The sequence below is a fragment of the Pseudodesulfovibrio pelocollis genome (assembly GCF_030282845.1).
Taxonomy (GTDB): Bacteria; Desulfobacterota; Desulfovibrionia; order Desulfovibrionales; family Desulfovibrionaceae; genus Pseudodesulfovibrio; species Pseudodesulfovibrio pelocollis.
The window spans coordinates 1-57,671 of sequence record NZ_JASTWE010000007.1 but is presented as its reverse complement, the minus strand read 5'-3'; the positions used below and the strand labels follow the sequence as shown (position 1 = coordinate 57,671).

At 58.9% G+C, this 57,671-nt stretch carries 53 protein-coding genes (1 of these 53 running past the window's edge); 40 read left to right on the top strand and 13 right to left on the bottom strand.

Annotated elements, in window-relative coordinates; all coding sequences use genetic code 11:
• From QQS14_RS04260 to QQS14_RS04120, 29 genes are all read left to right on the top strand, one after another.
• Positions 1 to 152 carry the 3' end of an AraC family transcriptional regulator gene (locus tag QQS14_RS04260; protein WP_285905665.1) on the top strand. Its footprint begins 688 nt before the window's first position, so only the last 152 of its 840 coding nucleotides appear in the window; the start codon falls outside the window, past its left edge; the stop codon is at positions 150 to 152.
• Between the two features lie 76 nt (positions 153 to 228).
• A complete protein-coding gene (locus tag QQS14_RS04255) occupies positions 229 to 1,182 on the top strand; it encodes a proline dehydrogenase family protein (protein WP_285905664.1) in 954 nt (317 codons plus the stop codon).
• A gap of 256 nt (positions 1,183 to 1,438) precedes the next feature.
• Positions 1,439 to 1,972 (top strand): winged helix-turn-helix domain-containing protein, encoded by a 534-nt coding sequence (locus QQS14_RS04250; protein ID WP_285905663.1) that lies wholly within the window; start codon positions 1,439 to 1,441, stop codon positions 1,970 to 1,972.
• A complete protein-coding gene (locus tag QQS14_RS04245; protein ID WP_285905662.1) occupies positions 1,965 to 3,545 on the top strand; it encodes a Gfo/Idh/MocA family oxidoreductase in 1,581 nt (526 codons plus the stop codon). The genes QQS14_RS04250 and QQS14_RS04245 overlap by 8 nt, the downstream gene beginning before the upstream one ends.
• A 305-nt stretch (positions 3,546 to 3,850) precedes the next feature.
• Positions 3,851 to 4,986 (top strand): IS3 family transposase gene (locus QQS14_RS04240; protein ID WP_285905661.1). Its coding sequence is split into 2 segments (ribosomal slippage): positions 3,851 to 4,106 and positions 4,106 to 4,986, totalling 1,137 coding nucleotides; the frame shifts between segments, so codons are not numbered across the junction.
• A 59-nt stretch (positions 4,987 to 5,045) separates the two neighbouring features.
• Positions 5,046 to 5,864 (top strand): SDR family oxidoreductase, encoded by an 819-nt coding sequence (locus QQS14_RS04235; RefSeq protein WP_285905660.1) that lies wholly within the window; start codon positions 5,046 to 5,048, stop codon positions 5,862 to 5,864.
• Positions 5,865 to 5,876: 12 nt separating this feature from the next.
• Positions 5,877 to 7,346 carry an aldehyde dehydrogenase family protein gene (locus QQS14_RS04230; RefSeq protein ID WP_285905659.1) on the top strand — a complete coding sequence of 490 codons (1,470 nt, stop codon included), beginning with the start codon at positions 5,877 to 5,879 and terminating at the stop codon, positions 7,344 to 7,346.
• Between the two features lie 19 nt (positions 7,347 to 7,365).
• Positions 7,366 to 8,445 carry an N-acetylneuraminate synthase family protein gene (locus tag QQS14_RS04225; protein WP_285905658.1) on the top strand — a complete coding sequence of 360 codons (1,080 nt, stop codon included), beginning with the start codon at positions 7,366 to 7,368 and terminating at the stop codon, positions 8,443 to 8,445.
• Entirely contained in the window at positions 8,442 to 10,349 is a 1,908-nt protein-coding gene (locus QQS14_RS04220; protein ID WP_285905657.1) for a transketolase C-terminal domain-containing protein, read from the top strand. The genes QQS14_RS04225 and QQS14_RS04220 overlap by 4 nt, the downstream gene beginning before the upstream one ends.
• Position 10,350: 1 nt before the next feature.
• Entirely contained in the window at positions 10,351 to 11,061 is a 711-nt protein-coding gene (locus QQS14_RS04215; protein WP_285905656.1) for an acylneuraminate cytidylyltransferase family protein, read from the top strand.
• Positions 11,062 to 12,021, top strand: coding sequence for a dihydrodipicolinate synthase family protein (locus QQS14_RS04210; protein ID WP_285905655.1), 960 nt, complete (start codon positions 11,062 to 11,064; stop codon positions 12,019 to 12,021).
• Complete coding sequence (locus QQS14_RS04205; RefSeq protein ID WP_285905654.1) at positions 12,018 to 12,929, top strand: glycosyltransferase family 2 protein; 912 nt, start codon at positions 12,018 to 12,020, stop codon at positions 12,927 to 12,929. The genes QQS14_RS04210 and QQS14_RS04205 overlap by 4 nt, the downstream gene beginning before the upstream one ends.
• A gap of 8 nt (positions 12,930 to 12,937) precedes the next feature.
• On the top strand, positions 12,938 to 13,789 hold the full coding sequence (locus QQS14_RS04200) for an NAD-dependent epimerase/dehydratase family protein (RefSeq protein ID WP_285905653.1): 852 nt from the start codon (positions 12,938 to 12,940) through the stop codon (positions 13,787 to 13,789).
• A 181-nt stretch (positions 13,790 to 13,970) separates the two neighbouring features.
• Positions 13,971 to 14,870: a class I SAM-dependent methyltransferase gene (locus tag QQS14_RS04195; protein WP_285905652.1), complete on the top strand. Its 900-nt coding sequence runs from the start codon at positions 13,971 to 13,973 to the stop codon at positions 14,868 to 14,870.
• Positions 14,867 to 15,607, top strand: coding sequence for a cephalosporin hydroxylase family protein (locus tag QQS14_RS04190; protein WP_285905651.1), 741 nt, complete (start codon positions 14,867 to 14,869; stop codon positions 15,605 to 15,607). The genes QQS14_RS04195 and QQS14_RS04190 overlap by 4 nt, the downstream gene beginning before the upstream one ends.
• 13 nt (positions 15,608 to 15,620) lie before the next feature.
• Positions 15,621 to 16,400 (top strand): glucose-1-phosphate cytidylyltransferase, encoded by a 780-nt coding sequence (gene rfbF / locus QQS14_RS04185; protein ID WP_285905650.1) that lies wholly within the window; start codon positions 15,621 to 15,623, stop codon positions 16,398 to 16,400.
• 14 nt (positions 16,401 to 16,414) lie between these two features.
• On the top strand, positions 16,415 to 17,467 hold the full coding sequence (gene rfbG / locus QQS14_RS04180) for a CDP-glucose 4,6-dehydratase (protein ID WP_285905649.1): 1,053 nt from the start codon (positions 16,415 to 16,417) through the stop codon (positions 17,465 to 17,467).
• Positions 17,467 to 18,018 carry a dTDP-4-dehydrorhamnose 3,5-epimerase family protein gene (locus QQS14_RS04175; protein WP_285905648.1) on the top strand — a complete coding sequence of 184 codons (552 nt, stop codon included), beginning with the start codon at positions 17,467 to 17,469 and terminating at the stop codon, positions 18,016 to 18,018. The genes rfbG and QQS14_RS04175 overlap by 1 nt, the downstream gene beginning before the upstream one ends.
• Positions 18,015 to 19,274, top strand: coding sequence for a class I SAM-dependent methyltransferase (locus QQS14_RS04170; protein WP_285905647.1), 1,260 nt, complete (start codon positions 18,015 to 18,017; stop codon positions 19,272 to 19,274). The genes QQS14_RS04175 and QQS14_RS04170 overlap by 4 nt, the downstream gene beginning before the upstream one ends.
• Positions 19,271 to 20,959: an ABC transporter ATP-binding protein gene (locus tag QQS14_RS04165; RefSeq protein ID WP_285905646.1), complete on the top strand. Its 1,689-nt coding sequence runs from the start codon at positions 19,271 to 19,273 to the stop codon at positions 20,957 to 20,959. Before QQS14_RS04170 ends, QQS14_RS04165 begins: the two co-directional genes overlap by 4 nt.
• Positions 20,960 to 20,963: 4 nt before the next feature.
• Positions 20,964 to 22,472, top strand: a complete 1,509-nt coding sequence (locus QQS14_RS04160; RefSeq protein WP_285905645.1) for a capsular polysaccharide export protein, LipB/KpsS family — start codon at positions 20,964 to 20,966, stop codon at positions 22,470 to 22,472.
• Entirely contained in the window at positions 22,469 to 23,380 is a 912-nt protein-coding gene (locus QQS14_RS04155; RefSeq protein ID WP_285905644.1) for a sulfotransferase domain-containing protein, read from the top strand. Before QQS14_RS04160 ends, QQS14_RS04155 begins: the two co-directional genes overlap by 4 nt.
• 9 nt (positions 23,381 to 23,389) lie before the next feature.
• Positions 23,390 to 24,388 carry a radical SAM protein gene (locus QQS14_RS04150; RefSeq protein ID WP_285905643.1) on the top strand — a complete coding sequence of 333 codons (999 nt, stop codon included), beginning with the start codon at positions 23,390 to 23,392 and terminating at the stop codon, positions 24,386 to 24,388.
• A gap of 5 nt (positions 24,389 to 24,393) precedes the next feature.
• Positions 24,394 to 25,518, top strand: coding sequence for a glycosyltransferase family 4 protein (locus QQS14_RS04145; RefSeq protein WP_285905642.1), 1,125 nt, complete (start codon positions 24,394 to 24,396; stop codon positions 25,516 to 25,518).
• A gap of 199 nt (positions 25,519 to 25,717) precedes the next feature.
• A complete protein-coding gene (locus tag QQS14_RS04140; RefSeq protein ID WP_285905641.1) occupies positions 25,718 to 26,251 on the top strand; it encodes a class I SAM-dependent methyltransferase in 534 nt (177 codons plus the stop codon).
• Between the two features lie 301 nt (positions 26,252 to 26,552).
• Complete coding sequence (gene asnB, locus QQS14_RS04135) at positions 26,553 to 28,430, top strand: asparagine synthase (glutamine-hydrolyzing) (RefSeq protein WP_285905640.1); 1,878 nt, start codon at positions 26,553 to 26,555, stop codon at positions 28,428 to 28,430.
• A complete protein-coding gene (locus QQS14_RS04130; protein WP_285905639.1) occupies positions 28,427 to 30,442 on the top strand; it encodes a glycosyltransferase in 2,016 nt (671 codons plus the stop codon). The genes asnB and QQS14_RS04130 overlap by 4 nt, the downstream gene beginning before the upstream one ends.
• Entirely contained in the window at positions 30,430 to 31,485 is a 1,056-nt protein-coding gene (locus QQS14_RS04125) for an SGNH/GDSL hydrolase family protein (protein ID WP_285905638.1), read from the top strand. Before QQS14_RS04130 ends, QQS14_RS04125 begins: the two co-directional genes overlap by 13 nt.
• A complete protein-coding gene (locus QQS14_RS04120; RefSeq protein WP_285905637.1) occupies positions 31,482 to 32,876 on the top strand; it encodes an MBOAT family O-acyltransferase in 1,395 nt (464 codons plus the stop codon). The genes QQS14_RS04125 and QQS14_RS04120 overlap by 4 nt, the downstream gene beginning before the upstream one ends.
• 6 nt (positions 32,877 to 32,882) lie before the next feature.
• Here QQS14_RS04120 and QQS14_RS04115 read toward each other — a convergent pair whose 3' ends face one another.
• Together QQS14_RS04115 and QQS14_RS04110 are read right to left on the bottom strand one after the other, a co-directional pair.
• Positions 32,883 to 33,140, bottom strand: a complete 258-nt coding sequence (locus tag QQS14_RS04115) for a hypothetical protein (RefSeq protein ID WP_285905636.1) — start codon at positions 33,138 to 33,140, stop codon at positions 32,883 to 32,885.
• Positions 33,140 to 33,805, bottom strand: a complete 666-nt coding sequence (locus tag QQS14_RS04110; protein ID WP_285905635.1) for a YkgJ family cysteine cluster protein — start codon at positions 33,803 to 33,805, stop codon at positions 33,140 to 33,142. Before QQS14_RS04110 ends, QQS14_RS04115 begins: the two co-directional genes overlap by 1 nt.
• Positions 33,806 to 34,272: 467 nt before the next feature.
• Between QQS14_RS04110 and dsrA the strand changes: the two genes are divergently transcribed.
• The 8 genes from dsrA (at position 34,273) to QQS14_RS04070 (ending at position 42,946) form a co-directional block, all read left to right on the top strand.
• The gene (gene dsrA / locus QQS14_RS04105; protein ID WP_285905634.1) at positions 34,273 to 35,592 is read left to right on the top strand and encodes a dissimilatory-type sulfite reductase subunit alpha; all 1,320 of its coding nucleotides are present in this window, start codon (positions 34,273 to 34,275) and stop codon (positions 35,590 to 35,592) included.
• Between the two features lie 18 nt (positions 35,593 to 35,610).
• Positions 35,611 to 36,756 (top strand): dissimilatory-type sulfite reductase subunit beta, encoded by a 1,146-nt coding sequence (gene dsrB / locus QQS14_RS04100; protein ID WP_285905633.1) that lies wholly within the window; start codon positions 35,611 to 35,613, stop codon positions 36,754 to 36,756.
• Between the two features lie 65 nt (positions 36,757 to 36,821).
• The gene (locus tag QQS14_RS04095; RefSeq protein ID WP_285905632.1) at positions 36,822 to 37,070 is read left to right on the top strand and encodes a dissimilatory sulfite reductase D family protein; all 249 of its coding nucleotides are present in this window, start codon (positions 36,822 to 36,824) and stop codon (positions 37,068 to 37,070) included.
• Between the two features lie 91 nt (positions 37,071 to 37,161).
• A complete protein-coding gene (locus QQS14_RS04090) occupies positions 37,162 to 38,601 on the top strand; it encodes a cobyrinic acid a,c-diamide synthase CobB (protein ID WP_285905631.1) in 1,440 nt (479 codons plus the stop codon).
• Between the two features lie 14 nt (positions 38,602 to 38,615).
• Positions 38,616 to 40,907, top strand: coding sequence for an STT3 domain-containing protein (locus QQS14_RS04085; RefSeq protein ID WP_285905630.1), 2,292 nt, complete (start codon positions 38,616 to 38,618; stop codon positions 40,905 to 40,907).
• 17 nt (positions 40,908 to 40,924) lie between these two features.
• The gene (locus tag QQS14_RS04080) at positions 40,925 to 42,055 is read left to right on the top strand and encodes a DegT/DnrJ/EryC1/StrS family aminotransferase (protein WP_285905629.1); all 1,131 of its coding nucleotides are present in this window, start codon (positions 40,925 to 40,927) and stop codon (positions 42,053 to 42,055) included.
• A 4-nt stretch (positions 42,056 to 42,059) separates the two neighbouring features.
• Positions 42,060 to 42,446 carry a hypothetical protein gene (locus QQS14_RS04075; RefSeq protein WP_285905628.1) on the top strand — a complete coding sequence of 129 codons (387 nt, stop codon included), beginning with the start codon at positions 42,060 to 42,062 and terminating at the stop codon, positions 42,444 to 42,446.
• A 5-nt stretch (positions 42,447 to 42,451) separates the two neighbouring features.
• Positions 42,452 to 42,946 (top strand): peptidylprolyl isomerase, encoded by a 495-nt coding sequence (locus QQS14_RS04070; protein ID WP_285905627.1) that lies wholly within the window; start codon positions 42,452 to 42,454, stop codon positions 42,944 to 42,946.
• A gap of 88 nt (positions 42,947 to 43,034) precedes the next feature.
• On the opposite strand, the gene QQS14_RS04065 is transcribed toward QQS14_RS04070, so the two are convergent.
• The 10 genes from QQS14_RS04065 to QQS14_RS04020 all read right to left on the bottom strand — a co-directional run bounded on the left by QQS14_RS04065 (position 43,035) and on the right by QQS14_RS04020 (position 53,666).
• Entirely contained in the window at positions 43,035 to 44,891 is a 1,857-nt protein-coding gene (locus QQS14_RS04065) for a carbamoyltransferase family protein (RefSeq protein ID WP_285905626.1), read from the bottom strand.
• A gap of 8 nt (positions 44,892 to 44,899) precedes the next feature.
• Entirely contained in the window at positions 44,900 to 45,049 is a 150-nt protein-coding gene (locus QQS14_RS04060) for a DUF5989 family protein (RefSeq protein WP_196772848.1), read from the bottom strand.
• Positions 45,050 to 45,058: 9 nt separating this feature from the next.
• The gene (locus tag QQS14_RS04055) at positions 45,059 to 45,466 is read right to left on the bottom strand and encodes an SxtJ family membrane protein (RefSeq protein WP_285905625.1); all 408 of its coding nucleotides are present in this window, start codon (positions 45,464 to 45,466) and stop codon (positions 45,059 to 45,061) included.
• 163 nt (positions 45,467 to 45,629) lie between these two features.
• Entirely contained in the window at positions 45,630 to 46,706 is a 1,077-nt protein-coding gene (locus tag QQS14_RS04050; protein WP_285905624.1) for an SGNH/GDSL hydrolase family protein, read from the bottom strand.
• A gap of 60 nt (positions 46,707 to 46,766) precedes the next feature.
• Entirely contained in the window at positions 46,767 to 47,504 is a 738-nt protein-coding gene (locus QQS14_RS04045) for an ABC transporter ATP-binding protein (RefSeq protein ID WP_285905623.1), read from the bottom strand.
• The gene (locus QQS14_RS04040) at positions 47,501 to 48,268 is read right to left on the bottom strand and encodes an ABC transporter ATP-binding protein (protein WP_285905622.1); all 768 of its coding nucleotides are present in this window, start codon (positions 48,266 to 48,268) and stop codon (positions 47,501 to 47,503) included. The genes QQS14_RS04045 and QQS14_RS04040 overlap by 4 nt, the downstream gene beginning before the upstream one ends.
• A 9-nt stretch (positions 48,269 to 48,277) precedes the next feature.
• Complete coding sequence (locus QQS14_RS04035; RefSeq protein WP_285905621.1) at positions 48,278 to 49,348, bottom strand: branched-chain amino acid ABC transporter permease; 1,071 nt, start codon at positions 49,346 to 49,348, stop codon at positions 48,278 to 48,280.
• 16 nt (positions 49,349 to 49,364) lie between these two features.
• Positions 49,365 to 50,276, bottom strand: coding sequence for a branched-chain amino acid ABC transporter permease (locus QQS14_RS04030; RefSeq protein ID WP_285905620.1), 912 nt, complete (start codon positions 50,274 to 50,276; stop codon positions 49,365 to 49,367).
• A gap of 125 nt (positions 50,277 to 50,401) precedes the next feature.
• Complete coding sequence (locus QQS14_RS04025) at positions 50,402 to 51,583, bottom strand: ABC transporter substrate-binding protein (RefSeq protein ID WP_425607911.1); 1,182 nt, start codon at positions 51,581 to 51,583, stop codon at positions 50,402 to 50,404.
• A 367-nt stretch (positions 51,584 to 51,950) separates the two neighbouring features.
• The gene (locus QQS14_RS04020) at positions 51,951 to 53,666 is read right to left on the bottom strand and encodes a long-chain-fatty-acid--CoA ligase (protein WP_285905619.1); all 1,716 of its coding nucleotides are present in this window, start codon (positions 53,664 to 53,666) and stop codon (positions 51,951 to 51,953) included.
• Positions 53,667 to 54,198: 532 nt separating this feature from the next.
• On the opposite strand from QQS14_RS04020, the gene QQS14_RS04015 reads away from it, so the two are divergent.
• The 3 genes from QQS14_RS04015 to QQS14_RS04005 all read left to right on the top strand — a co-directional run bounded on the left by QQS14_RS04015 (position 54,199) and on the right by QQS14_RS04005 (position 57,064).
• Positions 54,199 to 54,846, top strand: a complete 648-nt coding sequence (locus QQS14_RS04015) for a winged helix-turn-helix domain-containing protein (protein ID WP_285905618.1) — start codon at positions 54,199 to 54,201, stop codon at positions 54,844 to 54,846.
• A gap of 2 nt (positions 54,847 to 54,848) precedes the next feature.
• On the top strand, positions 54,849 to 55,940 hold the full coding sequence (locus QQS14_RS04010; RefSeq protein ID WP_285905617.1) for an N-acetylneuraminate synthase family protein: 1,092 nt from the start codon (positions 54,849 to 54,851) through the stop codon (positions 55,938 to 55,940).
• Positions 55,941 to 56,107: 167 nt separating this feature from the next.
• On the top strand, positions 56,108 to 57,064 hold the full coding sequence (locus QQS14_RS04005) for a chemotaxis protein (RefSeq protein ID WP_285905615.1): 957 nt from the start codon (positions 56,108 to 56,110) through the stop codon (positions 57,062 to 57,064).
• Between the two features lie 110 nt (positions 57,065 to 57,174).
• Here QQS14_RS04005 and QQS14_RS04000 read toward each other — a convergent pair whose 3' ends face one another.
• Entirely contained in the window at positions 57,175 to 57,456 is a 282-nt protein-coding gene (locus QQS14_RS04000) for a DUF2325 domain-containing protein (RefSeq protein WP_285905614.1), read from the bottom strand.
• Between the last annotated feature and the right edge of the window lie 215 nt (positions 57,457 to 57,671).

Genomic DNA, 57,671 nt, shown 5'->3' with positions numbered 1-57,671 from the left:
TGGATCGAGCCAAGGCGCTGCTGGCCCGGGGCGAGTCCATCAGCCAGGTGGCGGCAGAAGTCGGCTTTGTTGACCAAAGCCATTTCACCAGGGTTTTCAGGCAATTCACCGGGGCCACCCCGCGTCAGTACCAGTCCGGTTCAGTCACCTGATTCCGGCTCGCGCAATTTCCTACCATACAGCCGACGCGCACCGGGCTACACCCCTCCTTCAACCAGGGAGGGAACCATGAGACTGTGGCAAAAGGCGATGATAGGGCTGGCCAGGAACGATCGAATCACGGCGTGGATGCATGATGCGCGGTGCATGCGCCGTTTTTCGCGCATGTTCGTGGGCGGCGCGGATGCGGACGCGGCTCTGGAGCGCGCCCAAGAGCTGAAGGGGCGCGGCATGGCCGCCTCGCTCTTCTATCTTGGGGAATATGTAAGCGACCAGGAATTGATCCGGCGCAATGTGGGCGAGCTGGAGGCCATGGCCCCGAAACTGGCGGGCGCGGGCCTTGACCTGCACCTGTCCGTGGACCCGACCCAGGTGGGGGCCATGCTCTCCTGGGATGTCTGCCGCGAGAACGTGACCGCCCTGGCCGAGACCGTGGCCGCGCTTGCCGGAGCAGGCCGCGCCGTGGTCATGATCGACATGGAGGATTCCTCCGTGACCGAGCGCACCCTTGCCCTCCATGGCGAGCTGCGGGCCATGGGGCTGCCTGTGGGCGTGACCATCCAGTCGTCATTGCACCGCAGCCGGGAAGACCTGGAGCGGCTGGTGGAGGCCGGGGCCACGGTCCGGCTGGTCAAGGGCGCCTTTGCCGAGGGGTCGGAGGTGGCCGTCACCGGTCGCGCGGCCCGCGACCAGAGCTACCTCGACGGACTGGGCCAGCTTTTTTCGCCGCGGGCGCGGGAGCAGGGCGTGTACCCGGTGCTCGGCACCCACGACCACCGGATGGTGGCGCATGGCGCGGCCCTGGCACAGCGGCACGGCTGGCGGCCGGACCAGTGGGAGGTGGAGATGCTGCTGGGAGTGCGGCCCGTCTATCAGCGCGAACTCGTGGCCCAGGGCTACGCCGTGCGGCTCTATCTGCCCTTTGGTGAAAGCTGGTTTCCCTATGCCATCCGCCGGGTGGGCGAACGCCCGGCCAATGCCTGGTTCGTCCTGCGCTCCATGCTCGACAGTCTGTTCAAATAAAAGGAGAAAGGCCCTGTGGCGGTGATCAGGGCCTTTCCGGGGAAGACCCGGCGGGGATTGCCGGGCACATGTGCATCTCACATCACACTCCGGCCCCGGGAGCAATAGGGGAAGTTCCCGTTCTGCGCGGGGTTGGCGGGAGAATGTCCCGGCCGTTCAAGGGCTGGCCGCCCCTGTCGAGGCCCGGGCCGCAAATCCTGTCGAAAACCGGCACAACCCGGTTGCTTTCCGTTCATTTTTTTTGTACGGAATACGCATGTTGACAGAGTTGTTCACCTCGAAAACACGGATCAAGCTCCTGCTCAAGCTCTTCCTGAACCCGGAAGTGTCCTGTTATCTCAGGGAGTTGGCTTCAGAGTTCAGCGTCTCGCCCAATGCCATCAAGGGGGAGCTGGACAGCCTGAGCGAGGCCGGGTATCTGACGCGCAAGCAGACTGGGCGCAGCATTTTCTTTCAGGCCAACAAGAAGCATCCATTTTTTCCGGAGATCAGCTCCATCGTCAGAAAATCCCTTGGCATCGACAGGCTGGTGGACGAGGTGGTGGCGAGCCTCGGCAAGGTGGATGCCGTCTACATCCTCGACGACTATGCCCAGGGCAAGGATTCCGGGCTCATCGACGCCCTGGTTGTCGGCAACGTGGACAAGGGGCGGCTCGACGAGCTTCGCTCCATCGTCGAGTCCAAGGTGGGCCGCAAGGTGCGCGTCATGGACATTGCCCCGGACGATTTCGAATTGAGCCGGGACATCTTTCTCTCCCGTCCCAACTGGAAGGTGTACGGATATGGCTGATCTGAAGGTGGCTGTCGTCGGTTCAGGCTATTGGGGAAAGAACCTTGTGCGCAATTTTCACGAGCTGGGAGCGCTTGACCGCATCTGCGACTCCAGCCCGGACACCCTGGACTCGTTTCGCGAGCGCTACCCGGACACGCAGACCTGCGTAAGCTACGCCGAGGTGCTGAACAGCGGTGTGGACGGTGTGGTCATCGCCACGCCCGCAGAGTCGCACTTCCGGCTGGCGCAGGAAGCGCTGCTGGCCGACAAGCACGTCTATGTGGAAAAGCCGCTGGTGCTCGACGAGGGGGATGCCGTCCGGCTCATCGAGCTTGCTGCCGAGCGAAAGCGCATCCTGATGGTCGGCCACCTACTCCAGTACCATCCCGCCTTCATCCGGCTTGGGCAAATGGTCGCCTCCGGCGAGCTTGGCCGGATCAACTACATCTATTCCAACCGCCTCAACCTGGGGAAAATCCGGCGCGAGGAAAACGCCCTGTGGTCCTTTGCCCCCCACGACATCTCCATGATCCTCACCCTGGCCGGAGAGGGGCCGGAGTCTGTCCAGGCAGTGGGCGGCAACTATCTGCACAAGGCCATCGCCGACGTGACCACCACGCACATGGAGTTCGCGTCCGGGCTCAAGAGCCATATTTTCGTCTCCTGGCTGCATCCCTTCAAGGAGCAGAAGCTGGTGGTGGTGGGCCAGGATAAGATGGCCGTTTTCGACGACACCCGGCCGTGGGAGGAGAAACTGCTGCTCTACCCCCACCGCATCAACTGGCAGGGCAACGCACCCATCCCTGACAAGGCCGAGGCCGAGCGGGTGGCGGTCGAACCAGCCGAGCCCCTCAGACGGGAATGCCAGCAGTTCCTCGAATCCATGCGGACCGGCAAGGCCCCCCTGACCTGCGGCCAGGAAGGGCTTGCCGTCCTGCGGGTGCTCAACGCTGCCCAGCGGTCCCTGGATCGAGGCGGCGACAAGGTGCTTCTCGGCCGGGACGGCGCGGCCGGTTCGTCCTCGAATTTCGTCCACTCCTCGGCCTATGTGGATGACGGCGTGGAGCTTGGCGGCGAGGTGTCCATCTGGCATTTCTCCCATGTGCTGACCGGCTCGACCATCGGCCATGGCTGCAAGATCGGCCAGAACGTGGTCATCGGCCCGGACGTGTCCGTGGGTTCCGGCTGCAAGATTCAGAACAACGTGTCCGTGTACAAGGGCGTCACTCTGGAAGAGAACGTGTTCTGCGGGCCGAGTGTGGTCTTCACCAACGTGCACAATCCCAGGTGCGAGATCCCCCGCATGGGCGAGATCAAGCCAACCCTGGTGCGCCGGGGCGCGACCCTGGGGGCCAACAGCACCATCGTCTGCGGCACCACCATCGGCAGATACGCCTTTGTCGGCGCCGGTGCCGTGGTCACCGAAGACGTCCCTGACCACGCCCTGGTGGTGGGCAATCCCGCCCGCCAAAAGGGCTGGGTCTGCGAGTGCGGCGTCCGGCTGGATGAAAGCCTCGCCTGCCCTGCCTGCGGGGGGGAATACAGGTACGAGGACGGTGCCCTGAGTCGGGGTGGCGGGGGTCGGAGATGACGCAGTGTGCGATTCTTGGTGAGGCGGGGGCTGGTTGGAAACTTTGGTGCTGGGTTGGTAGATTTTTTGGGGCGGCTCACGGTTTCCGCGCACGCAAAATCGAATGTTAGGACAATGCTTCATGAGAGTTCGATGATGAGGGATAAAACAAAGGCTCAGAATGGCCTCGGTTCGTTGTTATGATGCATAAGTAATAGTGTTATCGGCATGGCTCCGGATAGTTTTGCGGCAACGGGGCATGTGACCTTCCCCCCGTTTGGTATCCCAGCTATAAGTTTGTGACTCCGGCAAAGGAGACCACGAAGATGAGAAAGAGCAGGTTCACGGAAGAGCAGATCATCGGGCTTTTAAAGCAGGCGGAGGCTGGACGTCCTGTGGCAGAACTGTGCCGCCAGATCGGCATCACGGACACGACGTTCTACAAGTGGCGCAGCAAATTCGCGGGCCTTGAAGTATCTGAAGCCCGACGGTTGCGGCAGCTTGAGGAAGAGAATCGGCGCCTCAGGGGCCTTGTAGCCGATCAGGCGCTTGATATACAGGTGCTCAAAGAGGTGCTGGGCCGAAAATGACTGAGCCCGCCCTTCGCCGTTATGCCGCACGCCAGATTATCGAGATGTACGGCTACTCCGAGCGGCGGGCTTGTCAATTGATCGACCTCAATCGCAGGACGTTGCGGCGCGTCCCTTCGCCAGATCGCGACAAGGATCTTCGCATGCGATTACGTGAGCTGGCCGAGGAGCGTAGGCGGTTCGGATGCCCCCGACTCTATCTGCTGCTGCGCCGCGAGGGTCTGGTGGTGAACCACAAGCGGGTTGAGCGGCTGTACAGGGAAGAGGCGCTGTCGTTGCGCTTGCGGCCAAAGCGCAAGCGCCAGAGCCACCTGCGGGTGGTCCAACCCGCGCCCACAGGCCCAAATGAGCAGTGGGCCATGGACTTCGTGAGTGACAGCCTGGACAATGGCCGCAGAATCAAGGTGCTGACGACCATTGACCTGTGGGACCGCCGCTGCCCCAAGCTCGAAGCGGACTCATCGATTCCGGGCGAGGGCGTGGTCCGGGTGCTGGAGCAATTGCGCCAGCGCGGCGAATACCCGAAGCATCTGCGTTCTGACAATGGGCCAGAGTTCACGGGTAGGGCCCTGGATCAGTGGGCGACCAGCGTGGGGGTGCAGTTGGAATTCATCCGGCCTGGCAGGCCGATGGAGAATGGGCATGTGGAGAGCTTCAACGGCAAATTCCGTGAGGAGTGCCTGAACGCCCATGCGTTCCAGTCACTCGCAGAGGCTAGGGACATCCTCGAGGCGTGGAGGCAGGACTACAACACAGCCCGACCACACAGCGCACTTGGCGGATTGGCCCCAGAGGAATACGGAAGAACCATGAATGAAGAAAACCGGACCAGCCAGAACCCAAACTTACGGGTGGTATACTCGGCGGGGTAAGGTCACATGTGTTTGACATGATCTTATTGGAAGGTCGTAACCGTTTGTGAGCGTAGCAAATGAGTGTTTTTGAGTCGTTGTTTGGTCTGAGCGGAAAAGTTGCGGTAGTGACTGGAGTCATGGGGCGTTTGGGGGGAGTTTGGACTGAGGCGCTTCTGGAGGCCGGAGCGTATGTGTTGGGACTCGACCAAGACGTGGATGTTGTCTCTGAGCCTGTGCAGACGCTGCAATCTAAATATTCCGGCAAGTTGCTTTGTTTCAAGGCGGATGTGTGTTCCAGGGCCGAACTGGAAGATGCGTTGGCGCATTGCAAAGGACAGATTGGGCCCCCGGATATCCTGGTGAACAACGCGGGCATAGACCAGCCACCAGGAGCACTGGGGGTATCGCATACCATGGACAGTGTTCCTTTCGAAGTTTGTGAAAAGGTATTTGGCGTAAATACGCTGGGTGCGTTTCAGTGTGCTCAGGTATTTGGGAAGAGCATGATTGAGAGTGGTAGGGGCAAAATCATTAATATTGGTTCCATGTATGGAACTGTTTCTCCTGATTCCAGGATGTATGATCATATCGATATGTCCCCTTCATTTTTAAAGCCTCCAGCGTATGGGGCTTCCAAAGCTGCTTTGGTCAATATTTCGAATTATCTTGCGACACATTGGGCCCCATATGGGATTCAAGTCAACACCTTGTCACCTGGCGGTGTTTTGGGTGGGCAAGACAGTACATTCAAGAAAAAATTTTCGGATCGCGTTCCTATGGGCAGAATGGCATATCCACACGAGCTCAAAGGGCCACTCCTCTTTCTTGCCTCCGAAGCATCATCTTATGTGACTGGAGTGGAGCTTGTTGTTGATGGCGGGTTTACATGTTGGTAAGGATGTATTGATATGACTAACAATTTTCCGAGTTTGGCAGGGAACTGGATCGATGGGTTTGACATTCCATCTGGCGACGGGAGTGTTTTTGACAACCTGTCACCCCATGATGGCACGGTCTTGTGCCGTTGTGCCCGGTCAAATGAAAATGATGTGGATCAAGCCGTGCAGGCTGCGCGAGCCGCATGGCCGCACTGGAGCCGAACCAATCCAGTCCGCCGGGGACAGCTGCTCTACGACCTTGTCCTGGGTATGAAGGCTCGACGGGAGGTTATCGCCGATATTGTGGCAGCGGAGACCGGCAAGGCCCCGCGCGATGCCTTGGGCGAGACCGATGGGGCCATTGCCCTCGGGTTGTTTTACGCTGGCGAAGGACAGCGGATGTATGGGCGTACCACGACAAGCGGTGTTGACAATAAAACCGCGATGACGGTGCGGGAGCCCATAGGGGTCGCCGGGCTCATTGTCTCTGCCAATACACCCATCGCCAATGTGGCTTGGAAGATTTTTCCAGCTATGGTTTGTGGGAATACGGTCATATTGAAGGCACCTGAGGATTCTCCCACAACCGCTTGGATCGTCGGGAAAATTGCTAAAGAGGTTGGATTCCCCGATGGTGTTCTCAATATAATTCAGGGATACGGCACAGAGGCTGGGGTTCCTTTGGTGGAAAACCATGATGTGGACGTATTGAGTTTTACGGGCTCAACCGTCGTGGGGAAGCAGATCGCCGCAATCATGGCCCGCAGGCTTGGGCGGGTTTCGTTGGAGCTTGGGGGCAAGAACGCCCTTGTTGTTTGCGACGACGCCGATATGGACAACGCCATCAAATGGGCAGTTCTTTCGGCTTTTTCCAACGCAGGCCAACGATGCGCAGCGGCGTCGCGCATCATTGTCTTCGATTCCGTGTACGATGAGTTTCGTGACAGGTTTGTTGCGGCCGCAAAGAGACTGTCTGTTGGGCCGACCAATGACGATGACCTGGGTCCGGTCATCAACAAACGGCAACTCGACAATATGGCGGCCGCAGTGAACAGAGCCGTTGAGAGAGGCGCCATCCTTTTGGCCGGTGGCCGACCCTTGGATGGTCCGGGGCATGCGAAGGGCAGCTATATGGCTCCGACGATACTTGAGGGCGTGGCCCCTGACGACGAGTTGTCCACAACCGAGGTTTTCGGACCCATTACAGCCTTGTACAAGGCTCGGGATATTGAGGAGGCAATCAAGCTCGTCAATGATTCACCCTACGGGCTGACAGCCTCTATTCATACGCAAAGCGTCCACCGCTCATCAGAATTTACCCGGCGCGCACGGACTGGCGTGGTGACGATCAACGCAGGGACCTATGGCAGCGAACCGCACATGCCCTTCGGTGGTCTGAAACTTTCTGGAAACGGGACGCGTGAACCGGGAACCGAGGCTCTGGATATATATTCGACTTTGAAATCTGTTTACACGGCAACTCTTCCAGAATTAATATAACATTCAAAGGAATGAGCGCATGAGTAGAGAATTGTATCTTAATGGAACACTGGTAAACGACGAAAGCGACTGCTATGTCATCGCCGAAATCGGTAACAACCATCAGGGCGATGTTGAAATCGCCAAGCAGATGGTTCTCGAAGCCAAAAATTGTGGCGCGAGTGCAGTTAAATTCCAAAAACGAGACAACAAAAGCTTCCTGACGCGTCAAGCTTTTGAAGCTCCCTACGCCAATGAGAACAGTTACGGCGCCACATATGGTGAGCACAGGGAGTTCCTGGAACTCGGGATCCCGGAGCTGGCCGAGGTCCAAGCGTACTGCAACGAGATCGGGATCACGATGTTTTCAACCGCGTTTGACCTGAACAGCGTGGACGTGCTGGAGGAGCTTGATATTCCCTTTTACAAGGTAGCCTCCGGCGACCTTCGGAATACCGTTCTTCTCGAAAAGATAGCCAAGACCGGCAAGCCTGTGCTCGTGTCCACCGGTGGTGGGACCATGAAAGACGTGATCCGCGCCTATAAAACAGTTGCCGCCCATCACGACCAGATCTCCCTGCTTCAGTGCACGGCGGCTTACCCCGTGCTCAATTACTCTGAAATGAACTTGGAGGTTATAACGACCTACCGGGAGCATTTTCCCAACACGGTCATAGGGTTATCTGATCACGAAAACGGCACCGCCATGTGCCTGGCTGCCTACATGCTCGGCGCGCGCATCGTGGAAAAACACTTCACCCTCAACCGAGCTTGGAAGGGGACGGACCATTCCTTCTCCTTGACACCGCGCGGTCTTTCCCAAGCCGTGAAGTACCTGCGCAGGATCAAGTTGGCGCTGGGCGATGGCGTGAAGATCCCGACTCGTTCCGAAGAATCTCCCATCTACAAGATGTCCAAGTCCATCGTAGCTGCCCGGGACCTGGCTGCCGGGGAGGCGCTCACCCAGGCAGACATCGCGTTCAAGTGCCCGGGAAACGGGCTGCCTCCGTATGAGGCCGCCGGACTCATCGGAAAAATCCTGACTGCGGATTTGGTCGAAGATCAGTTGATTTCCCATGAGATTCTGAAAGACGCACAGTCCCTAGGGGAGACGGAATGAAGCCTGTATACATTCCCAAGAAGGACTTTGACCGAGTGCGGCAGATGGACTGCCAACGTGCATGGCGGGCTCGACTGTTTGCCGACATGTGCCGCATAAACACTCTTTACATGATCCAGACCGCTGGGAGCGGGCACATCGGCTCCAGCTTCAGCAGCCTTGATATGGCGACGTGGATATATCTGCATGAGTTGAGCCTGGGCGATGGGAATGAGCATGTGTATTTCTCATCAAAGGGACATGATTGTCCGGGCCTTTACTCGGTGCTTATGGCCTGCGGCCTCCTTTCTTTCGATCTGATTCATGGTTTGCGTCGTCTTGATCTTCTCCCGGGGCATCCCGATGTGGGAACTCCTGGCATTGTCGCGAATACCGGCTCGTTGGGCATGGGCATTTCCAAGGCAAAAGGGATGGTGCATGCTGACCGCCTGCAAGGGCATACCGGGCGGCGGGTTTTCGTCATGCTCGGCGATGGCGAGCTACAGGAAGGTCAGATATGGGAATCGCTCGCATCCGCCGTGCATTATGGAATGTGGGAAATAACCGCTATTGTAGATCGCAATCGTATCCAGTCCGACACCTGGGTTGACCTGACTTCGCCGCAAGGCAACATCGAGGACCGTTTTCGCGCATGCGGCTGGCGCGTGGAGTCCGTGGATGGCCATGATCTCACCGCCCTTGAGTCCGTGTTCGCCGTCGTGGCCGAAGAGCGCGAAGTGCCCCAGGTCATCATCGCGGAGACCCGCAAGGGTAACGGCGTTGAGAAGTTCGTGCACAAGGTGGCTCCTTCGGAAGACACCCCATATGCCTATCATAGTGGCGCACTGTCCCCGGAGGATTACGACCATGCCGTCCGAGAATTGCGCGAACGGGTGGAAGCCCTGTTTGCCGAAGCCGGAGCAGAGGCCCCGCAGTTTCTCACCGGACCGGGCAAGAAGCCGGTTGTGTCGCCCGTAAACATCCAGCGCCTCATCCCTGCCTACGAGAAGGCCTTGGCCGAACTCGGCGGCGAAATCGAAGAGCTGGTCGTCCTGGACGCCGACCTGAAATACGATTGCGGACTAGGAACATTTGCCAACAGGTTTCCCGAGCGATTTTTCGAGTGCGGAATCGCCGAGCAGGACATGGTGTCGCGAGCTGGTGCCATGGCGCTCAAGGGACTGTTGCCTGTGGTGCACTCCTTTTCTTGCTTCCTGACGACCAGGCCAAACGAGAATATTTACAATAACGCGACCGAGAAGAGTCGAGTCATTTATACAGGCTGGCTTGCCGGCCTCATCCCTGCTGCTCCAGGGCATTCCCACCAAGGTGTTCGGGATATTGCCGCGCTTTCGGGTGTTCCGGGGCTTGACCTGGTGGCGCCCTCCTGCGAAGCCGAGGTTCCAATGGCCTTGAATCATGCGGCCAGAGAAGCAGTGGGCAGCACCTATCTGCGTATGGCGTCCATGCCGTCTTCCGTTCCGTACGCCTTGCCTGAAACGTATGTGTTCACTCGTGGGCGGGGATGCGAACTGGTTTTCGGCACAGGCGTTGTCCTGACCGCCTACGGCCCAATCATGCTTGCTCAGGCGTGCAAGGCCGCAGAACTGCTGGCCGAAGCCGGCATCTCCGCCAAGGTTCTGAATATGCCGTGGCTCAACGCCATTGACGGCCAATGGCTCAAGGAGCAGGTGGAAGACGCAGCGTGCGTCGTGACCATTGACGATCACTATGTTGACGGAGGCCAGGGCATGCGCATAGCCGCCAGCTTGATGCAGTCGGGCATGAGCTTGGAAAAAGGGGTTCATCTCTTGGGTGTGAACGAGATTCCTGCTTGCGGCCAGCCGCAGGAAGTTCTGGAGCATCACCGCTTGGATGGTGCATCCATTGCCCAGGCCGTGAAAAAGTTCGTCAAAGGGGCTTGATATGAATAACTCCAACCCCCGCGTATTGGCTGTCATCCCTGCTCGTGGTGGGTCCAAGCGCCTTCCCCGCAAGAATATTCGCATGCTGGCCGGGCATCCCATGCTGGCCTACACCATCCACGCCGCCCAGCAGGCTGCCATGATCACCGATTACCTCGTGAGCACCGAAGACAAGGAGATTCAGAAAGTCGCAAAGGAATACGGTGCGCCAACCCCCTTCCTCCGGCCCGCTGAAATTGCAGGAGACAGTGTACGCAATGTCGATGTCATGCTTCACGCCTTGGATTTTATGGAGAAGGAACGGGGATGGCAATACGACATCATCCTTCTCATGCAGCCCACGTCTCCAGTGCGTGATCCGAACCACCTGGATGAGGCCGTCCGATTGCTCGCCGCATCGGAGCTGGATACGATTGCTTCGGTCAAAGGGCCGTTCAAGAAGCGCGACCCCATTCTCAAGGCAATCCGGGGCGGCGAGCTTGTCACCTATTGCAGCGAGGCCGGGGAGCGCGAACCTTTTTATGTTTACAACGCCGCATTGTACGGGATGAAGCGTAACTATTTCGTATTCGCCCGCAAGCATGTGTCCGACCGCCAGATTCCGCTGGTCATGGACCAGCTCCATTCCGTGGACGTGGATACGGCCGAGGACTTCATGGTGGCCGAAGCCTATGTCAAACATTTGAAAAAGAACGGCTTTACGGTGAAATAAATGATTGTGACGCGTGCGATCAACGGTGTGGTGCCTGTGGTGCTGACCCCGTTTGCCGAAGATGAAAGCATTGATGTCCCCGCCCTCGAGCGGATTGTGGAGTTCGTGGTTTCCAAGCCCATAGGTGGCATGTGGGTGCTTGGCACAGGCAGTGAGGACATGAATCTCACTTTTGATAAGCGCCTGGAAGTGGCTCGGGTCGTCAGCCGGGTCAATGCGGGACGCAAGCCGTTAATTCTCGGCGCAGGCTTCTACGCATTGGATGAGTCCCTGAGTTTTATGGAGCAGACTGCGGACATGGAAGTGGATGGCTATCACGTCATGCCGTATCACCCACTTCTCAGCCAGGACCGACTCAAGTGGTTCTATGAGACGCTGGCCGATGCGGCGTCCAAACCGCTCTGGATGTACACCAGCGGGAACTGGAGCGCACAGCTCGACATTGGCCTGCTTGTCGAACTCAAAAAGCACCCCAACATCGCGGGCATAAAGTACAGCAACGCCAATGCCGTGCTTGCGGGCAAGGTGTGTGCCATGGCCGAGCCGGGATTCCAGGTTGTCACCGCTGTGGCCAGCCAGCATCTCGCCTCCTTGGTCATGGGCTCCAAGGCACACACCTCAAGCCTTGGGAGCGCGTTGCCAGAACCTATGATCCAGATTTACGATCTGTTTCAATCCGGCGATATGGACGAGGCACTGAAGGCTCAGCGCAAGCTTAACAAGTTCCTGTCTGTCTTTGCCTCCTGCACCAAGAGGGACAACTTCATCCAGGCTGCGGATGAAAAGTATGTCATGTCCCTGCGTGGCCTGTGCGATCCTCGTGTGAGTTCCTACTACCGTGAGAGCACAAGCGAGGAACGTGAAGCAATTCGTGTGGGATTGCGAGAGCTTGGGTTGGTTGAGGGTGATGTTTGGGAGTGGCCGGGCGAGCCTTCGGCTCTAGGTGGTGATACAAGATGATCGAACGGCAAAAGGGCATACCGGGGCTGGTCAGTATAGGAGTCCCTGTCTACAACGGCGCTGTCTCCATTGCCTCGACGTTGGATTCGATTCTTGCACAGCACTATCCGAAAATCGAGGTGTTGATCTCGGATAATGCCTCGACAGACAACACTTTTGACATTGTTTCTGATTATGCCGAGCGTCATAACAACATTACTTTGGTGCGTCAGGCCGACAATATTGGGATAGTGGCTAATTTCATGGCCGTGTTCGAGATGTCGCGGGGCGAGTTCTTCATCTGGCACGCAGCCGACGACAGATGGGCCTCTTCTGCCATGGGGCGTCTTGTAGGGGAGTTGGAGGCCTACCCTGAGTGCGGATTGGTCATGAGCGCCACCGAACGGTTGCGTCCCGACGGCACGGTTCACGACGTGATAAGGTATCAAGAGCCATACGATCCTAATACCATGTCCTATGCGGAACAGGCCAAAGGGCTTGTTACCATCCATCAGGAAGTCCTTTCGCTGAAACTTAATCTCTTTATTTGCGGACTTTTCCGCCGCGCTTTGCTCAAGTCCATTTTCAAGGCCAACTCCGATATTTTTTATTGCGGAGACAGAGTGGTTCCGGCCATTGCCGCCATCGCGTCCGGGCTACGCTACGTGGATGAATGCCTGTTTTACAAGGTTGTCCAACCCACCTCGTTTCACGAGAGGGAGCCGGACGATCCATATACAAAGCGAAAAATGAGTCAATCGTATCAAGTGTTGACTATGTCTTTGCTTAAAACTCTTATGCGGATCCCGGAGGTTACTTGGCAGCGACGCATTGGAGCCATACCTTTTTTTCTGCCCCTGCTGTACATGTCGGCACGGGGAGAGTTGGGTAAATTGAAGCGCACAATTTTCAAATTATATAGTCTATAGGGCTGGTTATGAGGGTCTTCGTGACAGGGGCAACAGGATTCATCGGGCGACATGTTGTCAGCTCACTTCTGGAGCGGGGCATTTCTGTGGTGGCTGCGGGACGAGACAGGGACAAGCTTGACACCGCAGAGTGGGATGGCGACGTGGAGCGAGTGCATTTTGACATGGATCGATTGCCGAATGACCTTTGGGAGCGGATTCATAAACCGACTCATTGCATCCACCTCGCTTGGCCCAACTTGTCTAGCTATATGGACGAATCGCATCTTGCCCAAAGTTTACCGCTGAGTCGTCGGCTGCTTTTTAGGCTGATAGACTATGGGTTGCGACGGCTCGTTGTGGCGGGCACCTGCTTAGAGTACGGGATGGTAGAGGGAGAATTGGCGGAAACCTTAGAGCCACAGCCGAAGAATCCGTATGCTGAGGCAAAAAACAGGTTGCGTATTGATCTGGAGGCGTATGTCAAAAAGCGTGACACAACCCTATGTTGGGCGCGTCTTTTCTATATGTACGGACCAGGGCAAAATCCCAAATCGCTATTCGCGCAATTGCAACAGGCCATTGAGAACGAGGATGAGAGTTTCGACATGTCCGGTGGGGAGCAGATTCGTGACTACTTGCCAGTGGAAATCGTGGCTGCATATTTGGTGGACTTGGTCTGCGATGAAAAATTTTCAGGCACTGTGAATGTGTGTTCCGGGCGCAAGGTGGAGTTGTGGAGGTTGGTCAGGGAGTACCTTGAAGAACGCGGCGTCGATATTAGGCTTAACCTTGGGGTGTATCCCTACCTGGATTGGGAGCCCTTTCGTTTTTGGGGAAATATTTCGCGTCTTGCCACTGTGGGGGGGGGACATGGTTAAGTGCCCGATTTGTGAGAGTGAGTCAGCGTCAACGATCTTCAGGCATCTTGGTGTGCCAGCTTTTCAGAACAAGGTTTTTGCCACTGAGGTTGAGGCTCGTGCCACTCCTTGCTTTCCCGTCACTTTGAAACAATGTAATGGGTGCGGTTTTGTCTGGAACTATGAGTTTAACGACGAGGCCATGGAATACGATGAGAGCTACCAGAACGAGCAGGCGCATTCTCCTGCCTTCCAGTTGCACCTCCAAAAAACCTTGCTTGTGGTCAAGGATATTATAGCACCCGGGTCGCGAGTGATTGAGGTTGGATGCGGGAAGGGTGTATTTTTGTCCATGCTCCGTGATGCTGGATTCGGTGTTACAGGGTACGACCCTGCTCATGAGGCTGGCGACCCCGATGTGATTCAGAGGTATTTTTTGGCTGGCCTAGATATTGTCCCAGGGCAGTTGATCGTCCTACGGCACACCTTGGAGCACATGCCTGACCCTGTGGCTTTTTTGAGGAGTATTCGGGATGCCAATGGAGGCGGCGGACAGATTTTGATCGAAGTGCCGTGCTTTGATTGGACCCTATCAAAGACAGCTTTTTGGGATATAAGCCATGAACATTGCAGCTACTTCACGGCTCGTGTTTTTGAGGATCTGTTCGGCAAAGTGAAAATCGAGCATTGTTTTGGCGAACAATACATCTGGGTTGTGGCTGATCTTGCCTCTTTGCATGACGATATTGTTCCGGGGGGAGGGGGACAGGCAGTGGGAAATGTGTTTCATCATGAGATAGGTAGGCTTCGGAGTTACGTGCGAGAACGGTCCGGCTGCTTGGTCTGGGGAGCTGGGGCAAAAGGCGTGGCTTTCGCAAATTTGATTGATCCGGAAAATGAAGCGATCAGAGGAATTATAGACATAAATCCAAAGAAGCAAGGGAAGTTTATCGCAAAAACTGGGCATGAAATCCATCCTCCGAGTGCTTTGCGCGGGTTGGGGGGGGGGGATATCATCATCATGAATGAGATTTACACAGAAGAGATTATGGCAATGAGTACAGGGTGCCCCAACTTGTTCCTGACTGTGGGGGGGATATGAGTAGTCCGATAGACGGTTTCAGGAAAGAGCGCATTCGACGGATTGCAGCTCAAGGAGGCGATGTCCAGCTGAAAGAGGCGGCAGAAGCTTTCATGGAGCGATCCATCGCATTGGGATACTCATACAATTTTGAATGGTTGGGGCGGCCTATCATACAGTACCCGCAGGACGTCATGGCCATGCAGGAACTAATTTGGAGCGTCAAGCCGGATATCATCATTGAGACGGGTGTTGCCCACGGAGGAACTGTCCTGTTCCATGCTTCCATGATGAAATTGCTTGGCGGGAAACGAAAGACCGTGTCCATCGATATCGACATACGCGAGCACAATCGTCGAGAGATCGAGGGTCATCCCGTGTTCCATGACGTTGTGCTCCTTGAGGGATCCTCCATCGCTCCTGATATCGCGGATAAAGTTTTCAGCATTGCCAAAGAGTATGAGAACCCTCTTGTTGTTTTAGATTCGAACCATACGCACGAGCATGTGTTGCGGGAAATGGAACTCTATTCTCCTTTGGTAAGGAAGGGGTCCTACATTGTTGTTTTTGACACTATTGTGGAATACCTTCCTTCAGAGGCTTCAGCAAACAGGCCTTGGGGACCCGGAGACAACCCCATGACGGCTGTGGGCGAGTTCCTAAACTCCACTGATCGCTTCGAGATTGATACAGAAATAGATGCAAAACTAGTGTTTTCGGTGGCACCTCGGGGTTATTTAAAATGCATTAAAAATTAAAGAGGATGGTTGGATGGAAGTTGTGATCCTTTGCGGTGGTCTCGGTACCCGTCTGAGAGAGGAAACGGAGTTCAGGCCAAAACCAATGGTCAACATCGGTCAGAGGCCTATCCTTTGGCATATCATGAAGATTTATGCCTTATACGGCCACACTGAGTATGTTTTGCCGTTGGGTTACAAAGGCGATATGATCCGCGATTATTTCATGAATTACGAGTGGATGAATAACGATGTGACTCTCGAGCTCGGCAAGCCGGAGAAGCTGTGCCTGCATAATTGCCACAGCGAGGCCGGGTGGCGGATCACGCTTGCCGACACAGGATTGAATACGCTCAAAGGCGGTCGCCTCAAAAGGGTGGAGAAATATATAAAGGGAGACCATTTTATGGTCACCTATGGAGACGGTGTAGCCGACGTCAATTTGGATGCACTTGTCAATTTTCATAAATCTCACGGAAAGATTGCTACTCTGACAGGAGTCAATCCCGCAAAAAGGTTCGGCGAGCTTGATGTGGAGGGAGAAGCTGTTCGTTCGTTCAGAGAAAAACCGGAAAACGCAGGAGAGAACCTCATTAACGGTGGCTTCTTTATCTTTAATCGCAAAATTTTCGATTACCTGAAGCCAGATGCCGACTGCGATCTGGAATACGGACCCTTGGAAGATTTGGCTCGGGCTGGCCAGTTGATGGTTCGCCGTCACGATGGTTTTTGGGCTTGCATGGACACGTTGCGGGATACCGAATACCTGAACCGGCTTTGGGATCAGGGTGAAGCCGCGTGGAAGATATGGTAGCGGGGTGAATCTGTATGTTTTCTGACGCGTTCGAAGGCAGGCGGGTATTCATGACCGGACACACAGGCTTCAAGGGGAGTTGGCTGTCCTTGTGGCTGTCCATGCTCGGTGCGAAGGTCTTCGGTTTTTCGCTTGAGCCGCCTTCGGTTCCCGATATGTTCGGGCTTATCGGCCTTGATGGAAGCGTGATCGGCGAACGCGGCGATATTCGTGACGGCGAAGCTTTGTGCCGCGCCATGCAGGGTTTCGCCCCCGACCTTGTGGTGCACATGGCTGCCCAGCCGTTTGTGCGCCGTTCGTATTGCGAGCCGGTGAAAACCATGACGACCAATGTTATCGGGACGGTCAATGTGCTTGAATCCATTCGACAGACCCCGTCTGTGCGGGCTGTCATCAACGTCACCAGTGACAAATGCTACACAAACATGAATTCCGGCAAGCCGTTTCGCGAAACCGATCCCATGGGAGGGGACGATCCGTATTCTGCAAGCAAAGGATGCGCAGAGTTGGTTGCCCATTCGTGGCGGAAGTCGTTTTTCGGTGACGGACCGCTCATGGCTTCGGTTCGGGCCGGTAACGTCATAGGCGGCGGCGATTTCGGAGAAGATAGATTGGTGCCCGACATGGTTCGGGCTTTCTTCGCCGGAAAGGCAGTGCATATTCGTTCCCCTAAAGCCGTGCGGCCGTGGCAGTTCGTTTTGGAGCCTCTTTCGGGGTATCTCTCACTTGCTGCGGCTCTGTTGGAGGGCAAAGCCGAGTTCTCGGGAGGATGGAATTTTGGTCCGGGCGAAGGTGATGCCTTTGACGTCGGTCAAGTTGTTCTCGGGGTGGTCAAACGCTGGGGAGACGACGCTGCATATGTGATCGATCAAGAAGACCATCCATGTGAAGCGGTTTTGCTGCGGCTTGATTGCCACAAGGCGAGGCGTGAGCTCGGTTGGGTGTCGAAAACCGGTATAGAGGTCGCCCTTGATTGGACTGTGGAGTGGTACAAGGCTTGCCAAAACGACCCCAAGAGTCTGCGAGCGTTGACTGAGCGGCAGATACGCCGCTTCGAGGAGATGTGATGCGTTTCGATCCCTTGCCACTTGCTGGGGCATATAGGCTCGAAGGTGCCAATTTTGCTGACGATCGTGGGTGGTTCGCCAGAATCTATTGCGCAGAGGAGCTTGAATCCGTCGGTTTAGGGAAAACCATATCCCAGGCGAATATTTCGATGACCCGACGCAAAGGAGCGGTTCGTGGGATGCACTACCAGCATCCTCCCCATGCAGAAGCAAAGATAATTCGATGTCTCCGAGGCTCCGTGTTTGATGTCATGGTGGATTTGCGTGAGGAGTCAGAGACTTATCTGTGCTGGTGCGGTGAGGTGCTTACGGCCGACTCCGGCAAGGCGTTGCTTGTCCCCGAAGGTTTTGCCCATGGCTTTCAAACTCTCGAAGACGACACACAGCTTTTGTATATGCACACAGAGCCTTACGCGCCGGAATGCGAAGGGGGAATACGCTTTGACGACCCAGCTGTCGGCATCCAGTGGCCATTTCCACCGTCCTATGTTTCCGAAAGAGATTTGAAACACCCTCTCATTGCGCAAGGGTATGTTGGAATAAAATTATGAATTGCCGGCACTGCAACAAACCGCTGACACACGTCTTTATCGATCTGGGCCACCAGCCTCTCTCTAATTCGTTTTTGGACAAGGACCAATTGTCTGCGCCTGAAGAGGTTTATCCGTTAAAAGTTCTTACGTGTTCCGAGTGCTTCCTCGTGCAGGTGGATGAACACAAGAATGCGTCAGAAATCTTCAACCATGGATATGTCTACTACTCCTCCTATTCTTCGTCCTGGCTGGATCATGCGCGTCGTTATACCGAAATGGTAGTGGATAGGTTCGGTCTAGGTGGATCGTCCGTGGTGGTCGAGATTGCATCGAATGATGGGTATCTGCTTCAGTACATGAAGGAGCGTGACATCCCGTGCTATGGCATAGAGCCCTCTTCGGCAACGGCGATGGCCGCTTGGGAAAAGGGGATCGAATCAGTAACCGAGTTTTTTAGCGAGGAACTGGCGGCAAGATTGGCGCGGGAACGCGGTAGAGCGGCCCTGATTGTCGGCAACAATGTGCTAGCCCACGTGCCGAATATTAACGATTTCGTGCGGGGCATCTCCCTTCTTCTTGACGACAACGGCGTTGCTACGCTGGAATTTCCACATCTTATGCGCCTTGTTGATGATTGTCAGTTTGACACGATCTACCATGAACATTTTTCATATCTGTCACTGAGAACGGTGCAGCGAATTTTTTCCGAACAGGGATTGTGCGTTTTCGACGTGGAAGAACTTCCGACTCATGGGGGATCTCTACGTGTTTTCGTCCGCCATGATGCAAACGATTCAAAGGGCATTTCTCCGCGTATCGGCGCATTGCTGGTCAAGGAAAAATGCGCTGGTATGACGACGCTTCATTACTACACAGCCATCCAAGCCAAGGCCGATATAATCAGGGACAACCTTCTCAGTTTTCTTGAGGCCAAGCGGGTGAATGGCAAGCGGGTTGCTGCCTATGGGGCAGCAGCAAAGGGCAATACGCTCCTCAATTATTGTGGCGTGGGAGTCGAGTTGATCGAGTATTGCGTAGACGCTTCCCCACACAAGCAGGGTCTTTTCATGCCAGGTAGTCGCATCCCCGTGTTGGCACCGACAGAGCTTTATAGGCAAAAGCCTGATTATGTATTGATCCTTCCGTGGAACATTAAGGATGAGGTCGTATCCCAGCACAGTTACATCAGGGAGTGGGGAGGAAGGTTCGTGACCGCCATTCCCCGGCTTTTGGTGGATGGCGAACACCAGGTAGGAAGGTCTCGGCATCCATGAAGCGAATGAATTTCTGGCGGACATGCCATTTCATATTCAGCGAGTACAGATATCATTCAACGGCAATGATATTGTTGCTTTTGCTTGCCGGGCTCGTTGAGTCTGTCGGTGCAATCAGCGTCGTGCCGCTAATTGCAATCATGATAAGCGACCAGGATACACCCGACCCTCTGTTGTCCAAGATAGAGGATCTTTTCATGGGGGTGGGTGTCAATCCTACGTTGCCAAACGTGCTGATCGTGATCACTATGGCGATGCTGGCCAAAGCGGTGCTGACCCTGCTCGCCCAAAGACAGGTGGGCTACGTCGAGGCAGAGGTCTCGACCCGTTTGCGGGTCAGGCTCCTTGACTGTTTGCTCCGCGCGGACTGGAGCTTCTTCGTGGAACAGCCTTCAGGCAGGTTGACCTATGCCTTGTCGACTGAGTGCACCCACGCCGGGAATGCATTGCGAATATTGGCTTTGGCAACATCATATCTGGTGCAGGCCGCAGTCTATTTGCTCGTCGGGCTGTTTATTTCCTGGCAGTTGCTTGTCGCTGGTTTGCTATTCGGCGGGTTGCTGATGTTCGCATTCCGCGCAATGGTTCAAATGGTAAGGTTGGCGGGAGTAAGGCAGGCTGCGGCGCTCAACGCGATGAATACCCTCCTGACAGATTCTCTTGCAGGGGCAAAGCCACTCAAGGTGATGAACGTCGAACAACACTTCGTCAAGCACATCAAGGGACAGGCCAATTTGTGCGAGGAGGCTGCGAGAAAGCGGGCTGTGGGTATGGGGCTTATGCATTCTGTTCAGGAGCCAGTGATCACGGTCATCATGGCCGTTGGTTTGTATGGAGCCTATGCGGTCATGAAAATGGACGCGGCACTTATACTGCCAATGGCTTTCTTCTTCCATAGAATTCTGTCTCGGCTGTCCAGCTTCCAGCATTCGTTGCAGAATTATGGAACACTTGAAGGCAGCCTGATGTCGCTTATCGGCAAAATTGAAGATATTTCCATGCATAGAGAAAACCGGTCGGGCAATGGGCGGGTCGTTCTTGAGCGTGCCGTCGAAATGCGTGACGTCTCTCTGTGCTATGGGGAAAAGCAGGTGCTCGATTCCTTCAGCATGATGGTAAGAGTGGGAGAGATCACCGCATTGAGTGGCCCCTCTGGTGCGGGCAAAACGACTGTGGGCGACATGATTACTGGCCTGTTATCCCCTAGCAAGGGAGCCGTGCTCGTCGACGGCGTGGATTTGGCGGGCGCGGACATTGGAGCATGGCGGGAGCAGATCGGTTACGTGCCGCAAGAGGTCTTTTTGTTTAACGACTCGATTCGCTTGAATATCTCCTTGGGACGCGAGTGTTCCGACGAGGACATCTGGACTGCCCTTGAAGCGGCCGGAGCCCGCGGCTTCGTAGAACTCCTGTCTGGCGGGCTCGATTCTCTTGTCGGCGAACATGGGCGCTCCCTGTCTGGCGGACAAAAGCAGCGGCTGATGATAGCCCGCGCCATGGTAGCCAGACCCAGGTTGCTCATCTTGGATGAAGCGACAACCGGGCTGGATGTGAAAACGGAAAAAGAAATATGGGCCAGCGTTTCAGCCATGAAAAATAATATGGCGGTCTTGGCGGTTTCCCACCAAGAGGCGGTGATTGACGTGGCTGACGTGGTTGTTCGAATGGGTGGGCGGGAAGGGTGATGCAATGAGTATATTGTGCTGCATCCATGAAACGCAGCAGATTGCCATGGCGAGGGCTTTGAAGCGGGCTTTCGGGGTCCCGGTAGTCTGCTTGGTCTCCTGGCAGTACATTGAAGACAATTTGGGCATCTCCGAGGATCATAAGCGGGAGATAGGGCCGTTTTATTCGACGCCTCAACATTATTTTGAGAACAAGTTTCGCGTTGATGCCCTGTCCATGGAGGATCTGGACCGGGAGCAAGAGGCGGTAGAGAATCGGCTCGGAATCAGGGACAATGCAATGCTGGTTTCATATGACCGAGACTTCTCCCATATCCATGATTACCGAAAGGCACGCACCTTCCAGCTCCTGCATCTGTGGCTGGTGGAAACCATTCTTGAGGAAAACGATATTAGCTTCATTCTTGCGGGGCGGGAGACCTACCAGTGGCAGGTCTTGGCCGATGCGGCACTGTATAGGCAGATTCCATCCTTGAGCCTGACCACGGCCCGGCATGTCGGCAACCGGATTTACGGCCGAGATTCCCGTGCAAGACAACTCGGGATGCCGGAAACCTTTGCAGAGCTGATGCAAGGGGAATCCAAGATGTCTCAGGATGATGTTGAGGAGGCTGATAGGATGTATGACGCCTTTATCGATAGTCCAAACAGACCTAATTATGCAGTCAAGAACACTCGATCTCTTAAGCGCAGCATCATGGATTTACTCTTCTACGGCTACAAATCGCTTTACCGTTCGTACGTTTTGTGGGAGAATAACGAGTACGACAGAGAGTCAGGCAGGCTGGACTCTGTGGTTGAGTCCGTCATGGCATGGCCAGCTAAAGCCGTCCGGATGTCTATGGTCAGATATAGTGATTATCTCCTCCGCTCCCCTGATCTGTCGCAGAGATATGTTTATCTGCCGCTCCACCGCCAGCCCGAAGTGACGGACATGTACTACGGCAGGGATTATTCGCACCACGAAGGATTCATTGCTGATCTTTCCAAGCGATTGCCGTCGTCCATTCGCTTGTTTGTGAAGGACCACACTTCAATGGTAGGAAGGCGGCCATTGGGTTTTTACAAGAACTTGAAGAAGTTGTACAATGTGGACGTCGTTAGTCCCTACGTCAGTACATTTGATCTCATTGCCAGCGCAGAGGCAACGATCACCGTCACCGGGACGGCTGGATGGGAGGCCTACCTGATGAACAAGCCAAGCATTGCCCTTGGGAATTGTTTCTATAATTTTCTGCCTGGCGTGCTCAAGGCAGATTTGCGTGACGATGATTTCATCGTTAAACTTAATGGTTACATCATGGGGTTCGCTCCCGATGCCAACGAGCGGCGGGCTGCATTCAGGGCTCATTATGCTTGTTCGTATGATATTGGAGTCAACTACAGGGACATGAATGCGCGCGTTTCACAGGCTGAAAGATATGCGGAGATAGTCAAGGAGATCGCGGACCGATGGGGTTGCTGGCTGGTGGAAAATGAGCCTCAAAGCAGGGCCGGGCGAGGTGGCGGATGACCGCTTTGGGCAACAGGGCAACCAGCGAGAGGTGGCCGGACTTCATCATTGCAGGAGCGGCCAAGTCCGGCTCGACGTCGTTATTCCATTATCTCAAGGCACATCCAGGTGTCTTCATGCCGGATGAGAAGGAGCCGAGCTTTTTTTCAACGAGCGAACTGTGTGGCTATCACGACCAAGAGCAATATCTAAACATGTTTCGTGATGCGCAACCTGGTGAGGTGGCAGGAGAAGCCTCGGTGGTATACCTCATGGACCCGGACAGTGCTCGGCGGATTCATGACATGTTGGGTGATTCCGTCAAGTTGATCATGGTGCTGCGCAACCCTGTCGATGTCATGTACTCCCATTGGGGGCATCGTTACCGGGACGGAATCGAGCACCGAGAGGCGGAAGTCGCTCTGCTCGAATCATTCAAAGAAATGGAATGGAATCCGCAACGTTGGCATTTCCAGCATGCGTTGAGGGCTCAATATTATGAGCAGTTGAAGCGGTATTACGATTTGTTCGACCCAGAACGTATGAAGGTTTACATTTTCGAGGAATTTTTTAGCGACGGGCTGCCTTTGTTTTCTGACTTGTGTCTGTTTCTTGGCATTGATGATTCATACAAACCTGAAGGAGTTGCATATAATAGAAGCTATTTGGTGCGAAGTCTTTTTTTGCAGAGGTTTGTAAATGTTTATTATAGGAAGTATTTCCTGAATTGGGCAAAATTCATATTTACGGAATCGGTGCGCAACAAATGCAAGAACGCACTAGAGACATGGAACAGTAGTGGCAGAGACAAGAGGCCCATTCCCGCGATAGCGGGCGACCTCAGGTCGCGACTCGAAGATCGTCTGTCACCAGGCGTCCGAAAACTGGAAAACCTGCTTGGCAGAGAATTGTCCGGCGTGTGGTTTTAGGGGTAAGATATGTCCTTAGGGAATAAGGCGTTACTGGTTGCTAACGATCTTAGAATCGTGTGGTCAATTTTGAAAAACGACGGCACGCTAGAGGCCGGTCAAAAATGCAAGGTGACCATTGAGGTGTCTTCCGTCTGCAACCTGAAATGTCCATTATGCCCAACCGGCACCGGAAAAACCAAACGGCAGAATCGATTTATGCCGGGCAGGATATTCGATCGGATCGTCGAAGTGACGAGGCCTGTGGCAGATGGATATATACTGAGCATGTGGGGCGAGCCTGCATTGCATCCTGAGTTGGACAAGCTGATAGAGAAAATTCACCCTCACCCTGTTTGGATTGCCGCCAACCTGAACTACAAGCAATCTATTGCCGAAACCATGGCCCGTTGGGACAATCTGCATGTGATTTGCGCTGTGGACACGCTGGTCCCTTCAGAATACGCAGAGTACAGGGTTGGCGGCGACTATGAAGTGGTGTTGCGCAATCTTGATGTTCTCGCGGCAGGGAAATGCCACACATATCCACAGTTTCTCGTGGAAGCTGGGAAGGTTCCGGATATGTATGACACCTTTGCCAGTGAGCACAACATCCCCACAGAAAACGTGATTATCAAAATCAAGCGCGAGAACTTCACCCTCAACCCCTCTGGTATATCCGTTGCGGGAGTGTGTCATGCTCCCTACTCCGGGATTTATTTTAACAGCGACGGAGAGATGGTGCCGTGTTGTAATGACGTCGGAAATGATTTGGTTATGGCTCATATCGACCATATCGATCTGAATGCCATGGTGGGGAGGAGTGATTTGGCTCGGGTGCGAAGGCTTCTTGCTAAGGACAAAAACAATTTTCCCAGCTGCGGACTGTGTAACGGTGAGACCTTTTGGAATACCCGGCTGCCTGTGTATAAGGACTACATAGCAAAGATTCTTTTTCATTCCGGCAAAAAAGGACCGCAAAAGATGCCCTTCAGGGAACCGGCCGGACAGAAGACGGCGGGCGAATAATTGGCATGAAGCGAGCCGTTTTGGTCATCTCCTCTCTCGGCATGGGTGGCGCGGAATCAGTTCTGGCGTGGCTGGCAGCCGGATTGGACTCCCGTGGGGTGGCCGTTTCGGTCCTCACTTTTGATCACGGTGACGAAATGCCGTACTACCCGCTACCGGCGGGAGTGGTTGTTCGCCATTTGAAGCTGAGCGGTCCATCCTTGTCAGTTGTTGGAGGGCTGTTGACCAATGTCAGGCGCCGTAGGGTGTTGCGTTCTGCAATACTGACTGAGGCTCCGGACGTGGTGGTGAGTTTTATGGAACAGACCAATGTGCTGACTTTGTTGGCCGTTGGCGGTCGGTACCCGGTGATAGTCTCAGAGCGGGTTCATCCAATGCATCCTGTGGGCAGGCCATGGGCGTGGCTGCGCCGCATAACCTATGGCCGTGCCGCCGCGCTGGTGGTGCAGACCGCGAGCATTGGCCGCGAGTACGGCTGGCTTGAAACGGCCCGGGTGAAGGTTATCCCCAACGCGGCGATACCCTCGGGCGGCAAAGAGCCCACGGTGCGGTTTTCCGGTCCCGCCATTGTGGGCATGGGGCGTCTGCATGAACAGAAGGGGTTCGACATCCTGCTACGGGCCTTTGCCAAAACAGCCAGGGAGTTCCCCGAATGGAAGTTGGTGATCTTTGGCGATGGGCCAAGAAGGGAAGAGTTGCGGGAGCTTGCGACGAGTCTGGGTCTGGCGCACCGGGTGGTGTTTGCCGGGGTAACGCCCACCCCACATGTCGACTTGGCTCAAGGGGACATTTTTGCCTTTCCCTCGCGGTTCGAGGGATTTCCCAATGCCCTTTGCGAGGCTATGGCCAGCGGCATGGCCTGTGTCGCCACCGACTGCCCGGGCGGTCCGGCTGATCTGATAGACGATGGGCGCAACGGCCTTCTGGTCCCGCCGGGAGATGTTAAGGCATTGACCGAGACCTTGGGGCGGCTCATGGCGGACCAGCCCTTGCGAATCCGTCTTGGGCTGCAGGCTGGCGAGGTGGTTGAGCGGTTTTCCGTGGAGCGGGTAATGGATCAGTGGGAAGCATGCCTAATTGAAGCCGTGGCGACCAATCCCGGGAAGAGATTGAAACAATGTGCGGAATAGTTGGCATATGCTCCCGGAAACAATCGCCGGATGAATCGACCCTGCGCGTCATGACTGACGCCCTGGCCCATCGAGGGCCTGACCAAAATCATAATATTCTAGAATACCTGAGTTTTATGGTGTTGGGCTTTGGAGGCAGATATGAGAAACGTGCTTTAAGAAGTGGTTGGTGTCTCAATTCCTTGAAAAGTGAGTGCATATGAACAGAGAGATACGAGAGGTTCCTCTGGAGGAGCGGTTCGATTTCGGCTCTAACTGGTCGAAATTTTTGTCGAAAATATCCGAAGAGCAGATTGTTGAAGCAACAGGATCGCTTCTCGCGAGGTTCCCCGAGGGACTTTCTGGCAGTAATTTTTTGGATATTGGGTGCGGCAGCGGGCTTTTTTCCTTGGCGGCAAAAAAACTAGGGGCCTCGGTTGTTTCTTTTGACTTTGATCCCAAATCGGTCGGATGCGCCCGTCAATTAAAACAGCGTTTTTATCCCGAAGATGACTCTTGGCAAATCTGTCAGGCATCAGTGTTGGACGCTACAGCCATGGACGGTTTGGGGAAATTTGATGTCGTTTATTGCTGGGGAGTTCTCCACCATACTGGTGACATGTGGAGCGCAATGGAAAATGCAGTGGCAAGGGTGGCTAGCGGCGGGAAACTGTTTCTCGCAATTTATAACGATCAGGGCGGTTATTCAGAGTTGTGGAGAGTTGTAAAAAAAAACATATGTGAAATCGCCTAAGTGGATTCAGTTTGTCCTCAGCGCGTTGACTGTGGCATTTTATGAAGGACGTTCCTTGGTCATCCAAGTTTTGCGTCTGCGGAATCCGATCAAATACCTGATTAATCGGAGGCAACAACGAGGCATGTCCATATGGACTGATGCCAAGGACTGGGTAGGTGGCTATCCATTCGAGGTCGCGAAACCTGAACAGGTTTTTGAATTTTGTAAATCCCGTGGGTTCGTTTTGCATTGGTTGAAGACCAGTGGCGGTGGCATTGCATGCAATGAGTTTTTTTTTACGAAGGGAAATAGCTAGGCAATGTGCGGGATAATCGGTCTATATTCTTCGGTGCAATCGCCGGATGAATCGACCCTGCGCGTCATGACTGACGCCCTGGCCCATCGGGGACCTGACGACTCCGGGGTGTGGGTGGACCCGGAGGCGGGGATCGGTCTCGGTCACCGGCGGCTGTCCATTCTCGATCTTTCGCCCCTGGGCCACCAGCCCATGCATTCCGCCTGCGGTCGGTACGTTATCGCCTACAACGGCGAGGTTTACAACCACATGGCGTTGCGCCGGGAACTCCCGGAGTACCCCTTTCGGTCAACCTCTGACACGGAAACCATTCTCGCGGCAGTGTCCGCCTGGGGGCTGGAGTCGGCCCTGAAGCGCTTCGTGGGCATGTTCGCCATGGCTTTGTGGGACAGGAGGGATCGAAAGCTGTTTCTTGTCCGTGACCGCATGGGCATCAAGCCCTTGTATTACGGCAGGCTGGACAAGGGCTGGGTTTTCGGCTCTGAACTCAAGGCGCTCAGGGCTTGTCCCGGATTCTCATCCACTATTGATCGGGGGGCCTTGTCCCTCTATTTTCGACACAATTTCGTACCCGCACCGTTTTCCATTTACGAAGATGCCTGGAAGCTTGAACCGGGGCAGCTGGTGATCATCGGCGACACCGGGTTGAAACTGGTCCGCTGGTGGGACACGGGCAGTCTGTGGCGAAAGGGGAGCGCCGAGCCGCTTGAAATGGGCGACCATGAGGCCACGGAACGGCTGGAAGAGCTTCTGTCCGACGCGGTCTCCCTGCGTATGCTTTCCGACGTGCCCCTCGGCGCATTCTTGTCGGGCGGCATTGATTCGTCCACTGTGGTGGCCTTGATGCAAAGGGCATCCGACCGGCCGGTGCGTACCTATTCCATCGGCTTTCATGAAAAGGGCTACAACGAGGCCGGGCATGCCAAGGCCGTGGCGCGTCATCTGGGCACGGACCACACCGAGCTTTATGTGACCCCCCGGGACATGCTGGACGTGATTCCTGCCATGCCACGGTTCTGGGATGAGCCTTTTGCCGATTCCTCGCAGATTCCCACCTACATCCTGAGCAGGATGACCAGGGAACATGTGACGGTCTCCCTGTCCGGCGATGGTGGGGACGAGCTTTTTTCCGGCTATGACCGCTACTTCTGGACAACCGGGGTCTGGAACGCCGTGCATCGGATTCCGGCTCCGGTCCGCAAGGTCTTGGTGGCGGCAGGCAGGGCGGTCCCGAATCGATTGTTTGATCTGCTCGGCTCCAAGGGGCAAAAGGTGCGCTGGCGTTTGGACGCCGTGGGAATGGAGGACTTTCCGTCCCTGTACCGATATTTCACGTCCATGTTCAAGCGTAACGAGATCGTGCTGGGCTTGGAGCGGGAGCCGGATCACTTCCTGGCAGAGCTGCCGCCCACCGGCGACCACTGGAGCTGGATGAGTCTTTATGATCTGCTGTGCTACCTGCCGGACGACATTCTGACCAAGGTGGATCGCGCCAGCATGGCTGTGTCTCTGGAGGCGCGAGTGCCGCTACTGGATCACCGCGTGGTGGAGTTCGCCGCCCGGCTACCCCATGCTCTCAAGGTCCGTGGAGGCAAGGGAAAGTGGCTGCTCAGGCAGGTGCTTTACCGTCATGTTCCTCGGGAGCTGGTGGAGCGCCCCAAGATGGGTTTTGGGGTTCCCATTGAGCAGTGGCTGCATGGCGAGTTGCGCCAATGGTGTGATGATCTGCTGGACCCGGCCGTCATTCGTCGACAGGGCTACCTTGATGCAGGGCTGGTGGAAAGGATGTGGCGGGAATATCTGGCTGGTGAGCAGAACTGGAAATCGTCCCTCTGGGAAGTTCTCATGTTCCAGGCCTGGCTTGCGGAGTGGAAGCCATGAGGCGGTCGCGATGGCGTCACCTCCTGCGCGAGAGCGGGTTGTGCATCGACCGTGTCCGGCTGCTGGACTGGATCAGTACCCGGGACTGGGCCAGAGTCCTGTTCTTCCGCTTCCTGCGCCTGCGGTTTTCCCCAGCCATCCTGGAGAACGCCCTGTCCCTGTCCGTGGGGTCGGAGGAGGGTGGCCGACTCTACTCCTTAGGCATGTCTCACATCAACGTGGGGGACACCTACAAGACCACTGCGCCCGATCGGACCACGCTGGCCGACGTCGAGCTGGAACGACTGGCTGGGGAGCATGAGGCGCCTTCGGTCCTGGAGATCGGCGTGTCCGACGGCATCTCGGCCCTGGGCTTGCTGCGCAGGGAAGGGGTGTTCGACAGGGTGGTGCTCACGGACCGGTTTCCCCGGTTCTTTGAAAAAAAGATTCCCCTGGGCCGGGTCTTTCTCTCTGCCGACGGCGCATTGCTTGGCGTCAAGATCCTTTGCTTCTACCTCTGTCTCGGGGACGGCAAGCCGCGGAGCCGCGCAGGATACACCCCCATTGAGACCGTGAATCCGTTGCTGCGTCGGGAGTTCGGCATCCGCGCCATCCAGGGGTTCGACATGTTCCACGACCGGCCCGATGCACCGGTGGCGTTGATCAAGTGCGCGAATATCCTGAATGTTGAGTATTTCGGCGAGTGGAACATCCGGCGGGCAGTGGCCAACCTGGGGCGCGGATTGATCGAGGGCGGCCATATGGTCATCTCCCAGAACAACCCGAAATACCGGGACGGCGAAGGCCTCTTCGTCCTCCGGCGACAGGGGACGAGGCTGGTTCTTGTCCACGAGCGCAACGGCCATGACGCGGCGCATCTCTTCGACCAAGGCCTGTGCCTGGATTCGGGAAGTACGGAAAGGTTGCGGATTCTCTTCCTCGCCCCCTCCCTTGACGCGGGCGGGGCCGAGCGGCAGTTGGTGGTCCTGGCCAACGCGCTGGCCGTGCGTGGGCATCGGGTGGCGGTGGCCCTGCAGTATTCGGGCGGAGTCTTGGAGCGCGACCTTGCGGGCGTGGAATGCGTCCAGCTTGGCAAGGCAGGCCGTTGGGACTTTGGTGGGTTCCTCGTCCGGCTGGTGCGCGCGGTGCGCGGTTTTGGCCCGGACGTGGTCTATTCGTTTCTGGGCACCCCGAACATTCTCTCGGCTCTTCTTGGGCCGCTGTTGCGTCCGGCCAGGGTGGTCTGGGCGGTGCGGGCGTCGAATATGGACATGGCCCCCTACGGCCGGGTGGCCCGCTTCGCCCATTGGCTGGAGGCGCGCCTTTCTCCCTTGCCGGATGCGGTCATCATCAACTCCCACGCCGGGCTGGAACACGCCTTGGGGCGCGGGTTTCCGGCGGGCACCATGACCGTGGTTCCCAACGGCATCGACACCAAGCGGTTTCACCCGGACAGGGACGCCCGGCTGGCCGTGCGGCAGGAGTGGGGTGTTGGCCCGGAGCATTTGCTGGTCGGGGTGATGGCCCGGCTCGATCCCATGAAGGACATCCCCACCTTTCTCAAGGCCGCATCCCTGGCCGCCCAGAAGGATGAGGCCCTGCGCTTTGTCTGCGTCGGCGCAGGCCCGTTGGAGGGAGAACTGCGCATCCTTGCGGCCTCGCTGGGGCTTGACGGCCGACTCGTCTGGGCCGGATTCAGGGCCGACGCGGAGAGGGTCTGCAATGCCTTTGACATCTGTTGCCTGTCGTCTTCTGGCGAGGGTTTTCCCAACGCACTGGGTGAAGCCATGGCCTGCGGGGTTCCCTGCGTGACAACGGATGTGGGCGACGCCGCCCTGATCGTGGGCGACACCGGAGTGGTCGTGCCGCCCGGGGAACCCGAAGCGCTGGCCGAGGGGATTTTGATCATGGCGGGCAGGATTCGGCGGGGCGAAGTGGCAGATGCCCGGGAGCGGGTTGAACAGCATTTTTCGGTCGATGCCATGGTCGATGCCACGGAGAAGGTCTTGGAGAGGGTGGTATGTCGCGCCTGAGACATTTTTTGCCCTGGGTGGGGGGATGGGTCGCATCGTTTGCCTTCATCCTTCTTGTCTGCGCTGTCTTTCATAACAGTGCGACTCCGGTGGAGTGGAACGATGCCATTCAAATGTACACTCGACTCTCCGGCCATTCGATACGCTGGCGCTCAGAGGGCTGGGGCGATACCCGTGTCGGCAAATACGGGCTGACCGCCGGAGAAGACGTACTGGCCGAATCCCCCACGCCGAAGTTCATTCTGTGGGGCGACTCCATGGTCGAGGCGCTACAGGTTCCGGACAGGGAGAAGACGACATTCGTCTTCAACCGCATTTCCGGCGGCAACCCCATGTATGGCATCAGTTGGGGGCGAGGCGGCAGGAGCGTGGCCGACTACTATTTTGCCATGCCGCACTATCAGCACGTGGTTGCCAATGTGCGAGCCAATGTCGTGTTGCTCAGCGGGCTTGATGATGTCACGCCGATGAAGGACTCCGGGAAGCACGCCAGATTCCTTTGTGATCCGCTGAGATTCGACCAGGCAACCGAGGTTGGGCCGACTTGGGCGGGCAGAGTGATCGGTCCTTGGATTCGGGCCTTGCATCTGGAGCCAGTGTACTCTCTTTATGACGGATTGCGCAGACATAAATTCCGTTTTGCGCCCTCAACAGCGACACAGGCCTTGGCACAGCCCGGTACGGTGTCGACCGATTGTGATCTGGAGCAGGCTTGGCGCTATCTGGTTTCCCAAATGCAGCAGCAGTCACGAGTAGGTCTTGCGTTTGTGTATTGCCCGCCGGACTCGCCTGTTATCAGGGACGGCAGGGTCGTTCTTGAGACCGGGCCGGTCCCGGATGTGGAGCGGTTCCGGGCCATTTGCGAAGAATCAGGTGCCGGGTTCATCGACATGACACCGCAGTTCAATGCGTTTTACGAGCAGACCGGCAGGTTTCCGCGTGGCTTTTTCAACTCCCCGCCCGGGAGCGGCCATCTGAACGCCGACGGGCAAAGGATGATCGCCGAGGCCCTGCTTGAATACTTCCGGGGGCAGGCGCGGTGATTTTCTCTCAGATCGAATTCTTCATTTTTTTTGCCGTAGTCCTTGCGGGCCTCTGGGGCGCGAGGACAAACAGGGCCGGGAAGCTCTGGCTTCTGGCGGCCAGCTATTATTTCTACGCCTACTGGGATTGGCGGTTTCTCTCTTTGATACTGCTCTCCACTGTGGTGGATTATTGTGTCGGTCTTGGGCTCAAGGATGAACAACGCGCCCGGCGGCGCAGGGCGTTGCTCATCGTCAGTCTGTGCGTCAATCTCGGGTTGCTCGGATTTTTCAAATATTTCAATTTCTTCATAGACTCGGCCAAGCCAATCGTCGAGGCAGTGGGGCTGCATGCCGGAAGCCTAGACATACTCCTTCCGGTGGGAATTTCATTCTACACGTTCCAGACCCTGAGTTACACCATCGACGTGTATCGCAGGAAGATGGACGCGCATGAGGACTTCTTCGATTTTGCCCTGTTCGTGGCATTCTTCCCCCAATTGGTGGCTGGTCCCATCGTCAGGGCCGCGCATTTCCTGCCACAACTGGCCCATCGCCAGCCGCTGACTGCCGCGAACTTCTACCAGGGTTTCCAGCTCTTCACCTACGGCCTGTTCAAGAAGGTATTTGTGGCAGATCGCTTGGCCATGTTCTCCGACCATGTGTTTGCCAATGCCGGGGCGTACGACAGCACCACCACTTGGCTCGGCGCGCTGGCGTACAGCATGCAGATCTACTTCGATTTTTCTGGGTATTCGGATATGGCCATCGGCGTGGCCTGCATCATGGGTTACTCGCTGGGCGAGAACTTCAACTTCCCCTATCTGGCCAAAAGCCCTCGCGAATTCTGGCACCGGTGGCACATATCCCTGTCCACCTGGGTCAGGGACTACATCTACATTCCCCTCGGGGGCAGCCGGGGCGGGGGGTGGCGGACCTTTGTGAACGGGATGACCGCGATGATACTCTGCGGGTTGTGGCACGGAGCTGCCTGGACATTCGTGGCCTGGGGGGCGCTGCATGGGCTGGCGCTTGCCCTCAATCGCGTGGGCGCGGCCTTCGTCGGAGATCGCCGAGTGCCAGGGGCCGGGCTTCTGGGTTGGGCGGCGACGATGTTCTTCGTTGTTCAGGGCTGGGTGTTGTTCCGGTCGGAGAGCTTTGAACACGCGGCACTGATGTTCCGCCAGATGTTCGCTCCGGTGCAGGGTGTGGCCTGGTATCACCCCATGGTTCCGTTCATGCTTGCGGGAATGGCCGTTGTGCACGCCATGAAGGCCGCTGGGGGGTGGGAGAGGGTTCTCCTCCCTGAGCGGGCGCGGTGGTTTTCACCGACAATCCTGTTCAGCCTGCTGTGGCTTTCAGTTGTCTTCCGCCCCACCGGCTTCAACCCGTTCATTTATTTTCAGTTTTGACATCCCCTACGCGTCGCTCAACAGCTTCTTCGCGATCTCCAGATCATAGAGGGCCAGGGGATTTCTTCCGGTGCCTCGGGCCTTGAACATCTCGGCGGCCTGGAGGATGGCGCCGTAGGGGACCCATTGGTGTTTTTCCCAGATGATGGGCTCGGTGGGGTTGTAGAGCCGGAACTCGATCACCCCGTTGTTGTCGCGCACGTACATGCGCACCTCGGGGTTCTGGAGAGACGGCGTGTAGTAGTGCCCGCGTTCGTCTTTCATCACTTCTCTCCCGTGCCGAAGTCGAAGCGGATGGAGCCGCCCACTTCGTAGACGTTGACGTTCATGGTGCGCAGCAGTGTCCGAAGCGGCCTGCCGAAAAGAAATTCCGTGATGTCGCGGGACATGGCGCTGCGTTCGGCCACCAGTCGGCGCATTTCCTGGTCAAAGACCACCATCTCCTTGAGGGCGGCACCGGCCTCGGCGTCGCCCCGGCGGGCCGCCTTGACGGCCTCTTCCAGGGCCTGGGGGGCGCACTTGGCGTCGTGCTCGGCCACGAGTTCGAGCAGGGGATGACCGGCCGGGAGCAGATCGGCCCGGGCCAGCCGCTCCTTGTCGTACATGGCGGTGATGGCTGCGGTGTCGCGGCAGAAAAGCAGCTCGCACTCGATGGGCCTTGAGTCGTACATGCCGCAGGCGCGGCCCTCGGGGCTGTAATAGATACAGGTCCAGGTGGCATCGCGACCCTTGAGTTTGAGGATCTCGCTGTCCAGGGGCTTGAGGCTTTGGGAGGGCTGGTCGTAGGCGCGCTCGCCCGCCCGCAGGGTAACGATGTCTGCCAGGGGGATGGTGCCGTCCTGGATCAGGGGCAGGTCCTGCCTGTGCAGGGCGGGGCCGCCGCTGCGACAGCAGTCGCCGCAGCGCTTGCAGGTATCGTGTGAATTCATGGCGTCTGGTCCGTGAGTTTTGGGCCGCTGGCGTGTCGGCGTTGTCTTGTCCGGGGTCGATTACAACTCCAGAGCGATTTGCGCAAGAGGAGAGCCATGAGGCATCATTCGCAAAAGTCAGGACTGAACTTTGTGTTGCTCCTGCCTTGCTTTTGGGGTATCGCTCAAGAAGGTTGGCAACCCGATTGCCACCTCCGGGAAGGGGTTCTGTTCCGGGGCGGGCGCCAAGCCCGCCGAATGAGGATTGGCAAGATGTTTTGGGGAATTACCGGTTGACAATAAACCGGTGCGTCCAGTACATTGTCATCCCTACATATCTTGTGAATAACGGCGCATGTGCCGTATTCTGTGCTTTTCGCGCAAAGTAGCAAAGGCATCCGGGCTCTGGTTGATCGTTACGTTCGAAAGATGGCCCGGATTACAATGGTTGATGGCAACATCTTAATCAAACAATGGAGGTTAAGGGAATGGCGAAACACAAAACTCCTCTGTTGGATCAGCTGGAAAGCGGCCCGTGGCCCAGCTTCGTATCCGACATCAAACAGGAGGCCGCATCTCGCGCTAAGAACGAAAAGGGCGTTCAATACCAGGTGGCCGTAGACTGCCCGGAAGATCTGCTCGGCGTTCTCGAGATGTCCTACACGGACGGTGAGACCCACTGGAAGCACGGCGGCATCGTCGGCGTTTTCGGGTATGGCGGCGGCGTTATCGGCCGTTACTGTGACCAGCCCCAGATGTTCCCGGGCGTGGCTCACTTCCACACCGTGCGCGTGGCCCAGCCCATGGGCATGTGGTACAGCACCGAGTTCCTGCGCGGCATCATGGACATCTGGGACCTGCGCGGTTCCGGTCTGACCAACATGCACGGCGCCACCGGCGACATCGTGCTGCTCGGCACGTCCACCCCGCAGTTGGAAGAGATCTTCTGGGAACTGACCCACAACATGAACGTCGACCTCGGCGGTTCCGGCTCCAACCTGCGTACCCCCGCCTCCTGCATGGGCATGTCCCGCTGCCAGTACGCATGCTACGACGCCCAGGAGCTGTGCTACAACCTGACCCAGGAATACCAGGACGAGCTGCACCGCCCGGCCTTCCCCTACAAGTTCAAGTTCAAGTTTGACGGCTGCCCCAATGGCTGCGTGGCCGCCATCGCCCGTTCCGACCTCGGTTTCCTCGGCACCTTCAAGGGTCCCATCAAGATCAATCAGGAAGCCGTTGCCGCCTACGTCGGTGGTGAGATCGCCCCCAACGCCGGCGCCCACGCCGGTCGCGACTGGGGCAAGTTCGACATCCAGAAGGAAGTCGTGGACCTGTGCCCGTCCAAGTGCATCAGCTACGAGGGCGGCAAGCTGGTCATGGACCATAAGGAATGCGTCCGTTGCATGCACTGCATCAACACCATGCCTCAGGCCCTCAGGATCGGTGACGAGCGCGGCGTGTCCATCTTCTGCGGCGCCAAGGCCCCGATCCTTGACGGTCCCCAGATGGGCTCCCTGCTGGTGCCCTTCATCGAGGTCAACAAGGACGACGACTACCAGGCGATCAAGGACGTTGTTGAAAGCGTCTGGGACTGGTGGATGGAAGAAGGCAAGAACCGTGAGCGCATCGGTGAGACCATGAAGCGCCTCGGCTTCGCCGCCTTGGCTGATGCCGCTGGCATCGCGGCCGATCCCCGCCACGTTCAGGAGCCCCGTCACAACCCCTACATCTTCTGGAAGGCTGAAGATGTCGAAGGTGGCTGGGACCGCGATCTCGCCGAATTCCGTAAACGCCACCAGCGCTAACCATTGGAGGAAAACAAAATGGCTTTCATTTCTTCCGGATACAATCCCGACAAACCGATGGAGAATCGGATTTCCGACATCGGGCCCCGTCACTTCGGTGAATTCCTGCCCCCGGTCATCGCGAAAAACTTCGGCAAGTGGGACTACCACGAGATCCTTGAGCCGGGCGTCCTGTGCCACACCGGTCTTTCCGGCGACAAGGCCTACACCGTCCGTTGCGGTTCCGCCCGCCTGATCTCCGTCACCCACGTGCGTGAAATCTGCGAGATCGCCGACAAGTTCGCCGGCGGCTTCCTGCGCTTCACCACCCGTAACAACATCGAGTTCATCGTCGAGGACAAGAAGGCTGCCCTGGACCTGAAGGCGTTCCTCAACAGCCAGAAGTTCCCCGGCGGTTCCATGAAGTTCCCGGTGGGCGGCACCGGTGCCGGTGTCACCAACATCGTGCACACCCAGGGTTGGGTCCACTGCCACACCCCGGCCACCGATGCTTCCGGTACCGTCAAGGCCACCATGGACGCCGTCTTCGACGACTTCGCCAACATGAAGCTGCCGGCTCCGGTCCGCATCTCCATGGCCTGCTGCCTGAACATGTGCGGCGCGGTGCACTGCTCCGACATCGCCATCCTGGGCATCCACCGCAAACCGCCCCTCATTGACCACGAGTACCTGGACAACCTGTGCGAAATCCCGCTGGCCGTGGCCGCCTGCCCCACCGGCGCGGTGCGTCCGTCCAAGGTCGAGCTCAACGGCAAGACCTACAAGACCGTGGCCATCAAGGAAGAGCGCTGCATGTTCTGCGGCAACTGCTACACCATGTGCCCCTCGCTGCCGCTGTCCGATGGCGAAGGCGACGGCATCGCCCTGATGGTTGGTGGCAAGATCTCCAACCGTGTCACCAAGCCGGCCTTCTCCAAGGTCGTGGTGCCCTACATCCCCAACGAGCCGCCCCGCTGGCCGACCATGACCAAGGTGATCAAGAAGATCCTCGACACCTACGCGGCCGATGCCCACAAGTACGAGCGTCTGGGCGACTGGGCCAACCGTATCGGCTGGGAGCGTTTCTTCGAGAAGTGCGAGCTGGAGTTCTCCGCTCACCTCATCGACGACTTCCGCGATCCCGCCTACTACACCTGGCGTCAGACCACCCAGTTCAAGTGGTAGAATAAGAAATGCCGGGGTACGGCGAGTGTGCCGTGCCCTGGCTTTTTAAACCAAAGGAGTCCGTCATGGCACTCGATCCCGAATCCGCAAAGGCTGAAATCATCAAATTTTGTGAAGAAAAATCCGCAAGCAAGTCGAAGTTCTACTTCAACGACTTCACCAAGCTGTTCCCCGACGAGAAAACCCGTGACGTCAAGAAGCTGCTGACCCAGTTGGTCCAGGAAGAAAAGATGGTGTTCTGGTCCTCCGGTTCCACCACCATGTACGGCCTGACCGGCGCTGGCAAGCAGGCCCATTCCGAGGGCGAAGACTAGACTCCGGCCCACTCCCGTCAACAAGGCCTTGCCCGTCACCTAAGGCGGGCAAGGCTTTTCTTGGTTTAACGTCAGCCGAAACGGCGGCCACGTGCAGCACTTGATACCACGACTCGTCCTGGCCGGGCTTTCCGGCGGAACCGGCAAGACCATCGTCTCGCTGGCCCTGGTTCGCGCTTTCTGCCGCCGTGGGCTTGCGGTGGCTCCTTTCAAGAAGGGGCCTGACTACATCGACGCCCGCTGGCTGGCAATCGCGGCCGGGCGGGACTGTTCCAATCTCGACCCGTTCTTTCATGGTGACGAGGTCCTGCGCTCCCTGTTCTGGCACAGGTCCCAGGGCGCGGACCTTAGTCTGGTGGAGGGCAACCGGGGGTTGTTTGACGGCAAGGATGCCCAAGGCTCCTGCTCCACGGCAGAGCTGGCGCGCAGGCTGGCCGCGCCCGTGGTGCTGACCATCGACTGCACCAAGATGACCAGGACCGTGGCCGCCATCGTCCAGGGGTGCGCCTCCTTCGAGCCGGGGCTCGACCTCGCCGGGGTCATCCTCAACCGGACGGCTGGCGAGCGTCACAGGGCGGTGCTGCGGCGCAGCATAGAGGAATACACTGATATTCCGGTGCTGGGCATGCTCCCCAAGATCGCCGAAAACCCCATTCCCGAACGGCACATGGGACTGCTTTCGGACCAGGAGTACGGCACCGGCGCGCAGGACGGGCAGACCGCTCTGGACGCCCTGGCCGACACGGCCGAACAGTGGCTCGATCTCGACGCCATTCTCGGCGTGGCCCGCAGGGCACCCCGGATGGACCCGGCCACCACGCCCCTCTTCGACGGTTCGCCAAGGGCGAAGGCGGCGCGCATCGGCTATGTCCACGACGAGGCCCTGTGGTTTTATTATCCCGAAAACCTTGAAGCTCTGGCTCATGCCGGGGCCGAGTTGGTGCGCCTGAGCATTCTCTCCGGCGAGCCATGGCCAGAAATAGACGGACTCTATCTGGGGGGCGGGTTTCCCGAGATGTTCGCGCAGCGCATCGCGGTCAACCGGCCAGTGCTTGAGCGCATCCGTTCCCTGTCCCGGGCAGGCATGCCCATCTACGCCGAGTGCGGCGGGTTCATGCTCCTGTGCGACGAGCTGGAGTGCCGGGGCGCGGACGGCAGCGTGGGCCGACACGCCATGGCCGGGGTGTTTCCGGCGGCCACGACCCTGTGCGAAAGACCACAGGGGCTGGGGTACACCGAAGCCGTGGTGGAGGATGCATCGCCATTCTTCCAACCAGGGGAAACGGTCCTTGGACACGAATTTCACTACTCCCTGTGTCTGACGGGCAGGGGGGCAAGCCTGTCGGCCACCATGCGCATGCGTCGGGGGAGCGGCATCGGGGACGGGCGCGACGGCCTGCTTTATGAAAACACGTTTGCAGGGTATACCCATATCCATGCCCTGGCCGTGCCCGACTGGGCACCGCGCTTCGTGGCCGCGGCAGTCCGGTGGCGAGGCTCCTCCGGCACAGGGCCTACCGGCCAGAATTGAAACACGAGGTGATCGTGCAGCGTCTTGTGAGATTGTATCGAAACGGCATGGACCATGTGGGCCCAGCGCCTTCCTGGTCTGACCATTGGCGTCTCATCGGCGTATACGGCATCGCCATTTTCGTGGTGGGCCTGCTCTTTCGCATCAGCTTCGCCGGGCGCTGGGATCACCCGGAGCTGTGGGTGGCGGGGGAGCGCATCCTGGCCACCCACGACGCCTATTACTGGCTGGCCAAGGCCAAGGGACTCGGACAACTGGCCGGCTACCCGCTGGCCGAACTCGCCGCCTGGGTTCACGGGCTTGCGGGCATCGGCCTTGGCGACATCGGGTTCTGGACGCCCGCCGTGCTCGGATCGCTGGTGGGGGTGGTCTGTTTCCTGTGGGGCTGGCTGCTCGGCGGCGTCAACGCAGGGGTTCTGGCCGGGCTTATCGGTGGCCTGACCCCCGGGTTCTTCTATCGTACGCGCCTCGGGTATTTCGACACAGACCTGTTCACCCTGCTCATGCCCATGCTGGTGGCCTGGATGCTGGCGTTCTGGGCGGGCAGGCTGATGCGTCCCGGCTGGTTTTTGGGTGGTGCTGACGAGCCTGAGTCCGTTGACGCCGCCCGAATCCTCTGGCTGGCGCTGGGCTTCGGGCTGGCCAGCCGCTTTGCCGTCATCTGGCATGAAGACATCCAGCACATGGTCATTCTCTATTATTTCATGACCATCGCGGTGCTGATGATCAACTGCCGCCCCGGATTGCGCGCCCTGGCCCTGCAAGGGCTGGTGATCTTCGCCATCGCATCGTTCCCGGGCGGTGCCTTCGGAAGGCTCCAGCTTTGGCCGTTCTCAAGCCTTCTCATCTCCGTGCCCGCAGTGCCGTATTACTGGGCCATTACCCTGTTTTCCACGGCCGTGGCCGCGGGGTTCGTGTTTTTCTGGAAGCCCACGGCGCAGGGGGCGCAGCGCAGGCGCGATGCTCTGTGGGTCGCAGCCATCGTCCTGATTGCCGTGATCCTGTCCACCAAGATGATCAATGCCTCGGTGGGGAACACCGTGCTCAAGCTGCTGTCCTACGTGAGCGGGGCGGCCGGAGTCGTCGAGTCCGGAGGCGGGGCAGCGATCATGGGGCCGGTGTATCCCTCGGTGTTGCAGAGCATCATCGAGGTCCGGCTTGAGCCCTTGTCAGAGATACTTGAGCGCGGGGTCTTCTTCTCCTGGCTTGGCTGGCTGGCGCTGCCCGCCTCGCTGGTGGTGGTGGCGCTGCGGCCTGCGGCCGTCTTTCTGCTGCCGCTCATTGGTTTGCAGTTGGCCAGCGTCAAGCTCGGCATCCGGTTCTCCATGTTCGGCGGGGCGGCCCTGTGCGTCATGCTCGGCGTGTGCCTGTACTGGCTGGCAACCATTGCCACGCAACGGTCGCGCCATGGAAAATGGATAGACCTCGGGGTGCAGGCCGTGCTCGGCGCGGCCATGCTCGTCTACTGCCAGGTGCAGTATTCGACACTGCCCCTCACGCCAGTGCTCAGCCGCGCACACGCCGAAGCCCTGGTCGAGCTGGGCCGCAAGAGCGAGCCCGAGGCCATGGTCTGGACCTGGTGGGACTGGGGCTATGCGACACAATATTACGCCTTGCTGGGGACCGTGGCCGACGGCGGCAAGCACGCCGGGCGCGACCTCTTTCCCTTGGGCTTTGCCATGGCCAGCCAGTCGCCCGAGCGGGCCAGCCGGATGATGCGCTTCGCGGCTCAATACCCGGCCATTCCCGTTCCCTACGGGCTGGATACGGCCACGGTCTGGGACGCCATCCCCCGGGACCGGCTGGGTGCCGCCCTTGAGGAGCAGCTGGGCCAAGAGGAATATCCCCCGGTGCCCCCGCAGTATTTCGTGGTCTCCTGGAACGACCTGACCCTGGCCAAGTGGATCACCCATTTTGGCAACTGGAACCTTGAGACCGGCGTCACCCGCGAGGCCACTGCGAGCAACTTCCAGCCCGGCGAGCTGGGCTTCAACGTCGAGCGCGGAGCAGTCATGGACCGCCAGGGCGGCGGCGGCCTGGTGCGCGACATCACGGTGCTGGATCAGGACGGCATCAACCGCCGGGCATACCCCATGAACGCCCTGTCTCCGCAGTTGCTGCCCAAGGCGCAGCATCTGGTCATCAACATGATCACCAAGCAGAGCGTGATTCTGGACGCAGTCGGCTTTCAGGCCACCATGACCCGGCTCATGACCGGTGACCCTGGCGATCCGGCGATCGCCCCCTATTTCAGGCTTGTCGTTGACGGGCTTCCCTTTGTGCGGATTTACGAAGTGATCCAGTAACCGAAAACGAGAGAGACATGAGCATACCATTCATCGACTTGAAAACCCAGTATCAGCGCGTCGAGTCTTCCGTGCGGGCGGGCATCGACGCGGTGCTTGATCACGGTGCCTACATCATGGGGCCGGAAATCGCGGAGCTTGAGCAGCGGCTGTCGAGTTTCTCGTCCGTGCGCCACGCCGTGGGGTGCGCCTCGGGCACGGACGCCCTGGTCATGGCCCTGATGGCCCTTGAGGTCGGCCCGGGCGACGCGGTGTTCACCACGCCCTTCACCTTCATGGCCACGGCCGAGGCAGTGGCCCTGCTCGGCGCGACCCCGGTGTTCGTGGACATCGACCCTGTGACCTTCAACATCGACCCGGACGACCTGCGGCGCAGGATCGGCGAGATCAAGGACACCCGCAAGGATCTGACCCCCAAGGGCGTCATCACAGTGGACCTCTTCGGCCAGCCCGCAGACTACGACCGCATTGAGCCGCTGGCCCACAACAACGGGCTGTTCCTCATCGTGGACGCGGCCCAGTCCTTTGGCGCCACCTACAAGGGCAAGCCGGTCTGCTCCTTGGGCGACGTGGCCTGCACCTCGTTCTTCCCGGCCAAGCCGCTGGGCTGCTACGGCGACGGCGGCATGGTCTTTGCCCACAACGACGAGATGCGCAAGCTGCTGGTCTCCATCCGCGTCCACGGCATGGGCGATGACAAGTACGAGAATGTGCGCCTTGGCATCAACGGCCGTCTGGATTCCATCCAGGCCGCCGTGCTCCTGGCCAAGTTCGCCATCTTTCCGGACGAGATCGTCAAGCGGCAGCAGGTGGCCGACCGTTACGCGGCGCTGCTCTCCGGCATCGACGGCCTGACCGTGCCCACGGTGGCCCCGGGCAACACCTCGGTCTGGGCCCAGTATTCGGTGCTGGCCCGCGACGCGGCGCACCGGGAAAGGCTCATGGACATGCTCAAGGCCGCAGACATACCCACGGCCATCTACTATCCCAAGCCGCTGCATCTGCAAAAGGCCTTTGCCGGGCTCAAATATGCCAAGGGCGACCTGCCCATCTGCGAGGCCATCGCAGGGCGCATCTTCAGCCTGCCCATGCATCCCTACCTGACCGAGCAGGATCAGCAGGCCGTGGCCGAGGCCCTCAGGGGATAGGCGCATGACCACGGAGCGCGGCACCTTCACCCGGATCGCCAAGCCACTGCTGGCGGGAATCGCCCTGGCCTATCTGGTCACGGGATTCCTGGACCGGCCCGCGCCCGTGCAGTTCCAGCCCCGGGGCAGCAGCATCTCGGCTCAGACCAGAATCGTCGAGCCGCAATTGGAACTGGTGATGCAGAAGAACATCATGAAACTCGGCTCGCCCCTGACCGCCATCCGCGACAGGGGAGCCTTTGAGGAAAACCCCCTGTCCCGGCTCGAAGCCCGGCCCATGCCCGAGGCCAACACCAACGCCAACGCCACCGCCGCTCCGGCACCGTTGCCGGAAGCCGGGCCAGAGCAGACAAACAGCAACCCCGCCGGGCCTTCCGGCGCAAAGGAGTGACCACAATGATCAAAATGGAAACCAGTATGGGCGATATCGTCATCGAGCTTGATTTCGACAAGGCCCCCAAGAGCGCGGCCAATTTCCAGCAATACGCGGCGGACGGGTTCTACGACGGCCTCGTCTTTCACCGCGTCATCAGCGGATTCATGATCCAGGGCGGCGGTATGGATGAGAACATGAAGGAAAAGAAGACCCGTGCCTCCATCGAGAACGAGGCGGACAACGGCCTGAAAAACGACTGCTACACCCTGGCCATGGCCCGGACCATGGACCCGCACTCCGCCTCGTCGCAGTTCTTCATCAATGTCAAGGACAACGCCTTCCTCAACCATTCGTCCAAGACCCCCCAGGGCTGGGGCTACGCCGTGTTCGGCAAGGTCGTCGAGGGCATGGATGTGGTGGACAAGATCAAGGCGGTTCCCACCGGCCGCAAGGGCTTCCACGACGATGTCCCGGTGGAGCCGGTCTTCATCGTCAAGGCCACGGTAGTGGAATAGCACTGCTCGATACCAACTCGGTACCAAGATCAAAAAAAACGGCCCCTTTGGGCCGTTTTTTTGTGGTCGGAGTAGAGCGCTGAGCGGTTCAGTCCAGCTCAAAGGTGTCGCGCCAGTCGCCCTGCTCGCGCCATGGCGGCTGGTCCTGCTTCAGGAAGAGGAAGTCGCCCATGACCAGGCAGTCCATCTCGGTGCGCATGAAGCAGCGGTAGGCGTCCTCGGGCGTGCAGACGATGGGCTCGCCGCGCACGTTGAAGCTGGTGTTGACCACCAGCCCACAGCCCTGGCGGTGCAGGAAGGTGTTCACCAGCTGCCAGTAGCGGGGGTTGGTGTCCGCAGAAATGGTCTGGATGCGGGCCGAGGAGTCCACATGGGTCACGGCCGGGATGTCCGAGCGCAGGACATACAGCCGCTCATACATGGGCATGTCGTTGTACCCGTCCGGCAGGGGGTTGAGTCGATGCTCGGCCACCGGGGCGACGATGAGCATGTAGGGCGAGGGCCGGTCCAACTCGAAGTAGTTGGCGGCCTCCTCGGCCAGAACCGATGGGGCGAACGGCCGGAACCCTTCGCGATATTTGATCTTGAGGTTCAGCTTGCGCTGCATGTCGGGATGGCGCGGGTCGCCGAGGATGCTCCGGTTGCCCAAGGCGCGGGGACCATACTCCATGCGCCCCTGGAACCAGCCTACGCAGTTGCCCTCGGCCAGAAGGTCCGACACCTTTGTGCACAGCGTGTCGAAGTCGTCGAATCGGGTGAAGGGCGCGTCATGCCGCCGCGCTGCGCGGGCGATGCTCACCGGCCCGAACTCGGGACCCAGGTAGCACCCCTGCATGGAGTCCGGCGAGACCGGCGTGCGCTCCTTGTCCTGCCCGATGTGCCACGCGGCAAGGGCCGCGCCCAGGGCTCCGCCCGCGTCGCCCGCGGCTGGCTGGACCCAGACATCGTCAAAGGTTCCGCGCCGGATGAGCTTGCCGTTGGCCACGCAGTTCAGGGCCACGCCGCCCGCCATGACCAGCTTGTGGCAGCCGGTCAGGTCCCGGGCCGTTTCCGCCAGCCGGAAGACGACCTCCTCGGTTACCTGCTGAATGGCCAGGGCCAGGTCCATGTGCTCCTGGTCGATGGCCTCCTCGGGCTGACGGGCCGGGATGCCGAAGAGCTCTTCCCACTTGCCGGAATAGAACATGGTCAGGCCAGTGGCATAGGCGAAATAGTCCATGTTGAGGAGCATGGAGCCGTCGTCGCGCAGGTCGATGAGGTCGCGGCGAATGATCTCTGTCCAGCGGGCGACCCTTTCAGAATCCGGGTTGCCGTAGGGGGCGAGGCCCATCAGCTTGTACTCGCCGGAGTTGACCTTGAACCCGCAAAACGCCGTGAAGGCGGAGTAGAGCAGCCCCAGCGAGTGGGGGAAGTGCAGCTCACGCAGGACGGTGATGGCGTTGCCCGAGCCCTTGCCGATGGTGGTGGTGGCCCATTCGCCGACACCGTCCACGGTCAGTATCGCCGCCTCCTCGAAGGGGGAGGGGAAAAAAGCGCTGGCAGCATGGGAGAGGTGGTGCTCGGGAAAGAGCAGCTTCGGGCTCCCCTGGCCGAGCTTGCGGAACTCCTCCTTGAGCATGTGTCGCATGAAGAGCTTTTCCTTGACCCAGACAGGCATGGAGGCCAGGAAACTCGCCAGCCCCCGTGGGGCAAAGCCGTTGTAGGTCTCAAGGAGTCGCTCGAACTTGATGTAGGGCTTGTCGTAGAAGGCCACGGCCGTAAGGTCGCCAAAGGCCACGCCTGCCTCGTCAAGCACGAAACGCGCCGCATTGGTCGGGAACGCCGAGTCGTGCTTGCGGCGGGTGAATCGCTCCTCCTGGGCCGCGGCCACGATCTCGCCATCGACCAGCAGGGCCGCTGCCGAGTCGTGGTAGAAGGCGGATATTCCAAGTATGGCCTCGGACAAGGGGCCTCCTAGAAGACGGTATAGATGAAGGGTGCGATGGCGGACCCGCTCGTCAGCACGATGAGGGCGCCAAACAGCAGGAGCACAAGGATGATCGGCAGCAGCCAGAATTTCTTGCGCTCACGGAGAAATCCCCAGAGATCCTTGAGAAAGTCCACGGTCAGCTCCTAGAAGGGATGTTGAATGTCCTTGGCGGTGAAGCGGTGGTCGCGGGCGACAAAGACGCTTTCGGTGCCGTTTTTCCACTGCCCAAGTTGCATCGGGTCGTGGCCGAGCAGCCTGCGCAGCAGGGCCAGGGGGGTGACGAGCCCGAGAAAGATGACGGTGAGGATGACCTTGGACATCATCGTGCCGAGCAGGGCGGAAAAGCCGAACCACACTCGGGCCGGGAGCCGGTAAAGCCCCGGAAAGGTCATGTTCACCAGAAGCGCCCCAGTGGCGGCCCAGAACCACGTGCCGGTCCCGGTCAGCAGTCCGCCGATGAGACAGATGAGGGTGAGGGCCATGCCCGTGTCAATGGCCTGGCGTCTGCCGGGGGTCTTGCCCGCGCCGCCGTGCTTTCCGGTGTCCGACATGGATGTGTCTCCTGAATAATGACTGGGCCTTCATGCCTCATTCAAGGCGAAAAGACAAGGGGTGCCCCGGAGCGTGTCAATCCCGATTTTGCCGGTTTTCGACCGGTTTGTCCATGAAGTGTGGGCTTGCCGGGTCTCTTGGAAACAAGTGTCTCCCAGCCGGTCAGGGGGCTCGCGGCGCGATGCCGTCACGCAGGATCTCCCGGGCGCAGGCTGCGTGGCCGTGTCCGCTCCAGTGTCCGTCTCTGGGGTACTCGAAGGGGATTCCGTCCCGGATGAAGTCCTGGCGGAAGACGGGGTGAAGGTCGATGGTGCGAAAGCCGCCCGCCTGGGCCGAGGCGAGGAGATGGTCGCGCATCCAGGAAAAATAGCCGTCACTCGGGGTCTCGGCCGCATAGACGTCCGGGCGGACCGCGTCCACGATCAGGCAGATGTCCTTGGGGTCAAGGCCGGCCGCCTGCGGGAGCATGGCCAGGAAGGCGTCGGTGGCCCGGATGGAGTCGTCCACGCGCTGCGCGTCCGTGCTGGCGTCGGTGTTGCCCTGTAGCCGTGCTGCCTGGGGTGGGGCGAACAGGTCAGAGAGGGCGTGGGTGATCTGGACGTTGGTCATGAGGTACATGAACAGCCGCGAGTGCCGGGCGATTCTCAGCGCCAGCGAGGGCGAGTAGTCCCTGCGGACAAGGCGCAGCGAATCCCCGTCTTCATCGAAATAATGGAGCCCCGGCAAGGATTTGTACTTGAGCAGGCTTTCGTCAAAGTCGTTGCCGACAACGATGATGTACAGGCGCTCCGGGGCGAACTCGTCGCGCACGAATCGGGCCATGGCCAGATACTGGCTCAAGGGGGCTCCGGATACGCCGAAGCTGTAGACCAGCCATGATCCTTCCAGTTCCCGGGCCAGTCGGCCGTGTACGGTCTGCCCATAGGGAACCATGGCGGCTTCGACATAGCTGTCGCCGATGAAGGCGATGAGGGGCTGGCCTGCCTGCGGATCGTAATCCTGGTCGTTGAGGAATCCGTAGTTGTTGGCGTGGACCGTGTTGACCATGGAAAAGTCCGCGAAGCGGGACCACGTGGAGGTCCTGTCAGGCGCGAAGTGCATGACCGGAGAGGATTCGTTGACGGGCTGCGCCCACAGGCCTTCGTTGACCGGCAGGAAGCGCAGCGCCACCTCGACCAGCAGCAGGGTGAAAAGGACCGAGCCGAAAACGGTCAGCGCGTTTTTGCCAATGTTTCCCATCAACGGAGTCTCTCCCTGTGCGGTGCAGGCCGACCCGGACGGCTCGGCATCTGTTCCGGCCTACCCGCCCAGGTACGCCTTTTTGACCTCGGGGTTTTCCATCAGGGAGGCGCAGGGGCCGTGGGCCACGATTTCGCCGGTGTCGATGACGTAGCCGCGGTGGGCGAACTTGAGGGCGAGGTTGGCGTTCTGCTCGATGAGCAGGATGGTCATGCCCTCCTCGTTGAGCTCCTTGAGGGTGCGGAACATGTCGTACATCAAAAGCGGGGCCAGGCCCATGGAGGGCTCGTCGAGCATGATGAAGCGGCAGCCGGACATGAGGGCGCGGCCCACGGCCAGCATCTGCTGCTCGCCGCCGGACAGGGACTCAGAGCGCTGCTTGCGCCGCTCGTTGAGGCGCGGGAAGAGTTGGTAGACGCGCTTGTAGTCGCGGTTCAGCTCGTTCACGCCGTCCTTGCGGGCATAGGTGGCGAGCTTGAGGTTCTCCTCCACGGTCAGGTTGCCGAAGATGTGGCGGCCTTCGGGCACCAGGGCGAGGTGGAGGTCGGCCACGATCCGGTCCGGGGCCATGCCCAAGATGGACTGGCCCCGAAAGCGGATGTCGCCGCCGGTGATCTTGGGTGCCTCGGGCGGCGGCAGCTGGGCCACGGCCATGAGGGTGGTGGACTTGCCCGCGCCGTTGGCCCCGATGAGGGTGACGATCTCGCCCTCGCCCACGGTGAAGGAGATGCCGTGCAGGGCCTCGATGTTGCCGTACTTGACGTGGAGGTTTTCGACTTCGAGAAGGGGGGTGTTCATATGGTGTCGTCTCCAAGATAGGCCTTGATGACGGCCGGGTTGCTCTGGATGTCCTCAGCCGTGCCTTCGGCGATGGTGGCCCCGAAGTCGATGACCTTGATCCACTGGCACAGGCTGGTGACGACCTTCATCTGGTGCTCGATCATCAGGATGGTGATGTCAAAGGAGTCGTGAATCCAGCGGATCAGCTTGATCAAGCCCTCGACATCGGACGAGTTGAGCCCGGCGGCCGGTTCGTCCAGCAGCAGCAGCTTGGGCTGGATGGACATGGCGCGGGCGATCTCCACCCGGCGTTGCAGACCGTAGGGCAGGTTCTTCGGGAACTCGCGCGCGTACTCGGTCAGGCTCATGGCGTCGAGAAGCTCCTCGGCGATCTTGAGGATGCGCTGCTCGCACTCGCGGTATTTCCTGCCGCGAATGACCGAGTCCCAGACCGAGTACCCCATGCGGTAGTGCTGGGCGATGCGGATGTTGTCGAGCACGGTCATGTCGTGCCACAGGCGGATGTTCTGGAAGGTGCGGGCCACGCCAAGGGATGTAACCTGATGCGGCTTGAGCCCGGCGGTGGGGGTGCCGTCAAGGGTGATGGTGCCCTCGGTGGGCTGGTAGAAGCCCGAGACAAGGTTGAAGATGGTGGTCTTGCCGGCTCCGTTGGGGCCGATCAGCCCCATCAGCTCGCCGCCCTTCATCTCGATGTTGAATTCGGACACGGCCTGCAGGCCGCCGAAACGCTGGGTCAGACCGTCTATTTTGAGCAAGGACATGACGGCTCCCTACTTGAACGTGTAGTATTTTTTGAGTTTCGGGAACACGTCCGACAACTCCTTGTTGCCCATGATGCCCTCGGGCCTGAACTGCATGATCAGGACCAGGAGCAGAGGGATGAAGACCCACTTGATGACGCCCGCCGAGGGGTCCCAGTCCGGGAAGAAAAGGGTCACCGGGGAGAGCATGGCGTCCACCAGGGCCTGGGAGCGCAGCACCTCGAGCAGGCCGGTGAAGACGATGGCGGAAATGACCGCGCCCGAGAGGGAGCCCATGCCGCCGAGGTAGACCATGACCATGGCCTCGGTGGATTTGAGGATGTTGAAGGACTGCGGATTGACATAGCCGACGATGTGGGCGAACAGGCCGCCCGCGCACCCGGCCAGCCCGGCGGAGATCATGAAATTGACCAGTTTGATCTTGTTGGTGTTCACCGACATGATCTCGGCCGCCACCTCGTCCTGGCAGACGGCGTTGACGCCCTTGCCGTAGGTGGAGGTGATGAAGCGGCGGATCGTCCAGACGCAGAAGACCGTGAAGGTGATGACCCAGAAAAGCATCCAGGGGAAGCTGATGGTGTCGTTCATGGCCCAGACCGTGTCCTTCATGCCCTGGAAGCCCCGGGAGCCGCCGATGAAGTCCATGTTCTCGATGGCGGAGATGACCATGTAGTTCACCGCGATGGTGATGATGGCCAGGTAGTCGTCGCGGGTCTTGAAGGCGGGAACCGCCACCAGGACGCTGGTCAGCGATGCGGCCACGCCGCCTAGCAGGATGATGGCCGGGAAGACGATCATGGCCATGGATTCCGGGAACATGGGGGGGCCGAAGTTCTTGCCGAAGAAGAGGACGGACAGGACGGACGAGGTGTATGCGCCCATGCACATGAAGGCGGCGTGGCCGCAGGTGAACTCGCCCATGTTGCCGTTCACCAGATTGAGGCTGGTGGACATCATGATGTTGATGCCCACGAACATGAGGACCGCCTGGATGTAGTTGTCGATGATCCGGAAATGGGCCAGCGCCAGGAGCATGACGGCCAGGGCCGCCATGAGCACGTTGAGAGAGTATTTCTGCATTTGCGGCGTCTCCCAACTATATCTTGGTGGACTGCGGCATGCCGAACAGTCCGGTTGGCTTTATCCAGAGGATGAGGAGCAGGATGCTGAAGGCGAAGAGGTCGCGATAGGTGGACGGGAAGACCGTGACCACGCCGACCTCGATGAAGCCGAGCAGGAAGCCGCCGTAGAAGGCCCCCCGGATGTCGCCGATGCCGCCGACCACTGCGGCGATGAACGCCTTCCAGCCGATGATCATGCCCATGAAGGGTTCGAGGATCGGGTAGGACATGGCGAACAGCAGGCCCGCCAGTCCGGCGAATCCGGACCCGAGGATGAAGGTGAAGACGATGATGGAATCAATGGGGATGCCCATCAGCGGGATGGCGAACTTGTCGTAGGAAATGCCGCGCATGGCCATGCCGATCTTGGTCTTGGTGACGATGAAGTTCAGGAAGATGAAGACCACTACGGCTGCGACGATGACGATGACCTTGAGGTTGGTCATGGTCACGTCGCCGACGGACCAGATGGATTTTTCGATCAGGTCCGGAAATTTCAGGCGGCTGGCGCCGAGCACCGCGAGGTTGCCGTATTCGAGGATCAATCCGCACATCAGCGCGGTGATCACCACATACAGGCGGTGGGCGCCCTTTCTGCGCAGGGGGCGGTAGGCGATGCGCTCCAGGGTGACGCCGACGCAGGCCGTCAGCGCCATGGTCAGCGGCACGGCAATGACAAAGGTCATGAACGGCGAAAGGCCGAACGAGGGGCCGAGCATCGTCGTGGCGAGGAAAAAGGCGATGTAAGCCCCGACCATGAAGATGTCCCCGTGGGCGAAGTTGATGAGGCGCAACACGCCGTACACCAGGGTGTACCCAAGGGCGATGAGCGCGTAGAAACTCCCCCACTGCAAGGCGTTGAGTATGTTTTGAATGATGAAGTCCACGGCTGTATTTCCTTAGAGAAGTCGGATGCTTGAGCCGATTCCGGCCAGGGGGACGGTGGCCCGTTGGGTCGCGAAAGAGCGGGGGCCGCAAGGCCCCCGCCCGGTGTGGTCATGCCTGCGTCAGTCTACGGGCAGACGGACTCTTCGAAGACGAATTCGCCATCGTCGCTGATCTTGACGACCACGGCGCACTTGATGGGATCGCCCTGGGCGTCGAACTTGGAGGCACCGGTGATGCCGTCAAAGGACTTGATGGCGGCCAGTCCGTCGCGGATGGCTGTGCGCATCTCGACCGGGTCGGAGTAGACCTGCCCCGCGTTCTTGATGGCCTCGACCAGCATGCCGATGGAGTCCCAGGTCAGGGCGGCGTAGTCGGCCGGAGTGGCACCGTAGAGCTCGGTGTAGCGGTCGATGAAGACCTTGGTCGCGCCCTGGGCACCAGCGGCGGCGTAATGGGTGGAGAAGTAGTTGCCGTAGCACTGCTCGCCGCACAGCTTGACAAGGTCCGGGGTTCCCCAGGCGTCGGAGCCCATGAAGGGACCCTTGTAGCCGAGGTCACGCGCCTGATTCACGATCAGGGCGACCTGGTTGTAGTTGTTGGGCACGAAGAGGAAGTCCGGGTTGGTGGACACGATCTTTGTCAGCTGGGCCGAGAAATCCTGGTCCTTGGTGCCGTGGGACTCGAAGGCCACGACCGGGCCGAGGCCCTTGGCTTCCCAGGAGGTCTTGAAGATTTCGGCCAGACCCTTGGAGTAGTCGTTGGACACATCAAAGAGCACGGCTGCCGTCTTGGCGTTGAACTTCTTGGCAGCGAAGTCGGCCACCACCGGACCCTGGAACGGGTCGAGGAAGGCGGCGCGGAAGACCCAGGGGCGGTCAAGGGTGGTGCTGGGGTTGGTGGACCAGGGCGAGATCATGGGCACGCGGTTGTCGTTGCAGGTGCCGCCCGCGGGCACGGCCTGCTTGGAGGAGTTGGGGCCGATGATGGCCACGACCTTCTCCTGGTCGATGAGCTTCAGCGCCACGTTGGTGGCGGATTCGGCCTTGGACTCGTTGTCCATGTACACGAATTCGAGGGGATACTTGGTTCCGCCCACATCCAGGCCGCCCGCGTCGTTGATGTCCTTGAGGTACATCTCGGCCGCGTTCTTGGAGCCTTCTCCCACCTCGGGAATGTCGCCGGTCAGGGGCAGGTTGAAACCGATCTTGATGGTCTGGACCTTGTCCTCGCCGCATCCGGCAAGAAGGAAGGCACTGCACACGAGCATCAGGCCAAGCAGGCCTGCACCTTTAAAAAAAGCTTTCATCATTTCCTCCTCTCATATGGATTACGATGGTCAGCAACGCAAACAATGCTGTTCTATACACCAAAAGAATCATGTGTAAAAGGGGTTTTGCGTAAAACAATTTTGAAAAAACCGCAGCATCCTTGAACAAACTTCGCGTATCTAGAGATTTTGCAAGGGAAAAGTCGGCGGAAATTATTTTTCAACGAAGAAAGATTTTCATAAATGTCAAGCGCGTCATGCGTGAGGAAAGTGTGGGGATGTATTCCCTGCGGTAAATGCTACAGTGCCATGGGACGCGGCGTACGGTCCCGGGCGGAAACGCGACCGGCCCGGTGCGCGAACTGGCGGCGTACCGGGCCGGAATCATTGCGAAAGGAATGGTGGGCTACTCGGCCTGGGCTGGCGGCTGTTTGTCCTTCCGCGCCGCGCGTCTGGCCTCTTCCTCCTCGCGCAGGGCGCGGCGCAGGACCTTGCCCACCATGGTCTTGGGCAGGGAGTCGCGAAACTCCACCTGGCGCGGCACCTTGTAGCTGGCGAGCTTTTCGCGGCAATAGGCCATGACCTCGTTGCGGGTCAGGGTTTCGCCGGGTTGCAAGACCACATAGGCCTTGACGATCTCGCCCCGGGCGTCGTGGGGGATGCCCACGCTCACGGCCTCCATGATCTTGGGGTGGGTGTGCAGCACCTCGTCGATCTCCCGGGGGTAGATGTTGTAGCCGCCGGAGATGATGAGGTCCTTTTTGCGGTCCACGATGTAGAAGTAGCCTTCCTCGTCCATGTAGGCGATGTCGCCGGTGTAGAGCCAGCCGTTTCTGAGCACGTCGGCCGTGGCGTCGGGCCGGTTGTAGTAGCCCTGCATCACCTGGGGGCCGCGGATGACCAGCTCGCCGCGCTTGCCCGGAGGCAGGGGCTCGCCGCCCACGTCCATGTCCACGATCTTGGCGTCGGTGTCCGGGAAGGGCAGGCCGATGGACCCGGGCTTGCGCACGCCCTTGATGGGGTTGAAATGGGTCACGGGCGATGCCTCGGTCAGGCCGTAGCCCTCGGCGATGGCCGTGCCGGCGCGCTCCTTGAACTGCTCCATGTGCTCCACCGGCATGGGGGCGGACCCGGACACGCAACAGTCGATGCTTGAGAGATCGTACTTGGCGATGTCCTTTTGCTGGAGCAGCGAGACATAGAGCGAAGGCGCGCCGGGAAACACCGTGGGCTTGAGCTTGTGGATGCCCTTGAGCACGTCCAGCGGCACATAGCGCGGAAAGGGAGCCAGGGTGGCGCCCATGCTGGTGGGCCAGGCCAGGCAGGTGGTGAAGCCGTAGATGTGGAAATAGGGGAGCACGCCGAGGAAGGTCTCCTGCCGCTGCCCCAGGGTGTGCATCATGGACTGGCATTGCTGGATGTTGGCCCCGATGTTGGCATGGGTCAGGACGCACCCCTTGGCCACGCCCGTGGTGCCGCCGGTGTACTGGAGCAGGGCTGTGTCGCCGGCGTCCACCCGCTCGTCGGTGTAGGTCTTGCGCCCGCGTGTCAGGGTCTTGAAGGAGATGACGTTTGTGTCGTCGTAGGGCACCCGGGGCGCTGTGCCGTTCTTTTTCGCCTGGAGCGCGTAGAGCATGTTCAGTGGGAATTTCAGCCCCTCGCCGATGGTGGTGACGAAGAACTTGCGCACCGGGATGGCGTGGCGCAGCTTGTCGAGCTTGGGCCAGAGCAGGTCCAGGGTGATGCAGGTGCGCACGTCCGCATCGTTGAACTGATGGATGATCTCGGTCTCCATGTACAGCGGGTTGGTCATGGTCACGATGGCCCCGCTGCGCAGCGTGCCCCATACGGCGACAATGGTCTGGGGCAGGTTGGGCAGCATGATGGCCACGCGGTCGCCCTTGCGCACCCCGGCCTCTCGCAGGTTGGCTGCAAATATTTCGGACATGGTCTTGAGCTTGGCGTAGGTGGTCGTCCAGTTCTTGAAGACAACGGCCTTGCGGCCGGGCCACTTGTGGGCGGCCCTGTCCAGGAACTTGAAGAGCGGAAGTTTTTCGTAGTCCAGGGTCGGGGAGACCTCGGGGTCGTAGAATTTGAGCCAGGGGCGGTCCAGATGCTCCATGTGGCGTCCTTTGGGGATGGATTTTGCCCGATAGGGCCCGGTGACAGTATAATAGCCGACCTTTTCGGTCAATACGGCATGTTTGAAACAAGGCCCGGCGTGTCGTTGTCTTGACGATGGCAACAGGGGCGGCAGGGAGATTTCGGAGAGGGTCGCCGCCGCGAGGGCACGGCTTGTCGTGGTAAAATCATTGCATTACAGTGTCTTGACAAAAATTCTTTCAGGAGAATATCTCTGCGTGTCGGCATTGGCAGCACTTTTGCAAAGGCGAAGTGCGGCAGGGATGGAGGAAATGATTGCCACCTGCTTATTAAAGTAATGGACGAAACCGACCGATTATTCGTTGTGTCAACGATAGGTGGTGCAGGCGGGGGCGGCCCCCGCGGGGTCCATTGAGGATGACTGACCGGCAAACCATTGCCGGACGCCAAGTTGACAGGTTTCCGGTGCCGGAATAGAGTGTTATGCTGGGCGTCGGGAATGGCTGCTGACCACAATGAATCATTGACCAAGCGAACGACCGAGAAAAGCAATGTCAGACCACGTCGCAACCGCCAGCATGGGCATGCTGATCACCGATGGCCACTACCTGAGGCCCAGCAAGAGCACACGGGTGCTCGCCATTCTTGATGCCCTCACCCGCGACTCGGGTCTCTCCCAGTTTGAGCTTGGCAGAAAGCTCAACCTCTCCGGGGCCATGGTCAATCAATATCTCAAGCAGCTCCAGTCGGGCGGGCTGGTGGAGTTCCTGCCGGTCAACGGCAAGAGCTACCGTTACGCCCTGACCGATCAGGGGCGCCAGTCCAGGCGCAGGATGTTTTCCGACTACTCGTCCGAGACCGTGCGTCTGTACACGACCATCAAGGATTTCGTCCTGGCCCAGCTTGGCGGGTTGCAGGACCGGGGCAAGAAGCGGCTGGCGCTCTTTGGCGCGGCCGAGACATGCGAGGTGGTCCTGTCCGCCCTCAGGGACAGCGATTTTCAGGTTGTCGTGCTGCTCGACAACGATTCCAGGAAACAGGGGCAGATCTTCAACGGATATGTGGTTTCCGCGCCACATGTCCTTGAGCAGATCGATTGTGATGCCGTGGTCATCACCTCGTTCGGCAAACAGGCCGAGATATACGAGCAGATCAAGCCACTCTCCGAAAAGCGCGGATTCCAAATCGTGAGATTCTGATTATGAAACAGATCCAGTCCGTCACGCTTCGTTCCGGCGTCACCATCGGCCATGGCCACCCGTGCTTCGTGGTGGCCGAGATAGGCAACAACCACCAGGGCGACTTCCTGATGGCCCGGCGGATGATCGACGAGGCCGCCGCCGCAGGCGTCCACGGGGTCAAGTTTCAAAAGCGGGACATGGAGGCGCTGCTCACCCGCGAGGGTCGGGCCGCGCCCTACACCGGGTGCAACAGCTTCGGCCCCACCTATGGCGAGCATCGCAACGCCCTTGAGTTGTCCATCGACCAGATGGCCCGGCTCAAGGAATACAGCGAGTCGCTGGGGCTGGTCTTCTTCGCCTCGGCCTGGGACGACCCGAGCCTGCGCCAGATTCTCGGCCTGAATGTGGATCTGCTCAAGATCTGCTCGGCCGATCTGGTCAACGTGCCTCTGGTGCGCAAGTACGCGGCCACGGGCATTCCCATCATCCTGTCCACGGGCATGAGCGCCCTTGAGGACATCGACGTGGCCCTGGCCGAGATCCGCGCCTACCACGACGATGTGGTCCTGCTGCACTGCAATTCCACCTACCCCTGCCCGGACGAGAAGATCGGCCTGCCGGTCATGGAAGGGCTGCGCGAGCGCTACGGTCTGCCGGTGGGCTACTCGGGCCACGAGCAGGGCATCGGCCCCAGCGTGGCCGCCGTGGCCCTGGGCGCGTGCGTGGTCGAGCGCCACTTCACCCTGGACAAGACCCTCAAGGGCACGGACCACCAGGCATCCCTGGAGCCGGACGAGCTGGCCCGCATGGTGACCATGATCCGCGAGGTGGAAAAGGCCATGCGCGTCAAGGGCAAGAAGGTCTTCCCCGAGGAGCAGGCCGCGGCCAAGAAGCTGCGCAAGTGCATCGTCTTCTCGCGCGATCTGCCCGCCGGACATGTGCTCGCCGAGGCGGACCTGACCACCCGCAGCCCGCGCGTGGGCGTCTCCCCCGTCCACTGGGACGAAGTGCTGGGCGCGACCCTCAACCGCTCGGTCAAGCACGAGGAGCCGGTGCAGTGGGACACCCTGAACCTTCATGTCGAGGAGTGCGTGGGCGCTGCCTCCAGCTAGCCCGGCCCCGGAACCACAAGCCATGTTTTCCCCTCGCGCGGACTCCCGCGCGAGGGGTTTTTTGCGCCCTGATCGTGTTTGTGTCGTGGCCGTGCGAAAAATCATTCATTTCGGGAAACAGGGGTGGTATGCCAAGAAACAATGCGCGAACCCCGCTGGGAGGATTGATGAGTCAACAGGACATTCTGCTGGAAACCGGCACCAACGAACTTGAGATCATAGAGTTTTTCGTCCACGAAAAGACCCCGGACGGGCCCAGGACGCATTATTTCGGGGTCAATGTGGCCAAGGTGCTGGAGGTGGTGGAGGCCCCCGAGGGGCTGGATGGCTCAGAGGCTGCGTCCCACCCGAGCTTTCTGGGAACCATCCCCCTGCGCGATCTCATCCTGCCGGTCATCGACCTGAGCGTGTGGTTGAGCATGGTGCGGGACAAGTCCCTCAACGAGCCCATCATTGTCACCGAGTTCAACGCCATGATCACCGGGTTCCTCGTCTCGGGCGTGACCCAGATCCACCGGGTCAACTGGAAGGACGTGGAACCGCCGAGCAAATATGTGGCCAGCATGGACACCAACTGCATCACCGGCACGGTGCAGATCAACGAGCGCTTTGTGCTCATGCTCGACCTGGAGCGGATGCTGGCCGATCTCGACAGCGCGAACCAGCGCCAGTCAGGCGCGGACGCCGTCTATTCCGAGGAGCGCTACCGCGCCCTGGTGGCGGACGATTCCACCTCGGTGCGCGAACTGCTGAAGAGGAATTTTTCGGAGGCGAATTTCGACGTGACCGTGGTCGGCGACGGAGCCGAGGCGTGGGACCGGCTGCTGGCCGTCAAGGCCCGCGCCGAGGAGGAGGGCTCAAGCCCGCTCGATCATCTGGACGTGGTGGTCTCGGACATCGAGATGCCGCGCATGGACGGCTACACCCTGACCCGCAGGATCAAGGAGGACCCGGTCCTTCGGGCGCTTCCCGTGGCGCTTTTCTCGTCCCTCATCTCCAAGGGGGTGGAGCACAAGGGCAAGGCGGTCAAGGCCGACCTGCAAGTGACCAAGCCCGAGTTCCACGGCCTGACCCGAAAGGTCATCGACCTGATCAAAGGCTGGAAGACCGGGGTCGGGGCCTGATTTCATCCCACCCCCACCGCGGGTCCGGCAGCCCACGGGTCTCCCGCCCTGCGGCGGGCACTCCGGCCAGGACCGGGAGCGCCCGGACACCCCGACCGCGAACCCATCATCTAGACGGTGGCCTCTCCCAGCGCCTCGCGCAGGGTGCTGATGCCGCAGGAGTGGCGCATGATCACGGGCACGTTAGTCCCGCGCAGAGCGGCCAGCACGTCCTTGCGGGCCTTGTGCGACACCTTGTTGGTGAAGAGCACCACGAAATCCACCTTGCCCAGCGACCCGGAGATGGAGCGTTCCTTGCCGGTGTAGCACTTGAGCTTCACGCCACTCTTCTCCGCCTCGGTCATGTATTCCCGCTTGAGCCTGTCCATTCCGCCGATCAATGCCGCGCACATGCCGGTCTCCAGGGTTGAAATTGAAAATCGTTTTCAATCAATACGGCGGAGCGTGGAGATTGTCAACCAGGGAAGTGGGGAAAAGTGAAAATGTCACGGGAGGAGAGATGTGCGAGGGGTGGCACATTCTCCAGAGTCAAACTTTCTTATTCCTAAGTTTCTGCAATTTAGGGACAAGCCATCGGTTTACGCATGTGGTGCAGTTGCACAGACTG

Bases quoted from the DNA above. Each gene is read 5' to 3' on its own strand.
- QQS14_RS04125 (WP_285905638.1), top strand. From the start codon at position 30,430: ATGTCGCGCCTGAGACATTTTTTGCCCTGGGTGGGGGGATGGGTCGCA.
- QQS14_RS04195 (WP_285905652.1), top strand. From the start codon at position 13,971: ATGGAATACGATGAGAGCTACCAGAACGAGCAGGCGCATTCTCCTGCC.
- QQS14_RS04055 (WP_285905625.1), bottom strand. From the start codon at position 45,466: ATGTCGGACACCGGAAAGCACGGCGGCGCGGGCAAGACCCCCGGCAGA.
- QQS14_RS04190 (WP_285905651.1), top strand. From the start codon at position 14,867: ATGAGTAGTCCGATAGACGGTTTCAGGAAAGAGCGCATTCGACGGATT.
- QQS14_RS04230 (WP_285905659.1), top strand. From the start codon at position 5,877: ATGACTAACAATTTTCCGAGTTTGGCAGGGAACTGGATCGATGGGTTT.
- QQS14_RS04235 (WP_285905660.1), top strand. From the start codon at position 5,046: ATGAGTGTTTTTGAGTCGTTGTTTGGTCTGAGCGGAAAAGTTGCGGTA.
- asnB (WP_285905640.1), top strand. From the start codon at position 26,553: ATGTGCGGGATAATCGGTCTATATTCTTCGGTGCAATCGCCGGATGAA.
- QQS14_RS04175 (WP_285905648.1), top strand. From the start codon at position 17,467: ATGCGTTTCGATCCCTTGCCACTTGCTGGGGCATATAGGCTCGAAGGT.
- QQS14_RS04045 (WP_285905623.1), bottom strand. From the start codon at position 47,504: ATGAACACCCCCCTTCTCGAAGTCGAAAACCTCCACGTCAAGTACGGC.
- QQS14_RS04170 (WP_285905647.1), top strand. From the start codon at position 18,015: ATGAATTGCCGGCACTGCAACAAACCGCTGACACACGTCTTTATCGAT.
- QQS14_RS04130 (WP_285905639.1), top strand. From the start codon at position 28,427: ATGAGGCGGTCGCGATGGCGTCACCTCCTGCGCGAGAGCGGGTTGTGC.
- QQS14_RS04050 (WP_285905624.1), bottom strand. From the start codon at position 46,706: ATGGGAAACATTGGCAAAAACGCGCTGACCGTTTTCGGCTCGGTCCTT.
- QQS14_RS04145 (WP_285905642.1), top strand. From the start codon at position 24,394: ATGAAGCGAGCCGTTTTGGTCATCTCCTCTCTCGGCATGGGTGGCGCG.
- rfbG (WP_285905649.1), top strand. From the start codon at position 16,415: ATGTTTTCTGACGCGTTCGAAGGCAGGCGGGTATTCATGACCGGACAC.
- QQS14_RS04150 (WP_285905643.1), top strand. From the start codon at position 23,390: ATGTCCTTAGGGAATAAGGCGTTACTGGTTGCTAACGATCTTAGAATC.
- QQS14_RS04215 (WP_285905656.1), top strand. From the start codon at position 10,351: ATGAATAACTCCAACCCCCGCGTATTGGCTGTCATCCCTGCTCGTGGT.
- QQS14_RS04025 (WP_425607911.1), bottom strand. From the start codon at position 51,583: ATGAAAGCTTTTTTTAAAGGTGCAGGCCTGCTTGGCCTGATGCTCGTG.
- QQS14_RS04205 (WP_285905654.1), top strand. From the start codon at position 12,018: ATGATCGAACGGCAAAAGGGCATACCGGGGCTGGTCAGTATAGGAGTC.
- QQS14_RS04210 (WP_285905655.1), top strand. From the start codon at position 11,062: ATGATTGTGACGCGTGCGATCAACGGTGTGGTGCCTGTGGTGCTGACC.
- QQS14_RS04220 (WP_285905657.1), top strand. From the start codon at position 8,442: ATGAAGCCTGTATACATTCCCAAGAAGGACTTTGACCGAGTGCGGCAG.
- QQS14_RS04160 (WP_285905645.1), top strand. From the start codon at position 20,964: ATGAGTATATTGTGCTGCATCCATGAAACGCAGCAGATTGCCATGGCG.
- QQS14_RS04140 (WP_285905641.1), top strand. From the start codon at position 25,718: ATGAACAGAGAGATACGAGAGGTTCCTCTGGAGGAGCGGTTCGATTTC.
- QQS14_RS04255 (WP_285905664.1), top strand. From the start codon at position 229: ATGAGACTGTGGCAAAAGGCGATGATAGGGCTGGCCAGGAACGATCGA.
- QQS14_RS04075 (WP_285905628.1), top strand. From the start codon at position 42,060: ATGACCACGGAGCGCGGCACCTTCACCCGGATCGCCAAGCCACTGCTG.
- QQS14_RS04245 (WP_285905662.1), top strand. From the start codon at position 1,965: ATGGCTGATCTGAAGGTGGCTGTCGTCGGTTCAGGCTATTGGGGAAAG.
- QQS14_RS04165 (WP_285905646.1), top strand. From the start codon at position 19,271: ATGAAGCGAATGAATTTCTGGCGGACATGCCATTTCATATTCAGCGAG.
- QQS14_RS04115 (WP_285905636.1), bottom strand. From the start codon at position 33,140: ATGAAAGACGAACGCGGGCACTACTACACGCCGTCTCTCCAGAACCCC.
- QQS14_RS04250 (WP_285905663.1), top strand. From the start codon at position 1,439: ATGTTGACAGAGTTGTTCACCTCGAAAACACGGATCAAGCTCCTGCTC.
- QQS14_RS04095 (WP_285905632.1), top strand. From the start codon at position 36,822: ATGGCACTCGATCCCGAATCCGCAAAGGCTGAAATCATCAAATTTTGT.
- QQS14_RS04000 (WP_285905614.1), bottom strand. From the start codon at position 57,456: ATGTGCGCGGCATTGATCGGCGGAATGGACAGGCTCAAGCGGGAATAC.
- rfbF (WP_285905650.1), top strand. From the start codon at position 15,621: ATGGAAGTTGTGATCCTTTGCGGTGGTCTCGGTACCCGTCTGAGAGAG.
- QQS14_RS04200 (WP_285905653.1), top strand. From the start codon at position 12,938: ATGAGGGTCTTCGTGACAGGGGCAACAGGATTCATCGGGCGACATGTT.
- QQS14_RS04005 (WP_285905615.1), top strand. From the start codon at position 56,108: ATGAGTCAACAGGACATTCTGCTGGAAACCGGCACCAACGAACTTGAG.
- dsrA (WP_285905634.1), top strand. From the start codon at position 34,273: ATGGCGAAACACAAAACTCCTCTGTTGGATCAGCTGGAAAGCGGCCCG.
- QQS14_RS04110 (WP_285905635.1), bottom strand. From the start codon at position 33,805: ATGAATTCACACGATACCTGCAAGCGCTGCGGCGACTGCTGTCGCAGC.
- QQS14_RS04225 (WP_285905658.1), top strand. From the start codon at position 7,366: ATGAGTAGAGAATTGTATCTTAATGGAACACTGGTAAACGACGAAAGC.
- QQS14_RS04010 (WP_285905617.1), top strand. From the start codon at position 54,849: ATGAAACAGATCCAGTCCGTCACGCTTCGTTCCGGCGTCACCATCGGC.
- QQS14_RS04015 (WP_285905618.1), top strand. From the start codon at position 54,199: ATGTCAGACCACGTCGCAACCGCCAGCATGGGCATGCTGATCACCGAT.
- QQS14_RS04155 (WP_285905644.1), top strand. From the start codon at position 22,469: ATGACCGCTTTGGGCAACAGGGCAACCAGCGAGAGGTGGCCGGACTTC.
- QQS14_RS04020 (WP_285905619.1), bottom strand. From the start codon at position 53,666: ATGGAGCATCTGGACCGCCCCTGGCTCAAATTCTACGACCCCGAGGTC.
- QQS14_RS04080 (WP_285905629.1), top strand. From the start codon at position 40,925: ATGAGCATACCATTCATCGACTTGAAAACCCAGTATCAGCGCGTCGAG.
- QQS14_RS04040 (WP_285905622.1), bottom strand. From the start codon at position 48,268: ATGTCCTTGCTCAAAATAGACGGTCTGACCCAGCGTTTCGGCGGCCTG.
- dsrB (WP_285905633.1), top strand. From the start codon at position 35,611: ATGGCTTTCATTTCTTCCGGATACAATCCCGACAAACCGATGGAGAAT.
- QQS14_RS04035 (WP_285905621.1), bottom strand. From the start codon at position 49,348: ATGCAGAAATACTCTCTCAACGTGCTCATGGCGGCCCTGGCCGTCATG.
- QQS14_RS04070 (WP_285905627.1), top strand. From the start codon at position 42,452: ATGATCAAAATGGAAACCAGTATGGGCGATATCGTCATCGAGCTTGAT.